A 46,560-nucleotide genomic window follows, 5' to 3' on the forward strand; every position below is an offset into this window, starting at 1 on the left:
CAACCGCACCGACGCCGCCGAGGCCTCCCCCGCGACCCCGGCCACGACCGGAACCGCCGCAGCCGCACCGAGCAGGGTCCTGCGACTGAACGTCATGGCACCATCCAACCGAGCACGGGCGTGGACTGCAGGTACGCGATCACGCACATCGCCAGCAACAGCAACAGGCTCCAGCCGAAGACCTTGCGGAACAGGTCGCCCTCACGCCCCACCAGACCGGCCGCGGCGGTGCCGATGGCCAGGTTCTGCGGCGAGATCATCTTGGCCATCACGCCACCGGAGCTGTTCGAGGCGCCGAACAGGAACGGCGACACGTGGAGCTGCTGCGCCGCGGTGACCTGCAGGCCGCCGAACAACGCGTTGGAGCCCGCGTCCGTGCCGGTGATCGCGACGCCGAACCAGCCGACGACCGGCGACAGGAACGCGAAGAACGCACCGGTGCCCGCGAGCCACAGGCCCAGCGTGGTGATCTGGCCCGAGTAGTTCATGACGTACGACAGCGAGAACACCGCGAGGATCGCGAGGATCGCCCAGCTGAACTGCTTGATCGTCTGACCGTAGATCTGCGCGGCCTTGCCGAGGCCGATGCCCAGCACGGCCACCGTGATCAGACCGGACAGGAACAGCAGCGAGCCGGTGGCCGACGCCCAGTTGAGCACGTACTCGACCTTGATGGGCTTGCCGGACGGGTTGGCCAGGTGCAGCGACGTCCACGGGAACTTGACCGTCACCGAGTCGAGGGCCTTCTTGATCGGCACGATCTGCGCGAGCGAGAAGATCACGACGATGACCGCGTACGGGGTGAACGCCATGATCACGTCACGCCGCGAGTCCGTGGTCGCGCCGCCCGCGATGACCGGGGGGATCGACCGCGCCGGCTGCCACACCCGCGACAGCAGGATCACCGCGAGCACGGACACGATCGCCGCGATGATGTCGCACAGCTTGTAGGACCAGAAGTTCGAGACCAGGTACTGCGTGACGGCGAACGAGCCGCCCGCGACCAGCGCCGCCGGCCACGCCTGCTTGAACCCCCGCTTGCCGTCCACCACGAAGATCAGCACGAACGGCACCAGCATCGCCAGGATCGGCACCTGACGGCCGGTCATCGCGCCGAACGTGTCGGCGGGCAGTCCGGTGACCGTGTTCAGGACCGTGATCGGGTTGCCCATGCCGCCGAACGCCACCGGCGCGGTGTCGGCGATCAGGGCCAGCGCCACGGCTTTCATCGGGTCGACGCCCAACGCGATCAACATGACCGAGCAGATCGCGACCGGGCCACCGCCACCCGCCAGCGCTTCGAGCAGCGCGCCGAACGAGAACGCGATGACGATTGCCTGCACGCGCTGGTCGTCCGAGATCGAGCTGAACGACCGCCGCAGCACGGCGAAGTGTCCGCTGTGGACCGTCAGGTTGTAGATCCAGATGGCGTTGAACGTGATCCACAGGACCACGAGCACGCTGGTCAGCGCACCGAACGCCGCCGAGTTGAGCGCCTGCCCGACCGGCATCGAGTAGCCGAACACGGCGACGCCGATCGAGAGCACGAGGGCGGTCAGCCCCGCCCAATGAGCCTTCCACTTGAGACCGCCGAGCAGCACGAGCACGGCAACGAGCGGTATCAACGCGAGCAGAGCCGACAGGAACAACGATCCTGTCGGATTCGGATTCTGCTGGTACACCAAGGCCGCCTTTCATAAGCCTGAACTCCGGCGGCGTGGAGGCCTCAGGCTTGTTCCATTGCACGGAACGTAGTTCCATGTTGGTCGGCGCACATCGTGTCATTCCGCCGCCCCGATCGGAAGGCACCGACAGATGCAAATCAGGCACTCGACCCATCCGGCGCAGTTGCCGGGCTTCGACACGGACGGGCTGCGGCAGCACTACCTGGTGGACGACCTGTTCGTACCGGGCGAGATCCGGACCGTCTACACGCACGAGGACCGCATCGTGCTGGGCGGCGCGTCGCCGTCACCAGGCCGTCCGCTCAAGCTGGAGAGCGCCGCACCGCTGCGATCAGCGCACTTCTGCGAACGGCGTGAGCTCGCCGTGCTCTCGATCCGCGGTTCCGGAACGGTGACCGTGGACGGAACCGAGCACGAACTCGGTACGCGTGACTGCCTCTACGTCGGCCAAGGCGCCGTGGACGTCGAGTTCCACGCCGGCGACGAGGACACGCGCTTCTACCTCTTCTCAACGCCGTCGCACGCGTCGTTCCCCACCGCCGTCGCCCGTTTCGACGAGGTGGACGTGCTCCGGCTGGGCGACCAGAGCACGGCGAACGTCCGCGAGATCCGCAAGTTCGTGTACGCGGACGGCATCCGCAGCTCCCAGCTCGTGCTGGGCGTGACGTCGCTGGCGCCGGGCAGCGTCTGGAACACCATGCCGCCGCACACCCACGACCGCCGCACCGAGTGCTACCTGTACTTCGACCTGCCGGAGGACCACCGCGTGATCCACCTGTGCGGAGAACCGCAGAACACCCGCAACATCGTGGTGCGCAACGAAGAGGCCGTGATCTCACCGTCGTGGTCCGTCCACAGTGGAGCCGGAACGCACTCGTACACGTTCGTCTGGGCCATGGGCGGAGAGAACCAGGCCTACGACGACATGGATCCCGTTGCCGTGACGGAGCTGCGGTGAGCTTCTCTCTCGAAGGCAAAACCGCGGTCGTCACCGGTGCGCGCACCGGCATCGGCCGCGCCATCGCCCGCGGCCTGCACGACGCCGGAGCGTCGTTGATCCTCGTCGGCCGCGGCGACCTCTCGGACGTGGCTCCGGCCGTGGCCACGGTGTCGGTGGACCTCTCGGATCCCGCTTCGGTCGAACCCGCGCTGGCACCGGTGCTGGCCGAGCACCAGGTGGACGTGCTGGTCAACAACGCCGGCACGATCCACCGCGGCCCCGCCGTCGACGTGTCGCTGGCCGACTGGCAGCGGGTGATGGCGGTCAACCTCGACTCGGCGTTCGAGATCTCGAAGCTGTGCGGCCGTCAGATGGTGGCGCGGGGCAGCGGCAAGGTCGTGAACATCGCGTCGCTGCTGTCCTTTCAGGGCGGAATCCTCGTCTCGGCCTACACCGCCTCGAAGCACGCGCTCGTCGGCATGACCAAGCTTCTCGCCAACGAATGGGCCGCCTCGAACGTGCAGGTCAACGCCATCGCGCCGGGCTACATCGAAACCGGCAACACGGCACCGTTGCGCGCCGATCCCGACCGCGAGGCCGCGATCCGGGGCCGGATTCCGGCTGGCCGCTGGGGCACGCCGGAAGATCTCGTGGGCCCAGCGGTGTTCCTCTCGTCCAGCGCGTCCGATTATGTGACCGGACATGTGCTCGTGGTCGATGGAGGCTGGCTGGCGAGATGACCGATACCGCCGTCGAGAAGACGCTCGCCGTGCTGGAGGCCCTGGCCGACCACACGCGCATCACCGACATCGCGCGGGTCACCGGCCTGCCGAAGTCCACGGTCCACCGCCTGCTGCAGACGATGGTGGACCGGGGCTTCGCGACCCTGGGCTCGGACGGCTACCTGACCGGACCGCGGGTGCTCGCCCTCGCGGGCAAGGTTCTCCGGCCGTTGGACACGGTGGAGCGGGCCCGGCCGTTCCTGCGCACGCTGCAGGAGTCCACGGGGTGCACGGTGCACCTGGCCGTGCTCTTCGGCGACGAGCTGGTCTACGTGGACAAGATCGAGGCCAACAAGCCGTACCGCATGGCGTCCCGGCTGGGCATGTCCCTGCCCGCGCACGGGACCGCCATCGGCAAGGCCGTGCTGGGCTCGCTGTCCGCTTCGGAACTCGACGCGTACGTCTCCCGAGTGGGGCTGCCTGGGCGGACACCGAAGACGATCACGTCGGCGGCCCGGTTGAAGTCGCAGCTGGCGCGGGTGCGGCGGTCGCGGTTCGCGCTGGACGACGAGGAGAACGAGCTCGGCGTCCGGTGCGTGGGCGCGGCGATCCGGGACCACGCCGGTGTGGTGATCGGCGGGTTGTCGGCGTCGTCGCTCGCGATGGAGCACTCGATCCAGGAGCTGATCGCGCTCGGCCCGCGGGTGGTGCAGGCGGCGGACGAGGTGTCGACGGCGCTCGGCTGGGTCTAACCCCGGTGGAGCGTCGTCACCATCGCCTCGATCGCGATGCGCGGCTTCACGTTGACCTCGATGGCCTCCCGGCAGGCCAGCACGGCCTCCAGCCGCCGCAGGATCGACTCCTGCGACCACTGGGCGGCCGCGGTCTTGGAGTCACCGGCCCGGTCCGGGTGCATCAGCGCGGCCTCGGACCCGGTCTTGGTCACCAGCGCGTCCCGGTAGAACCCGGCCAGGTCCACCAGGGCCATGTCCAGCGAGTCGCGCTGGGTCCGGGTGGCACGTGACTTCTGGCGCTTCTCCAGGTCCTTCAACGCGCCCTTGGCGCCACGGGTCGCGGCCGCGGTGCCCTTGCCGGTGCCGCCCGCGCCCATCGCCGTCTCCAGCGCCGCCCGCTCGGCCTCGTTGCGCGCCTCGTTGGCCGTGGTGGCGTCCTCCTCCGCGGCCTTGATCAGCTCGTCGGCGCAGGTGAAGACGTCGGCGGGCTTGCGCAGTGCCAGCGGGATCCGCAGCACGGCCTCCCGCCGGGCCCGAGCCTCGTCGTCGACGGCCAGCCGCCGTGCCCGTCCGACGTGCCCGCCGCACACCGCGGCCGCCCACTGGGCCATCTCCGGCGCGATCCCGTCCACGGTCTCCAGCGCCGAGGCGATCGCGGCCGGGCGGGGCGACCCCAGCGACACCAGGCGGCAGCGCGACCGGATCGTCACGGACACGTCGTCGGGGTGGTCGGAGGGCGCGCAGAGCAGGAACACCGTGCGGTCCGGTGGTTCCTCGACGGCCTTCAGCAACGCGTTGGCCGCGCCCTCGGTCAACCGGTCGGCGTCCTCGATGATCACCACCTGCCAGCGGCCGGACGTGGGGCGGCGAGCGGAGATCTGGACCAGTGCGCGCATCTCGGCGACCGAGATGGAGAGGCCCTCGGGCGTCACCACGCGCACGTCGGCGTGCGTGCCGTGCAGCGCGGTGCGGCAGCCGGTGCACTCACCGCAGCCGGGACGGTCGTCCGTCACCACGCACTGCAGGGCTCCGGCGAAGGCGCGGGCGGTGGACGAGCGGCCGGATCCGGGCGGGCCGGTGAACAGCCAGGCGTGCGTCATCACGCCGGGCGCGGGAGTGCCGCCCGCGACGATCGTGGCGGCGGCCTCGGCAGCCGCAGACAGGGTCGCCACCGCGTCGGGCTGCCCGACAACCTCGTCCCACACGCTCATGGACTGCAGTCTTCCAGCGAGCGGTCAGACCGCGGCTTCGGGGACCGCCCGCTTGCGGGTCGCGAGCAACGGCACCACGGCGGACTTGACCCGATCGGCCACCACGTCGGCGTCACCGTCGGCCTCGACGACCACGTACCGGTCCGGGTCGGCGGCGGCCATCTCGCTCAGCAGCCGCTGCACCCGCCAGTGGTGCTCCAGCGCGATCGACTTGCCGTCGGCGACCGGGCGGTCCAGCAGGATCGTCAGGTCGGGCCGCAGCCGGCCAGTGGCCCAGTCGACCAGGCCTTCGAGCTCCTGGTGGCCCAGCGTCGAGGTCGCCGTGAAGTGCGCCAGCGGTGAGTCGACGTAGCGCTCCATCACCACGACGGAACCCTCGTCCAGTGCAGGACGCACCTGCCGTTCGACGACATCGGCACGTACGGCAGCGGCCACGAGGGCCTGCGCACGCACCCCGGCCAGCTCGGCGGACGACAGCACCGCGCGCAGCCGGCGTTCGTCGTGCTCGGGATCGGCGGCCAGCAGCACGTCGAGACCCTCCGCGCGCAACGCCGCGGCCAGGCGGCGGGCCTGCACCGAGGTGTCCTCGCGGGTGTCGCCCTCGACCGCGATCAGCATGCCCTTCGTGTGCCTTCGCCCGCGAATGGCCGCGAACAACGACGACAGCACCGGTTCCTCGCGACGGTCGTCCATCTGCCGGTACGCGACGAGGCCCAGCACGATGGCGATGACCGCGCCGCCGAGCATCACCGGACGGGTCGCGTCGACTTCCATCGGGTGGCCGAAGACGCTGACCTGCCGCTTCTGCAGCAACGCGACCAGCAGCGGCGCCCCGGCGGAGGCACCGAACAGCACGATCTTGAGCAACGACTGGATCAGCGCGACCGTGCGGCCGCGCATCTCGTCCTCGACCTGCGAGCCCACGATGGTCAGACCGGTCAGGAACGCCACGCCCGCGCAGGCACCGACCAGTGCCACCATCAGCAGCGCGATCCACAGGTGCGGGGCCAGCGCGACCAGCACCAATGTGATGCCCGCGCCCACGATCGTCACGCCGAAGAGGCGGTTGTAGGCGAGCCTGCGGGCCAGCCGGGGCGCGGTCGCCATGCCCAGCGCGAGGCCGAGGAACACGGCCACGAACAGCAGGCCGAACGTCGAGGCGCCGCCGAGCAGCGACTCCGCGTAGAGCTTCGCGGTCGCGATCACCACCCCGGCCGCGGCGAACGCGCCGATCATGCCGATCACCAGGCCGCGGACCAGCGGCGTCGCGGCGGCGAACCGGATGCCGTCGCGGAACATCGCGAGGAAGCCCGGCTTGCCGGCCTCGACCTCCTTCTTCCTGGCCGACGCGCGGCCGGAGAGCTCGGGCAGGCGGGTCGCGATCAGCACGGCGGAGGTGAAGTAGAGCAGGCCGTTGATGATCACGGCGATGGTCGCGATGCGGAACTCGAGGTCGCCGCCCTGCAGGTTCAGGTACGTCGGCACGCCCGCGATCAGCGAGTACAGGCCGAAGCCGCTGATCGTCGAGATGCCGTACGTCATCACCAGGCCCAGCTGGTTCGCCGACTCGACCTGGTCGGGACGGCGCAGCAGGTTCGGGACCGACGACTCCTTGGCCGGGATCCACAGCATCGCGCAGCAGCCGACCAGGAAGTTCGCGACGAAGAGCCAGATCGGCGACCCGATCAGCGCGATCGAGATGAACAGCGAGCCGCGCGCGACGTCGCAGACCACCATCACCTTGCGGCGGTCGAACTTGTCCGCGAGCACGCCGCCGATGGGCGCGAACAGGATGCCCGGCAGCAGCTGCGTGAGCACGACCAGCGACAGCGCGAACGACTGCCACTGGTAGCTGTGCATCATCTCGGAGACCAGACCGGTCAGTGCGAGCAGTGACAGCCAGTCACCGACGCTGCACAGGTAGGTGACGAGCCAGAGCCGGCGGAACGGCCTGATCGCCAGCACCGAGCGCAACCGGTGGACCGTGGACACGCTGGACTCGGCCTGCCCTGCCTGGCCTGCCTCGGTCACTGCTGTGTCCGCGTCCTGAATCTCAGTCACCCCTATGTCGGCCCACCCCGTGGGATCAGAGTAACCGGAGCGCGTGTCGGCCAATGCCCGACTCTCAGCGTCAGGAGCTGAAGATCGCCCCAAGAATGTTGACGATCACCAGCACGAAGAAGCCGATCACGATCAGACAGCCGATGAACGCGGCCACGCCACCGGACTGCTTGGCGGGCTGTTGTTGTTGCGCCACAGGCACTTGCATCGGGGCGAACGCCTGCAGAGGAGACACGCTCTGCGGTGGTGCCGGCTGACGACGGCCTCGTGGCCGCCGCCGCTCCCGTTCCATCTGCGCCCAGACCGCCTGCCGCATCTCGTCGGTCGGCGCCGGCGGTGTCGGCACGGACACACGTGACGTGGAAGACGTGGTCCATTGAGGAGCGATCCACGTGTCGGCGGTGACCAGGCCCGCCAGGGGATCGGGGAAAAGCCGAGGGGGCGGCGGGGCCTGAGTCCCGTCCGGACCGAACTCGTTCGCCGGCACCGCCACCCCCTGCTGTCAGCTCTTCGACTTGGCCGGAGCCTTCTTGGCCGCCGCGGGCTTCTTCGCGGCGGGCTTCTTGGCCGGCGCCTTCTTCTTGACCGGCCCCTTGGCGCGCTTCTCCGCCAGCAGCTCGGCCGCGCGCTCGTCGGTGATCGTCTCGACGCTGTCGGTCTTGCGCAACGACGCGTTGGCCTCACCGTCGGTGACGTACGGCCCGAACCGGCCGTCCTTGATCACCATCGGCTTGCCGGACACCGGGTCGTTGCCGAGCTCGCGCAACGGCGGCGCGGCGGCGGCCGACCGGCCCCGCTTCTTCGGCTCGGCGTAGATCTTCAGCGCCTCTTCGAGGGTGACCGTGAAGATCTGGTTCTCGTCGACGAGCGACCGCGAGTCCGTGCCCTTCTTCAGGTACGGGCCGTAGCGGCCGTTCTGCGCGGTGATCTCGGCGCCCGTCTCCGGGTCCTTGCCCACCACGCGCGGCAGCGAGAGCAGCTTCAGCGCGTCGTCCAGCGTGACGGTGTCCAGCGACATCGACTTGAACAGCGAGCCGGTGCGCGGCTTCGGCGCCTTCGCCTTCGACGACGTCCCGTTCTCGGCGGGCTCGGGCAGCACCTCGGTCACGTACGGGCCGAAGCGGCCCTCCTTGGCCACGATCTCGTTGCCCGAGACCGGGTCGGTGCCCAGGGACCGGCCCTCCTGCGGCGTCGAGAACAGCTTCTCGGCGATCTCGGCGGTCAGCTCGTCCGGCGGCAGGTCGTCCGGCAGGTTCGCGCGCTGCGCGGCACCGTCGACCTCGCGCTCCAGGTACGGCCCGAACCGGCCGACGCGGACCACGACCGTGCGGCCCTCGGCGTCGCTGAACAGCGGGATCGAGTTGACCTCGCGCGGGTCGATGTCCTCGACCCCCGACCCGACCAGCTTCTTCAGGCCGCCGGAGCGGCCGATCGAGCCGTCCGGGCCGATGCTGCCGCCGAAGTAGAAGCCCGACAGCCACGTCGTGCGCTGCTGACGACCGGCGGCGATGCCGTCCAGCTCGTCCTCCAGCGCGGCGGTGAAGTCGTAGTCGACGAGCCGGCCGAAGTGCACCTCCAGCAGCCCGACCACGGCGAACGCCACCCACGACGGGACCAGTGCGGCGCCCTTCTTCCACACGTAGCCGCGGTCCTGGATGGTGCTGATGATCGACGAGTAGGTGGAGGGACGGCCGATGCCGAGCTCCTCCATCGTCTTGATCAGCGACGGCTCGGTGTAGCGCGAGGGCGGCGAGGTGGCGTGGCCGTCCGCGGACAGCTCCGCGATCGTCAGGTCCTGGTCCTTGACCAGCTGCGGCAGGCGCGACTCGGCGTCGTCGGACTCGCCACCGGCCTCGGCGTCGACGGTCTCGACGTAGGCCTTGAGGAAGCCGGCGAACGTGATCGTGCGGCCGGAGGCGGCGAACGTGACCTCCTGGCCCGTCGCGGCACGGCCCTGGATGCGGACGCTGGTCGTGTTGCCCCGCGCGTCGGCCATCTGGGACGCGATCGTCCGCTGCCAGATCATCTCGTAGAGCTTGAACTCGTCGGAGTCGAGCTCGGCGGCCACCTGACCGGGCGTGCGGAAGACCTCTCCCGCCGGCCTGATCGCCTCGTGCGCCTCCTGCGCGTTCTTGACCTTGCGGTTGTACTGGCGCGGCTGCGGCGAGACGTACTGCGCGCCGTACAGGTCCGTGGCCTGCGTGCGGGCGGCGTTGATCGCGGTCTCCGACAGCGTCGTGCTGTCGGTGCGCATGTAGGTGATGTAGCCGTTCTCATACAGCTTCTGCGCCGTGCGCATCGTGCGGTCGGCGGAGAAGCGCAGCTTGCGGCCCGCCTCCTGCTGCAGCGTCGAGGTCATGAACGGCGCGTACGGCTTGCGGCTGTACGGCTTCTCCTCGACCGAGGCGACCTTGACCGGCGCGTTCTCCAGCCCGGCTGCGATGGCGCGGGCCTGCGCCTCGTCCAGCACGACGACGTCGGCCTTGCCGGTGAGCTTGCCGTCCGAACCGAAGTCACGGCCGGTGGCGAGACGAGTGCCGTCGACGGCCACGAGACGCGCGCCGAACTGACGCGGCGTGGCGTCCGCACCGGCGTCCATCTGCGCGGAGATGTCCCAGTAGCTCGCCGAGACGAACTTCATCCGCTCGCGTTCGCGCTCCACGACCAGACGCGTCGCCACGGACTGCACACGGCCCGCCGAGAGCTTCGGCATGACCTTCTTCCACAGCACGGGGCTGACCTCGTAGCCGTAGAGGCGGTCGAGGATGCGGCGGGTCTCCTGGGCGTCGACCAGGTCCTGGTCGAGGTCGCGGGGGTTCGCGGCGGCGGCCTGGATCGCGGACTCGGTGATCTCGTGGAACACCATCCGGCGGACCGGGACCTTGGGCTTGAGCGTCTCCAGCAGGTGCCACGCGATGGCCTCGCCCTCGCGGTCACCGTCTGTCGCGAGGTAGAGCTCGTCGACGTCCTTCAACGCTTCCTTGAGCTCGGTGACCAGCGACTTCTTGTCCGCGGACACCACGTAGAGGGGCTCGAAGTCGTGGTCGACGTCCACGCCGAGCCTGGCCCACGCCTGACCCTTGAACTTCGCGGGAACGTCGGCGGCACCGCGCGGCAGGTCCCGGATGTGTCCCCTGGAGGACTCCACGACGAAGTTGCTGCCGAGGTAGGACGCGATCTTGCGCGCCTTCGTGGGCGACTCGACGATCACCAGTCGTCGGGTGCTGCCCGCGCCTCCGCTGCTCTTTCTCGTCCGTGTCGATCCAGCCACTCGCCGTCCCGCTCTCTTCCAAACCCGGTTCCCAGGCCCGCCAGTGTTGCCCAGCGTCGGCCGAAAAGCACACCATCCGCGACGCCTGTACGACGAGACAGAGTGACACAACCTTGCCGGACCGCCCGCTCAGGCCGCCGGCCAGGTGCTCATCGCCACTCCGTGCGGAGGGCTTCCGACCAGCTCAGCGAGCCGAGCCAGCCTTCGTCGGCCGGTTACCCGCAACGCCGGAGCCCCTACCAGGGTGCACGGAAGTCCGGATGCGAGCAGGGCATTTTGCAACGGAAGGTGTGTCTGCGGTGCGTTGGGGTCCAAACCGAGCAGGTACGCCGACTCCATCCAGCTGCCCGCGGCCAGTGCCCAGATCCGCAGCACTGCTCCGTTCAGCTCGAAGTCGGACGGCACCTGCTTGACGGATCCGTCCAGCCAGCGGGCGGCCAGTCCGGTGAGATCGGTGCGGAACGGCGTGCGGACGAACCGCGTGCCCTCCTCGTTGACGCAGAGCTCCGTCGTGACGCCGCGCTCGTCGCAGGCCTGCTTGAGCGGCCGGTGCCGCCACTCGTCACGCAGCTCGACGTACACGCGGGCCGCCGTGCCGCGCGCGAAGCCGACGGCCTGCCCCGGCCCGCAGAGGAAGCCGGCGAGGTCCGCCTTGGCCGGCGTGCGCGCCTCGGCCGAGAAGAAGGACAGCTGCCCAACCACGGCCCACAGGGTAGAACAGACGTTCGACTGTGACCAGTGGTGCGCCTGTGACCACACCGGTCGAGCGACTACCGCTGACCGCCGCTCTTGAGCTCACCGCACGGGACAGACTTGCCGATCGCGGCCGCGTACTTGGGCGACTTCTCCAGCGCGTCGAAGGTCGCGCGCAGCTCTTCGGGGCTGCTCACCTGCGACGTGTCGGCGAGCACCTTCTCCGCGTTCTCCCAGAACTGCGCATCCGGTTCGAGCTTCTCGACCGGGGCCTGCGCCGCCGCGTAGGACCTGGCCGACTCGCTGACGTACTTCATCAGCCGTTCGTGCACGTCCTTCAGCTCGTCCGACGGCGGCCCCAGCTCCTTGAGCCTCTTCTCGGCCCCGGCGAGCGCGGTCGCGTTCGCGGTGACCAGCTTGAGGTAGGCCGTCTTCACCGCCGCGGGGTTCGCCGGGTCCTGGGCCTTCAGCTCCACCCCCGCCTTCATGCCGGGCAGCAGGCCGCCGCAGAACGCGTCGACCCACTGCCCCTGAGCGTCGGTGAGCGGCTTGTCCTCGTCGGAACCGCAGGCGCTGGTCAGCACCGCCGTGGCCAGCACAGCGGCGAGCAGGCGCGTCCTCATGCCGCCTATTTTCCCCTGGCCGGTGCCTGCCAGTTCGCGCACACCTCGTTCGCCCGGAACGCCTGATGACGGTGGTGGCTTTCTGGTCCGTGACCACCACCGTGATCAGACCTGCTTCACTGGCCCAGGAGCTTGCCGAGCTTGGTGCGCATCTCGGTGCACTCGGGCGCCTTCGCGATGGCGTCCTTGTACTTCGGGTCCGCGTCGAGCTTCTTGATCTGGTCGGCGAGCTTCGACGGGTCGGCGGACTCGCCGCCGAGCTTCTCGACCCGGTCCATGAAGTCGGGCGCGTTGGCGTCGAGCTTGCGCATCTGCTCGGCGACCGTCACGTACTCCTTGGCGCCGTCGCCGAACATCTTCACCAGGTCGTCGTGCAGCTGCTTGGCCTCTGGGCCGGGCGCGCCGGCCTCCTTGAGCTTCTTCTCCGCCTCGGCCATCGACTTCGAGCCGGCGTCGAGGATCTTGAGCATGCCCTCCTTGAGGGCGACCGGGTTGTTCGCGTTCGTCGCGGCGAGGTTGATGAGGTCGAACGCACCCGTGAGCACCGGCGTGGTGCCGCTGCAGAAGGCGCCGGCCCACTTGACCGGGTCGGCGGCGGGCGGAGCCGCGGACGTGGTGGTGGGTGCGGGCGTGGTGCTCTGCGAGGAAGGCGCGGCGGAGTTGGAGCAACCGGCCAGGGCCAGTGCGGTACCAGCGCAGGCGACGACGAATCTCAAACGTGCGTTCATGGTGGAAATCCCCCAGGACATGTCGAACCGGACCGGCGAACCGTACACGTTCGGGCGATCTCGTTCGTTGCCTCACTTGCCCGACATGTAGCGCACACCGGCGCACACGCGGTCCTGGTCGAGCGCTTTGCCGTACTCGGGCTGCCTGCTGAGCTCGTCGAACAGCTCCTGGACGTCGTCCTCGCGCGTTCCGACCTCGTCCGCGAGCACGTTCTGGTAGGCGGCGCCGAACCCGGTGTCCGCGGCCAGGCCCTCGATGCGTCGCTGTGCGGCCGCGTAGCCGTCCCCGGCCTGCCGCAACGCCTCGACCAGCCGCTCGTGGGTGTCCTTCGCCTCTTCGGCGAGCACTCCGAGGTCCTCCGTCGCGTCGGCCATGTCGTGCAGCGAGTTCATCGCGGTCGACGTCAGCTTGAGCGCCGCGGCTTTGGTGATCTTCGGATCGGACGTGTCCCGCAGCTTCGGGTCCTGCTGGGCGCTGACGAACAGCCCGTACTCGGTTCAGTACGTCCTGGCCCAGTTCAACGTGCTGGACGGCACGCGCGTGGACTGCGACCTCGGCATCGATCTGTTGTTGCCGCAGCCGCCGAGACAGACGAGGAGTGCGCAGGCCAACGCCACGCCGAGCGAACGAACCACCACCGAAACCCCCAGGTCACACCACGAATCGCCCGAACAGTACGCGTTCGGGCGACTCGTGGAGCAGGAATTACGAGGTCGGTGAGGAGCTGGACGAGGCCTCGAGGCCCTTGCAGTTGGGGGCCTTCTTGCCGGCGTCGCCGAGACCCGTCTCGTCGAGCTTCTTCTGCACGTCGGCGGCGGACTTCTCCAGCGCGGACGCCTTGCCGATCATCTCGGTGAACGCCGCCACGACCTGCGTCGGATCGGTGGACGAGTCGAGCTTCGACTTGGTGTCCGCGAGCAGGGTCCTGATCTGCCCCATGCTGTTCTCCGCCGTCGTGACCAGCTCCTTCGACTTCGGGTGCGGGCCGTTCTCCAGCGCCTTGAGGTCCGCGATCGACTTGTCGGCCGCGGCGACCTTGGTGCCGAGCCAGTCCGACAGACCCGTCTTGAGCTTCGCCGGGTCGTTCATGTCGATGCCGGGCTCGTCGGACATGGCCTTCACGGTGCCGTCGACGGCACCGCAGACCTTGTCCATCCACGACACGACGTCGGCCTCGTTCGGGGTGGCCGGCGTCGCGGACTTGGGCGAACCTCCGCTGCTGCACGCGGTGACCACGAGCAGAGAACTGGTCAGAAGCGCGATGACTGTGTGCCGCATGGGCCGGAAGCTACTCCGAACGGCCTCGCTCAGCTCGTCGGAGTGATGTTGAGGCGCTGCATCTCCTGGCACTTCTGCGCGCTCTGAGTGGCCTTCTGCAGCTCGGGCACGGCCTTGAGGTCGCGCAGCGGGTCGGCGAGTTCGGAGAGCTTGGCGATGGCCTCTCCCGCGGCCTGCAGGCCTCCGGTGGCGTCGTTCGCGTCGGCCTGCTCGATCCTCGTCTTGGCGTCACCGAAGACGGTGCCCAGGGAGGTGAAGGCCTCGGCCATCTTGTTGACCGCCTCCTCGCCGCCCGCGACGGGCGACGGGCCGACGTTCTTGAGGCCGTCCGCCGACTTGGTGAAGGCGTCGGCGAGCTGACCCATGTAGGCGGCCATGTCGGCCTTGAGCTTGGCGGAGTCGCCGGAGTCGAGCTTCGGGGCCGTCTTCTCGATCTTGGCGAACTCGGACGCGGCGCCGCACACCTTGTCCATGTAGGCGACGGCCGCGGGGCTGGCCGCGCCGCTGGTGGGCGTCGAAGAAGTGCCGGAGTTGCCGCCGTTGGTGCACCCGGCCAGCGCGGCGGCGGTGATCACGGCAGTGGCGACGAGGCGGAGCCTCATGTCGTAACTCCTCGGTCGGGGTACGTCGGGGGAGCCCCGAACGTACCCCGGCCGGGGAGTGCAGAACTACGCGGCGCCGTTGCTCACGGTCTCCGCGGGCGTGTCCGCGATCGCGGTGCCACGACGCTTCGACACGACGATCGCGGCGACGATGATCAGTGCCGCGACCACGGCGATCGCGATGCGCAGCGCGTCGGAGGCGCCGGCACCGATGGAGAAGGTGACGACGGCGGGCGCGATCAGCACCGAGACCAGGTTCATGACCTTGATCAGCGGGTTGATGGCGGGACCGGCGGTGTCCTTGAACGGGTCGCCGACCGTGTCGCCGATGACCGTCGCGGCGTGGGCGTCGGAGCCCTTGCCGCCGTGGTTGCCGTCCTCGACCAGCTTCTTGGCGTTGTCCCAGGCACCACCGGAGTTGGCCAGGAAGACCGCCATGAGCGTGCCGGTCGCGATCGCACCGGCCAGGTAACCGGCCAGCGGGCCGACGCCGAGACCGAAGCCGACGGCGATCGGGGCGAGCACGGCCATCAGACCGGGCGTCGCGAGCTCGCGCAGCGAGTCCTTGGTGCAGATGTCGACGACCTTGCCGTACTCCGGCTTGACCGTGCCGTCCATGATGCCGGGGTTGTCGCGGAACTGGCGGCGCACCTCGAACACGATGGCACCGGCGGCGCGCGTCACGGCGTTGACCGCGAGGCCCGAGAACATGAACACGACCGCCGCGCCGATGGCGACACCGACGAGGACGTTCGGGCTGAACACCAGGTTGGTGAACGACACGGGCAGGTCGCCCGCGACGTTGCCGACCTTGACCACGGCCTGCTCGATCGCGTCGCGGTAGGAGCCGAACAGCGCCGTCGCGGCGAGCACGGCCGTCGCGATCGCGATGCCCTTGGTGATGGCCTTGGTGGTGTTGCCGACCGCGTCGAGCTCGGTGAGGATCTGCGCGCCCTCGCCGTGCACGTCACCGGACATCTCGGCGATGCCCTGCGCGTTGTCCGAAACCGGGCCGAAGGTGTCCATCGCGACGATGACGCCGACGGTGGTGAGCAGACCACACCCGGCCAGCGCGATCGCGAACAGCGCGACGACGACCGAACCGGAGAGCAGGAACGCGCCGTAGACGGCGGCACCGATGACCAGCGCGGTGTAGACGGCCGACTCGAAACCGACCGAGATGCCGGACAGGATGACCGTGGCGGCACCGGTCAGCGAGGTCTGGCCGACCTCCTTGACCGGCTTGTGGTCGGTGCCGGTGTAGTAGCCGGTCAGCCAGAGGATGACGCCGGCCAGCACGATGCCGATGATCACCGCGACGGACGCGATGAGCGCCGGGTTGCCGCTGGTGGCCTTGATCGAGTCGCTGATGCCGTTGAGGTCCGCGAAGGAGCTCGGCAGGAACGCGAACGCCGCGATCGTGCACAGGACGGCGGAGATGACCGCGGAGATGTAGAAGGAGCGGTTGATGGCCGTGAGGCCGCTCTCGCCCGTCTTCGCGCTCGTCGTGTAGACACCGATGACCGCGGTCAGCACGCCGATCGCGGGGACGATCAGCGGGAACAGCAGGCCCTGCGCACCGAACGCGGCGGTGCCGAGGATCAGCGACGCGACCAGCGTCACGGCGTAGGACTCGAAGAGGTCCGCGGCCATGCCGGCGCAGTCACCGACGTTGTCGCCCACGTTGTCCGCGATCGTGGCGGCGTTGCGGGGGTCGTCCTCGGGGATGTTCTGCTCGACCTTGCCGACCAGGTCGGCGCCGACGTCGGCGGCCTTGGTGAAGATGCCGCCACCGACGCGCATGAACATCGCGAGCAGCGCGGCGCCGAAACCGAAGCCCTCCAGCACCTTCGGGGCCTGACCGGCGTACACGAGCACGACCAGCGCGGCACCGAAGAGACCCAGGCCGACCGTCGTCATGCCGACCACACCACCGGTGCGGAACGCGACGCGCATCGCCTTTTCGCGACCGCCTTCGCCTTCATTTGCGGCGGCGGCAACACGCACGTTGGCGCGCGTGGACAACCACATGCCCAGGTAGCCGATCGTCGCCGAGAACGCGGCACCGACGATGAAGAACAACGACCTGCCGATTCGTTCGGCGAGATCATCTGCCGGTAGCGCGAACAGCAGCACGAACACGATCACGACAAAAATGCCGAGCGTGCGGAACTGCCGGTTGAGGTAGGCCGCTGCGCCCTCCTGAACCGCCTTGGCGATGTCCTGCATCTTCGGGGTGCCCTGGCCCGCGGCCAGCACCTCCCTGAGCAGCACGTACCCGACGGCGAGAGCAGCCAGGGCGACCACGGCGACCACGGCTACGACGCCGCGATCACCCCCGGAGAGCTCGAGGCTCTCCGCGAGGAATTGCCGGGACATCCGTCCTCCTGGTGAGTTGCCATGTGCAGCGCCAAGGCAGACCAGCCGCCCAGCGCGACGTGACGCATCCCTCATTGGATGCGATGAGCGGGGAGTCTAGGGGGTACTTGCAACGGGGCAACGAAACGTCCCGATCCGTGCACACACCGTTATCTGCGCAGGAAGTCGAGCACGCCCCGGGCAGAACTGTCGGTGTCGTGTGCAAAGCTCGCCTCGTGGTGGATCAGGGACGGCGGTTGCTGGACCGCGTGCTGGCGGGAGTACCCGCCGGGGAGTCACCTCTCACACACGCACGTGATCTGCCGTTGCGGCAGGCTGATCACGTGGAATGGCCCTCGTGGGCCGCTCCAGCGGTGGTGGCCGCGTTCACCGAGATCGGGGTGCGCGAGCCGTGGCGGCACCAGGTCGAGGCGGCCTCCCTGGCGTGGTCCGGATCACATGTCGTGCTCGCGACGGGCACCGCGTCCGGCAAGTCGCTCGCCTACCAACTTCCCGTGCTTTCCACTCTTTTGGCGGACACGAAGGCCACTGCGCTGTACCTGTCACCGACCAAAGCCCTTGGCGCGGACCAGCTCCGCGCGCTCGACGAGCTCGGGATCAAAGGGGTCCGCGCGGCGGCCTACGACGGTGACACCCCGATGGCCGAACGCGACTGGGTGAAGGCGCACGCGAACTGGGTGTTCACCAACCCGGACATGCTGCACCGCGGAATCCTGCCGCAGCACCCGAAATGGCTGCGGTTCTTCCGCCGGCTGAAGTACGTGGTGATCGACGAGTGCCATTCCTACCGCGGTGTTTTCGGTTCGCACGTCGCGTTGTTGATGCGGAGGCTGCGCCGAATCGCGCGGAAGTACGGCGCGAATCCGATCTTCGTGCTGGCATCGGCCACTGTGGCTGATCCTTCCGCTTCCGCGGAAAGGCTGCTCGGGGTGCCGGTTTCCGCCGTGGTGGACGACTTCTCGCCACGCGCCTCGCGGACCGTCGCGTTGTGGGAACCACCGCTGACATCTCTGGAGGGCGAGAACGGTGCGCCCGTGCGCCGCTCGGCCGGTGCGGAGACGTCGCGGATCCTCGCCGATCTCGTGGTCGAGGGTGCGCGTTCGCTCGCCTTCGTGCGGTCGCGGCGCGGCGCGGAGCTGACCGCGCTCGGCACCCAGCGAATTCTGTCCGAAGTGGACAGTGAGCTGCCCGGACGGGTCGCCGCGTACCGGGGCGGGTTCCTGCCGGAGGAGCGGCGGGCGCTGGAGAAGTCCCTGTCCACCGGCGACCTGCTCGGCGTGGCCACCACGAACGCGCTGGAGCTGGGCGTCGACATCGCCGGGCTGGACGCGGTGGTGGTCGCCGGCTTCCCCGGCACGCTGGCGTCGTTCTGGCAGCAGGCGGGCCGGGCCGGGCGGTCCGGCGACAGTGCTCTAGTGGTGTTCGTGGCGCGTGACGACCCGTTGGACACCTACCTGGTGCACAACCCGGCCGCGGTGCTCGACCGTCCGGTCGAGGCGACCGTGCTGGATCCGATGAACCCCTATGTCCTCGGCCCGCAGCTGGCGTGCGCCGCGGCCGAGATGCCGTTGACCCACGCCTGCCTGGACGACTTCGGCGGCCCGCTGGCCGAGGCCGTGCTGGCCGAGCTGGTGGCGGAGAAGCTGCTGCGCAAACGCCCTGCCGGCTGGTACTGGGCGTCGCACGACCGCCCGCACGCCGGCGTGGACATCCGCGGCTCCGGCGGTGACCAGGTGGCCGTCGTGGAGGCCGACTCCGGCCGCATGCTCGGCACGGTCGACCCCGGATCCGCCTGCTGGCAGGTGCACCCCGGTGCCGTCTACCTGCACCAGGGGCGGGCGTACGTGGTCGACGAGCTCGACCTGGACAACGGTCTCGCGATGGTGCACCGCGAAGACCCGGAGTGGACGACGCAACCGCGCGACTGCGTGGACATCACGGTGGTGCAGGAGATCGAGCGCACCGACTTCGACGGCGTGTCGGTGTGCCTGGGCGAGGTCGAGGTGACCACGCAGGTCGTCGGTTACCTGCGCCGGCTGCCGTCCGGTGTGGTGCTGGACCAGATCCCGCTGGACCTGCCCGAGCAGACGCTGCAGACCCGTGCCGTCTGGTACACGGTCGACGAGTCGTTGCTGGTCGCCGCAGGTGTTGAGGGCAAACGGATCCCCGGCGCACTGCACGCCGCCGAGCACGCGGCGATCGGTCTGCTGCCGCTGTTCGCGACGTGCGACCGGTGGGACATCGGCGGCGTGTCCACGGCCGTGCATCCGGACACCGGTATGCCGACGGTCTTCGTGCACGACGGTCATCCGGGCGGCGCGGGCTTCGCGGACCGGGGCTTCGAGGCGTTGCGCGCCTGGCTCTCGGCGACGCGATCGGCGATCAGCTCCTGCTCGTGCCCGATGGGCTGCCCGTCGTGCGTGCAGTCGCCGAAGTGCGGCAACGGCAACGACCCGCTGGACAAGGCCGGCGCCGTGCTCGTGCTGGACGTGGTGCTGGGCAAAATCGCCTGATCGCCGGCTTTCCCTGCAACTCGCCGCACACCCGCTGGTTGAAAATGCTCGATCAGCGGTGGCACCCGCTGATCGAGCAGGTCATCGGAGACCGGGACCTCGGCTTCAACGCCGACGCGGCCCGCGTCCGGGAAGCACAGCTTTCGTGGGCGCGGCGCCTGGGCTCACGGGTACTCAGGCGCCGCGCTCTCCACGTGCCGAACACTGTGTTCCCGCCTGCTACCGCTTGGCGACCGGATCCCTCGGAACATCGGTGGAATCAGGTTGTTCGTCACGACAGGACACGCGGGAGGCGACGGTGTCGACTGTCTTGGGACGAACTCCGGGGAGGAGCCGGCTTCACCGACCGCGGCAGAGCTGGCGCCCTGCCACTAACGTTCCTCGGCCCGGTCGTTCTTCGCGGGAGGCTGTCCTTCGGGGTGCGTGTTCGGCTTTTTCGCCCGTTCCTCCGTGGCCCCCGAAGTGCGGGGTACGAGGGCCGATCATCGGATCGGGCTGGGGTTGGAACGGCCGTGCAGGGCATCGCCTTCGGGGTTGTCGGGGAGAGTCCACGACGACACCCAGCACGGCCGGGCTTGTTCAGTTGTGCGTCAGACGGTTTCGAGCTGGTAGCCGGCCGGGGCGTGCAGCGCCTCGACCAGTGCGTCCTGCACGACGTGCGCGTCCGGCAAGTTCCAGCCGCAGATCGACGGCTTGACCCGCCAGTGCACGACGCCGTGCGCCATCGGGGTGGGCGGGAGCGGGATGTACTCGCCCTTGGCGTAGTGGTGCACGTCCGCGTTGTTGGCCAGCTCGGTGTTGAGCTTCGAGCCGGACTTCACGAGGAACATCCACCGGCCGGACGGGGTCGCGGCGATCGGCACGGGAACACCGATCGACCGCAGTGCCACGGCCGCGCGGCGGCCGAGGTCGGTGCCGACCTCGATCGCGTCCACCACGTGGCCGGTGGCGACGAGAAGGCTGTAGGAGCGACCGGTCCACCACGTGGCGACCTGGTCGGGACGCGTGCCGATGCGGTCCACCCAGTCGCGGTGCACGGGGATGGGGCCGTGGAGCTCCAGCCCGCTGCGACCCGCCCACTGGGTGACACCCTGCTCGGAACCGGCCGGATAGGTGCCGGGCAGCACGGGCCAACCGCGGTACGCGAGGCTGACGGCCTCGGCACGCAGTTCGATGCGGAAGGCCCCGCGCCAGCTATCCGACCAATCCATCTTCCTTCGCCTTCTTCCTAGGCTCTGACTCGACATCGAGGTGGTGTCGGTTTTCGTAGGACACCCGCTCGGTGCCGCCACTACAACTAACGACACCCGCCCCTGGCTTGGTAACCCCCGCCGCGACAACTGGTAGCTACGGGACGGCGAACGCCCCTTGCGAGAAAGAGCCACTGAACTCCGCGCGTTTAGTTCGATCACCGTTCAGCATGTCCGGGCGCCGGTGTGAGTCCGCTCACCGCTGGAAGGCGACCGCTCGTCGCGCTCCAAACGCTTTGATCTTCGGCCGGACCTGCCCTCGACCGTGCGTTCACCGGGCCGAACGGCGTAGCAGCCGACACCTGCACAACCACCTCCCAACCGCTCACCGAGCAGCTTCGGAGCACGGACCTGTTGCTCTCGGCTACGCGTTTTGCCTGCTCACAAGCGATTTCGTCACCATCGGGCACGCTCGCCGCACCGGCGAGCGCCGCCAGATCGGCCGCACCGGTCACCCGATGCCGCACGACGAGCGCCGCACCGATCTGCGCACCGGTGATCGTCACGATGATCAGCAACAACATCGCCACCACGCCGCTCACCGCAGCCGAACCGCACTCATCACCAGGCGCTTCACCGTTCATCGCGGCTCCACGACGGCGAACGCCTCGGCGCTGAGCGGCACGCCCAGCGGTCCGCGTTTGGTCACGACGACCCGCACGGCGTCGCCTTCCTCCCGGAACGCGACACTCGCTCCGGGCAGGATCTGCCCGACCGAGTCCTCACCACGTTGCCGCTCACCGCGCGCCGTGAGCCGCGCGGCCTCTCTCGCCGCGTCGGTGCACCGCATCTGTTCGATGACCGCCGTCAGCCCGGCAGCCGCAAATCCCATGACCACCAGCAGCGCGCACACCGCGATGGCCGCCTCCACCGTGACCATGCCCCGGTCATCAGACCGAAGACAGCGCACGCTGTATCAGCCCTTGCAACTCGTGCTGCATCCAGTCACTGGAGAACAGCGCGTACAGCAACCCGGCGAGCGCGGCCACCGCCAGCGTCCCGATCGCGTACTCCACCGTGCTCATGCCGCTGTCGTCCTTCAGCAGTTCCATCTCTCGACGTCCTTTCATCTGAGGAATTGATCGGCCAGCCCCAGCACCACCGGCACCACGCCGAGGCACAGGAACGCCGGCAGGAAACACAGCGCCAGCGGTGCCGCCACCGCCACCGCGGCTCGTTGCGCCTTCGCCTCGGCCTGATCCGCGGCCTCGGCCCTGGTCCGCTCGGCCAGCTCGGCCGCCTGCCTGGCCAGCGCCGCCCCTGACCGCGCGGTCCTCCTCGCGGCCCGTGCGAGCGCGGCGGTCGCGGGCCGGCGCAGCGCGGACTCCCACGCGGCGACGGGATCCGCGCCGAGTGCGAGCAGTTCAGCCACCTGCCCCAGCTCTTCGATGCCGACCGCTCGAATCGCCGTCGCCACCGGCAACCCGGCCTTGAGGCAGGCCGCCATCAGGTCCAGCGCGGCGGCCCGTTCGAACGGACCGTCCGGCCCGGCGTCGTGCCGCGGCGGATCGTGCGTGGCCGGCCTGAGCCGGTCGACCGCCTTGCGCGGTACCGGCGCGACGAGGACCGCCAGCGCCAGGAGGAGGAACGTCACGGCCGCACCTCGGTGATCCGCTTCGTCCACCACAGCCCCGCGGCCAGGAACAACGCGCCCAGCACGAGCAGGAGCTGTCCTCCGGTGGTCGACATGAGGGTGTGCAGCGGCCTGGCACCGCTGAGCTCTCCGAGCAGCAGCCCGAACACCGGCAACCCCGCGAGCACCGCCGCACTCGCCCTCGGCCCTGCCATGCGTGCGTGCACCTGCCGTGCGAACGCCGCCCGCTGGTCGAGATCGCGTCGTGTCGCGTCCAGAACCTCGGCCAGTGCCACGCCGTGCTTCGCCGACACGTGCCACGCCTTGGCGAGCTGGTCCACGGCGGTGTCGAGGAGCGGCTGGCGGAGATCTCGAAGGGTGCGCTCGACGTCGCCGCCCAGTCGCGCGGTGGCCGCGGCCGCCTTCAACACCTCACCGGCGGGCGAGGGGGTGTCCTGGGCGGCGCCCTCGGCGGCAGCGGCGGGATGCGCACCCGCCCGCAGCTCGTCGACCACGCCGCCCAGACCGTTGCTGAGCGCTTCCGTTGCCGCTCTCAGCGCACGGTTCTGCCTGCCCTGCTTGATGATCCGGTAGATCACCGCAGTCAAAACCGCTGCGGCGACCAGCCCGCCGACGCCTGCGACGAAGTAGGTGATCACGACCGCCGCCGCAGGCCACAGCCATTGCGGCACAACGATTTCCCGCTTGCCTTCCGGCCTGAGCCTGCGGAGCGGCCTGAGCTGCGGCCACACCAGCAGGGCCGTCGCGAGGAGCAGAAGGCTCAGCACAGCAGCTCCTTCTCGTACCACCCGTGCGTTCTTGTCCAGATCGGACGAACCACGAGCCCGCTTTCTTTACGTGCGAACGCTCCGATCTCGTTGAGCACCCTCGCGCCGTTGTCCAGGCGTCGCATGTGGAGCACGAGCCGCACCGCCGCAGCCACCTGACTGTGCAGGGCTTGCCGGTCGAGCCCACCCAGCGCCCCCAGTGCCTCCAACCTCGCCGGCACCTCGGCCGGCGAGTTGGCGTGCAGGGTTCCGGCGCCACCTTCGTGCCCGGTGTTGAGCGACGTGAGCAGCTCGCGAACCTCAGCCCCGCGCACCTCACCGACCACGATCCGGTCGGGCCGCATCCTCAGCGCCTCCCGCACCAGGCCGCGGACGGTGATCTCGCCCGCGCCCTCGACGTTCGGCGGCCGCGCCACCAGCCGCACGAACTGCGGATGATCCGGATGCAGCTCGCCCGCGTCCTCCACGCACACGATGCGTTCGTTCGCGGGCACGCGCCCAAGCAGCGCCGACAGCAGCGACGTCTTGCCCGAACCGGTGCCGCCGACCACCAGGAACGCCATCCGCCGGCGGACGATGACGCTGAGCGCTTCGGCGATTTCCGCGTCGAAGGTGCCGAGCTCCTGAAGCGCCTTGAGATCGTGCGTCGCCGGCCGGAGCACGCGCAGGGACAGACAGGTGCTCTCCGCGATGGGTGGAAGCACCGCGTGCAGCCGAACCCCGCTGCCCGGCAACCACCCGTCGACGCACGGCGACGCGTCGTCGAGACGCCGCCCCGCCGCCACCGCCAGACGCTGGACGAGCCGGCGCACGGCGTCCTCGTCGGGAAAGGTGATGCCGGTGCGGCGCAGCCCTGCCGCGCCGTCGACCCACACCTGGTCCGGCGCGGTGACCAGGACGTCGGTGGTGCCGGGATCGGCGAGCAACGGGTCGAGCGGCCCAGTACCGCTGAACTCCTGCCGAAGAACTTGGAGCGCCTCCAAGACGTCCGAGTCGGCCAGCACCCCACCCGCCTCGGACCGAACCGCGTGCGCGACGACGGCGGCGGTCATCTCCACGTCCGCACCGGCCAGCCGATGACGGACGCGGTCGATCAGCGCGGCGGTCACGTCACGACCTCTGGCCCTCGGGCGTGCCGGCCGTAGGTGATCTCGCGGCCGGTCAGGCGGAGCCAGGTTTCGCGGCACCAGGCGAGGAAGCGGCTCATTCGTTCGGCTCCTTCGACTCCTTGAAGATGAACTGGGGCGGGAAGGGGCGGCCGTAGACGAAGAGGTTGCGCAGCATTCGCAACCAGATGCTCAGACGGGTCACGGGTGCGGTTCCTCTCGCTCGGAAGGGATCTCGGGCTGGGGCGGGACTGGTCTGCGGGACGGCCGCTTGGTGTTGCGGGTGGCGGGCTCGGCGGTGGCCGCGGCCGGATCAGCCGGTGGCTTGGCCTGGGCTCGGCGTGCCTTGGTGGTGCCTCGCGACGGCGGCATGGGTTCGGCATCGCCCTTCGCCGACAAATCCTCAGTCCCGCAACCGAACCTGCCGCGGACGACTGAGCCGATGGTGGCTCCCGGGACGCCCTTGGGTGGCTTGGCCTGTGAAGCGATCGCTCTGCGGCGGACGCAGGTAAGACACGTCACGGGTGCGATGCGTTCGGGACCCGGCGGGTCGCCGATGGCGGACGCTCGGGTGGTCGTCGCCAACTCCGCACGGCTCAGGTCGAGCTGTATAGCGGTCACCGCTCGGTTGACGCAGTCAGGGCATGCCCTGCGTGCGGCTTTTCTTGGACCAGAGGATCTGCGCTTGGCACCGGACGAGCCGCGATCGCCCGCGCGCCCACCACGGGCCACAGACATGACTTCGGCTGTACCAGGCGAACCGCGATCGCCAGCGGGTCGTCGGCGGATCGCAGGCGCAGGCTCGGCGGCAGGCTGCCGGGCGGGCACGGGCACCGGTTCGGCGGTGGTCGGCGCGGTGGGGTGTTGGCGGGTCATGGGCGCAGCTCCTTCAGCACTTGGCGGGCTGCGGTGGCCAGAGGGCCCTTGGCGTTGCGCGGGAAGCGGCCGCGCTCCACGGCGTCGGCGAGGCCTGGTTCCGGGCGCATCTGGGTGAGCAGCGGTACGCCGATCACGTCGGCCATCTCGGCGGGCTGCAGGTTGCCGGGTGACGGGCCGCGGACGACCAGGCGGAGGTTGCGGCCCTGGGTGAGAAGGCGGGAGGCCACTCGGGCGGCGGCTGCGGTGGCGCGGACCTCGGCCGGCACGACCAGGACGGTCAGGTCGGTGCGGTCCAGGGCGGCCGAGGCGGCGGCGGTCGGGTGGCGGGGCAGGTCGCACACCACGGTGCAGCCGGAGCGGCGGCCCGCGTCGAGGACCGCTGCCACGGCGGCGGGTTCCGGGTCCGGGCCGGTGCGGTCGCAGGCCAGGACGCTCAGGCTGCCCGCGGTGGGCAGGGCGGCGCGCAGGGCCGACATCGGGACTCTGCCGCCGCTGCAGTGGACGCCCGGCCAGCGGGCGCCCTCGTCGGACTCGGTGCCCAGGGCCAGGTCGATGCCGCCGCCGAGCGGGTCGCAGTCGACGAGCATCGCCTCGCCGCCGTCGGCCACCGCCTCGCGGCCGACGGCGATGGCGAGCATCGAGGCCCCGGAACCTCCTCGGCCGCCCACGAACGACACCACCCTGCCGCGGTCGGAGGGCGGTCCCTCGTCCACGTCGGTGAGAGCGCTCACCAGCAGGCGGCCTTCCAGCGGGAGCTCCAGGACGCCGTCGGCGCCGAGGGCCACGGCCGGGGCCCAGGGCGGGTCGCCGCCGTGGACGACCCAGACGCCGGAGCGGCGGGGGAAGTTCGCGTCCAGGCAGGCGGAGACCGCGGCCGGGTCGAGCAGGACGAGGGGCGCGCTGTGCCACTGCGAGCGCAGGGACGTCACGTCCGGGGCGCACGAGAGGCGGCAGTCCGCGGCGGCGGCCAGGCGGAGGACCTCGTCGAGGAGGTCCTGGTCCGTGAGCAGGGCGGTGGGGTGGGTCATGAGGTCCACGGTCGTTCGTCGTGATGAACGACACAACGGGCGAAGATCGAGATGTGGACAAATCGCCGGGTGTGGACAAGTCGCGATCTTGAGGCCCTGGAACGGCCGGGAGTGTCGGACCCTTGTGCGATGGTGAGGGGTTGGCGTCGGAAGCGGCGGAAAGAGCCGCAGAGGTCCAGTCGCGCCCGTCGGGAAACGGTGCCCGGATATGGGACGACCCCCGCCAGGGGGGAGGGACGGGGGTCGTCAATGGTTCAGTCCCGGGGGGTCGGACTGAACCCGTCCGTCGAACCGGACTCTCCTACTGTATCCCCATGCGCCAGTGCTGCGCGCAACTTCGGCAACAGCCGCGGGCCAAGTTTCGGTAACCGTGTCCCACAACGGTTTCGTACACAACCGAAATGCCGCCCGAACGGCCTACTGACGAGTACACCTAAGCTGAGCTACATGAGTCGGATCGCCGCCTTCTTCGACCTCGACAAGACCGTGATCGCGAAGTCGAGCACGCTGGCGTTCAGCCGTCCCTTCTTCCAGGAGGGGCTGATCAACCGCCGCGCGGTGTTGAAGAGCGCATACGCACAGCTCGTCTTCATGCTCGCCGGCGCGGACGCGGACCAGATGGACCGCATGCGCGCGCACATCACGGCACTGGCCGCCGGCTGGGACGTCGAGCAGATCCGCAGCATCGTCAGCGAGACGCTGCACGACATCGTCGATCCACTTGTCTACAAAGAGGCGACACAGTTGATCGCCGACCACAAGGCGGAGGGTCACGACGTCATCATCGTGAGCGCGTCCGGCGAGGAGCTCGTCGCGCCGATCGCCCAGATGATCGGGGCGGACTACAGCGTCGGAACCAGAATGGTGGTCCAGGACGGCCGCTACACCGGCGACGTCGACTTCTACTGCGCCGCCGACAACAAGGCCGTCGCCATCAAGCAGCTCGCCGCCGAGCACGGTTACGACCTCTCCAGGAGCTACGCCTACTCCGACAGCGTCACGGACCTGCCGATGCTCGAGGTCGTCGGCCACCCGACGGTCGTCAACCCCGACCGGGGCCTGCGCCGCACAGCCGCGCAGAAGGACTGGCCGGTGCTGCAGTTCTCCGACCCGGTGAGCCTGCGCTCCCGCATCCCCACCCCGTCGGGCAAGGCGGTCGCGGTCACGGCCATCAGCCTCGGTGCCGTGGCCGCCGCGGGAGCCGCCTGGTACGGCCTGCGACGCAAGCGCAACCGCGATTAGTCAAGCCCCGGAACCGCATTCGCACCCTTCGGGACGGATACCGGCGAGTAGCGGCAACGCGGCGCGCTCGTGGTGCCCGCGTGAGTGCACGCCACCGCCCTGGTGGCGGTACCGGAACACGAACAAACGCTCACAAATGCTGAAACGCCAGTACTTTCACTACTGAACGTGGCTTGAACGGTGCACCCGTCCGAGCCCTTGCCGTGACCTGGCCCACGCACTTAAATGGGTGGTGCGGACCTCGGGTCGGCCAGGGACCTGGCGAAGAGAAGCCAGACTCCACCCCGACAGGGCTCCGTGCGCGGACTTCGAGTACCCACGCGCAGCACGCCGCGGGAGGCTTGTCGTCTAGGGCCTGCGTACCGGGACGCCGGACGCCGAGGCCAGGGTTGTACGACACGAGTTGCACGCTTGGTAACTCGCAAGCCCGCGCTGTCGACGGGGCACCCTTTCGAGGGTGCCCCGTCTGCTTGTGCGGTCAAGAAGTACCGTCGAACGGCAGAATGTCCGCCCGTTGACCCACCACGCAGCCGTGAGTAACTTGCGAAATACGCCAGTTACCTGTGGGTACATCACCGGGAGGCACGGACAAGTGCGGAAGTTCGCCGCGTTGACGCTGGTCACGACCATGGTCGCCCTCACGCCGGTGGCGAGAGCGGACGCCTCGGTGACCACGTTGCGCGGGATGTCGCTGGAGGAGAAGGTCGGCCAGCTCTTCGTCACCTACGTCAACGGCCAGGCCGCCGACGTCCCGCACCCCAAGAACCAGACCGACTTCGGTGTCGCCACGCCCGCGCAGATGGTGCGCAAGTACCACCCCGGTGGCGTCATCTACTTCAACAACTCGAGCCGCGACAACATCGACACGCCCAAGCAGATCGCGCAGCTCTCCAACGGCCTGCAGAAGGCCAGCAAGATCCCGTTGCTCATCTCGACCGACCAGGAGATGGGCCTCGTCACGCGCATCGGCCCGCCGGCCACGCAGCTGCCGGGCAACATGGCCCTCGGCGCCGGCCGCAGCACCCAGGACGCGGAGGAGGCCGCCAGGATCACCGCGCAGGAGCTCCGCGCGATGGGCATCAACCAGAACTTCGCGCCGGACGCCGACGTCAACTCCAACCCGGCCAACCCGATCATCGGCGTGCGCAGCTTCGGAAGCGACCCGAAGCTCGCGGCCGACATGGTGAAGGCCCAGGTCACCGGCTACGAGGGGCGCCGCTGGTTCGACCCCGACTCGGTCACCTCGACCGCCAAGCACTTCCCCGGCCACGGCGACACGTCCGAGGACAGCCACACCAGCCTTCCGGTGTCGAACCGCAGCCTCGACCAGTGGCGGCAGATCGACGCGCCACCGTTCCAGGCCGCCATCGCCGCCAGGATCGACTCGATCATGACGGCGCACATCCAGGTGCCGCAGATCGACCCGTCCGGCAACCCGGCCACGCTGAGCCCGCGGGTCATCACCGGCCTGCTGCGCGAGGAGCTCAAGTACGACGGCGTCATCATCACCGACTCGCTGGAGATGGCAGGCGTCCGCAAGCTCCACTCCGACGCCGAGATCCCGGTCCTGGCCATCAAGGCTGGCGTCGACCAGCTGCTGATGCCGCCGAACCTCGGACTCGCGATCGACAGCGTGGTCAAGGCCGTCCGCAGCGGTGAGCTCTCCGAGCAGCGCATCGACGAGAGCGTGCTGCGCATCCTCAAGATGAAGCTCCTGCGCGGCGTCATGCTCAACGCCGAGGTCGACGTGAACAAGGTCGACCAGATCGTCGGCTCCAACGCCCAGGCCGCGCAGAAGATCGCCGACCGCACCGTCACCGCCGTCCGCAACGACGCCCAGGCCATCCCGCTCAACGCCACCGCCGCACTGGTCGTCGGCACCAGCGACGCCACGACGAGCGCCCTGGCCACCAGGATCAAGGCCGCGAAGGTCGTCACGGCGACGAGCCCCACGCCCGCGCAGACCCAGCAGGCACTGGCCGCCGCGGCGAACGCCGACAAGATCGTCGTGCTGACCAACAACCTCAGCACCAGGCCCGCGCAGCTCGACCTGCTCAACCAGCTCGTCGCCACCGGCAAACCGGTCATCGCGGTCGCCACCGGCAACCCGTACGACGTCGCCTACAGCAACGCCAAGACCTGGCTCGCCACCTACTCGACCACGACCGTCTCCGTCGAGGCACTCGCCAAGATCCTGCTCGGCGAGACGAAACCGCAGGGCAAGCTCCCGGTCGACGTGCCGGGCCCGACCCCCTACCCGTTCGGGCACGGGCTGACGTGGTGAGACGACGGCAGTTCCTCGCGGCAAGCGCACTGTCCGTCCCACTCGTCACGACCGGCACCGCCAACGCGGCCCGCAGGCTCAGCACCGGCGCCGAACAGCTCGCCGGCGACGGCTGGCGCAAGCTCAAGGGCCGCAAGGTCGGCGTGCTCACGAACCCGACCGGCGTCCTCGAAGACCAGACCCACATCGTCGACTCGATGGTGGCGCACAACGCCAAACCGGCAGCCGTGTTCGGTCCGGAACACGGTTTCCGCGGCACGGCCCAGGCCGGCGGCTCCGAGGGCGACTACGCCGACCCGCGCACCGGCATCCCGGTGTACGACGCGTACGGCGCCACCGCCACCAAGCTCCAGGCGATGTTCGCCAAGGCGGGCATCGACACGGTCGTCTTCGACATCGCCGACGTCGGCGCACGCTTCTACACCTACATCTGGTCGATGTACACGGCGATGCAGGCCGCGCCGAACCTGGACTTCGTCGTCCTCGACCGGCCGAACCCCATCGGCGGCAAGGCGAACGGCCCGCAGCTCGACCCCGCCTACGCCAGCGGAGTGGGCCTGAAGCCGATCGTCCAGCAGCACGGCATGACCGTCGGCGAACTCGCCAGGTTCTTCAAGGGCGAGTTCGGTCTCACCACAAAACTCGAAGTCGTCAACGTCAGGGGCTGGCGGAGTGACCAGCTCGACACCGGCCTGCCGTGGGTCCCGCCGAGCCCGAACATGCCCACCCAGGACACCGCGCTCGTCTACCCCGGCACGTGCCTGTTCGAAGGCACCGCGCTCTCGGAAGGCCGCGGCACCACCCGCCCGTTCGAAACCGTTGGCGCACCAGGAATCGACTGGCGCTGGGCCGAACAACTCAACGCTCTCGGCCTGACGGGCGTGCGGTTCCGCGAGACGTACTTCGCGCCGACGTTCAACAAGTTCCAGGGCAAGACCTGCGGCGGTGTCACCCTGCACGTGACCGATGCCGCCGAGTTCGACGCGATCAGGACCGCCGTGGCCATGCTGATCACCGCGAAGTCGTCGTACCCCGGTGTGTTCGCGTGGCGACCCGACAACTGGATCGACAAGCTCAGCGGCTCCGACCGGCTCCGCACGATGATCGACGCCGGGGCACCCCTGGACGAGGTCGTCGGCGCGTGGCAGCGGGAGCTGCAGCAGTTCCGCCGCACCCGCCTGCCCTACCTGCGCTACCGGTGAGGACGTCATGCTCATCCCTGCACTGGCCGTCGCGGTCGTGACGGCCGTGATCCCCGGTCACTTCGACCAGCCCCAGGACGGGTTCGCGCACCCGTGGACGACCCTGCGCGAGTCCAACCCGTACTGGGCCAACCTCGACCCCGAGCCCATCAACGCTGCCCTGCGTCAGCTGCGCGACTTCCAGAAACCGCAGGCCAACGGCAAACCGATGTTCGCCGGTGCCGTCACGGTGCTCGTGCACGACGGCAAGATCGTCACGCACGACCGCACGGGTTACGCCGTTCTGTACAAGGACCAGGAAACCCAGCTGCCGGAAGAAGAACGCGTCCCGATGCAGAAGGACACGATCTTCGACCTCGCCTCGGTCTCCAAGCTCTTCACGTCGATCGCGGTGATCCAGCAGGTCGAGCAGGGCCGGGTGGACATCGACGAGAAGGTCGCCACGTACCTGCCCGAGTTCGGCGTGAACGGCAAGGAGAACATCACCGTCAAGCAGCTCCTCACACACACGAGCGGCCTCGAACCGTTCATCCCGTTGTGGAAGCTGTACCCGGACATCCCGTCCCGCATCAAAGCCGTGATGAACGTGAAACCGAAGTCCACGCCCGGCACGACCTACGTCTACTCCGACCTGAACCTGATCACGCTCGGCGAGCTGGTCCACCGGGTCAGCGGCAAACCCCTCGACCAGGCGGTCCGGGACGGCATCACCAAGCCGCTCAACATGAAGGACACCGGCTACAACCCGAAGGCCAAGAATCGAACGGCCGCCACGGAGTTCCAGACCGCGCCACCACGCGGCATGGTCCGCGGCGAGGTGCACGACGAGAACGCGTGGTCCCTCGGCGGAGTCGCGGGCCACGCGGGTGTCTTCGGCACGGCCAAGGATCTCGCGATCCTCGGCCAGACGATCCTCAACGGCGGCACGTACGGCGGCCACCGGATCCTCACCGAGCACTCCGTCGAGCTGATGCTCACCAACTTCAACCCGCAGTTCCCCGACGACGCGCACGGCCTCGGTTTCGAGCTGAACCAGCGCTGGTACATGGGCGGGCTGAGCGGTCCGGGCACCGCGGGCCACACCGGCTACACCGGCACGTCACTGGTGATCGACAAGGCTTCGCGGTCGATCGCGATCCTGCTGACCAACCGCGTGCACCCGTCCCGCGACTGGGGCAGCATCAACCCCGCCCGCCGTGCCGTCACCGACGGACTGGCGGGCGCGCTCGCCGTCCAGTCGAGCGGAAGGCAGTGGCGCGCAACGACTTCCGGCGGCACCCTCGTCGCGGAACGGCCGGTCGAGGTCTTCGTCGACGTCGACAAGGGCGACAAGCTGACCGTTCAGCGCTGGGACGGCACGCAGTGGCGGGACGTCCGCACGATCACCACCACTGAACGCCGATGGGTCGCCACGGAGCAGACGAAGACGCGGTTCGTCTACACCAAGGCAGGTCAGTACAACGGCCGTGGCGTCTACGTGCACGCACGCGGCGATGTCACGGCCGAGGGCTGGTCACTGGCACGCCGCTAACACCTCGGTGAAGAACGGGAGCGCCCGTGGGAACGCGGGCGCTCCGAAGCTCATCACGATCCCGCGCCGGTCGTCGTCGCTCAGCTCGTGCCGGAACCACGAGAGAGGACTGACCTCGATCCCACGTTCGCGCGCCATCCGCACGATGGCCTCTTCGTGCGGTGTGTCGAGCACGGCGTGCATACCAGCCGCGATGCCCGACACCTCGGCATAGGGCGAGACGGCCTCGACCAGCCGATCGCGCCGTCGTTGGTACTTCAACCGCATGCGCCGCACATGGCTGTCGTACGCGCCTGACGCGAGAAAGTCCGCCAACGTCAGCTGGTCCAGCATGCTGATGTACTGCTCCCGATCGGTCTTCAACGCCAGAACCGGGTCCACGAACCGGTCCGGCAACACCATCCACGCGATCCGCAACGCCGGCGACAACGCCTTGCTGGACGTGCCCAAGTAAGCCACGTGCTCCGGATCAAGCCCCTGCACGGCCCCGACCGGTTGCCGGTCGTAGCGGAACTCGCCGTCGTAGTCGTCCTCCAGCACAAGGCCGCCCACGCGCCGTGCCCACTCCACCGCCGACGCGCGACGCCTTGGATGCAGAGGGCCGCCCAACGGGAACTGGTGCGCCGGCGTCAACACGACCGCACGCCGGTCGTCGGGCAACTGTTCGGTGTTCGCGCCGTGGTCGTCCACCGGCAGCGGCACCGTCGACTTCCACAGCGACCGGTGGAACCGCAGCCCGTACTCCTCGACGACGATCGGCGGCTTGAGCAGCCGGTTGAACATCCGGACGGCGTCGGCGAACCCCGAGCACACCACGATCCGTTCGGGATCGGCCCGCACACCCCGAGCCCGCGCCAGGTACTCCGCCAACGCCGTGCGCAGCTCGATCCGTCCCTGCGGGTCACCGGGCCCGAACGCCTCCGACGGCGCCGCCATCAGCGCCCGCCGGGTCGAGCGAACCCACTCCGTGCGCGGGAACTCGGTGATGTCCGGCGTGGAGACCGTCAGGTCGAACCGCACGTCCGGCTCCGCGGTCCGGCGGGTGACCGGTGGAGGCGGCGCGACCCGTTGCGCCACCACGGTTCCGGAACCCTGCCGGGCGGTCAGCCAGCCTTCGGCGACGAGCTCCGCGTACGCCTCGGCGACGGTGTTGCGCGCGATCCCGAGGTCGGCGGCGAGCGAGCGCGAGGCCGGCAGCCGCGTCCCCGCGGGCAGCCGCGCCGATCGGACCGCCTCCCGCAGCGACGCCGTCAACCGCTGCCGCAGGCCACCCGGACCGGACAGGTCCAGGTGGAAGTCGAGATTGGCCCACGATTCCACGATCGAATTGCACCACGACCAGGGCCAATCCGCGGCATAGGTTTGTTCACATGACGAACCGCATCGACCTCGCCAAGAAGGCCCCGAAGGTCTACCGCGCCATGATCGCCCTCGACGCCGCCGCCCGTGAGGGCCTCGACGAGCAGCTGGCCGAGCTCGTGCGCATCCGCGCCTCCCAGCTGAACCACTGCGCCTACTGCCTCAACATGCACACCGTCGACGCCAGGAAGGGCGGCGAGTCCGAGGCGCGCATCTACCTCCTCAACGCGTGGGAGGAGGCCGGCGACCTCTACACCGAGAAGGAGCAGGCGGCGCTGCGCCTCACCGAGGCCATCACCGTGCTGAGCAGCCACGAGTACGTCAGCGACGAGGTCTACGAGCAGGCCGCGAAGCACTTCGGCGAGGAGGAGCTCGCCCAGCTCATCGCGTTGATCTTCACCATCAACTCGTGGAACCGGATCGCGGTGTCCACGCGGAAGAAGCCCGACGTTCGGTGACCTTCCGCCGACACGCCGCCGCGCATTCGAGCCGATGGGGTGACTTTGGGACACAGTTGGGGTGAGTTCCGCCCACACTCCGTTGACCCTCGGAGTGACGGTTAGTAAGTTTCCCACGTGTCCACTGAGAGCAGTGCCGAGTCCAGTCCACTGGTGAAGATCCGGTCGTTGCTGCCGGGCCTCGCGCGCGCCGAACAGCGCGTCGCCAAGGTGGTGCTGGAGAACCCGGCGACGGTCGCGCACCGCAGCATCACCGAGGTCGCCGAGCAGGCCGGCACGAGTGAGACCACGGTGACGCGGTTCTGCAAGGCCATCGGCGTCGGCGGGTACCCGGAGCTGCGCATCGCGCTCGCCGCCGACACCGCGCGCAGTCAGGCCAGGGCCAACCACGACATGGGCGGCGACATCGGCCCGGGAGACGACCTCAAGCAGGTCGTCGGCAAGGTCGCGTTCGCCGACGCCCGCGCCGTCGAGGAGACCGCGGAGCAGCTCGACGTCGAGTCGCTCGCCAAGGTCGTCCAGGCGGTCGCGGGCGCCCGCCGGGTGGACGTCTACGGCTTCGGCGCGAGCGCTTTCGTCGCGTTCGACCTGCAGCAGAAGCTGCACCGCATCGGCCGCACCTGCTTCGCGTGGAACGACACGCACATCGCGTTGACCTCCGCCGCCGTGCTGACCGGCGAGGACGTCGCCGTCGGCATCTCGCACACCGGCTCGACCGTGGAGACGGTCGAGGCGCTGCGCGTGGCCAAGGACGCCGGCGCCACCACCGTCGCGCTGACGAACTTCCCGCGCTCGCCGATCACCGAGGTCGCCGACCTCGTGCTGACCACGGCCGCGCGCGAGACCACGTTCCGCTCCGGCGCGATGGCGAGCCGCATCGCGCAGCTGACCGTGATCGACTGCCTGTTCATCGGTGTCGCCCAGCACCACGTCGACACCGCGAAGACGGCGCTGGAGGCGACCTACGAAGCGGTGTCCGGTCACCGGCTGGGCGCGAGACCAGACGGCCGCCGGCGGCCGCGGGAGACGACTAAATGATCTCCCCCCGGAACGGTGTGGTGGTGCGCGTGGAATCTCCGACCGAGCAGCGGAACCCTCGCACGACGGACATCGACCGGGTCTCCACGATCGACGTGCTGCGCATGATCAACGACGAGGACCGCACGGTCCCGGCGGCGGTCGCCGCGGCACTGCCGGAGCTGGCCCGCGCGGTCGACCTCGGCGTCACCGCGATCATGTCCGGCGGCCGCGTGCACTACGTCGGCGCCGGCACGTCCGGGCGGCTCGCGACGCTGGACGCCGCCGAGCTGGTGCCCACGTTCAACGTCCCTCCCGACTGGTTCGTCGCCCACCACGCGGGCGGCTCCGAGGCGCTCGTCCGCGCGGTCGAGGAGGTCGAGGACCACTCCGGCGCGGCCCAGATCCGCCGCTCGGCGACCGCGAAAGACCTGGTCGTGGGAGTGACGGCGTCCGGGCGCACGCCGTTCGTGATCGGCGCGCTGGAAGAGGCGCAAGCGCTTGGCGCCCACACGGTGCTGGTGTCGAACAACGCCTCGGTGCCGATCACGCCGGACGTCCTGGTCGCGCTCGACACCGGCCCGGAGGCCATCGCCGGGTCGACCAGGATGAAGGCGGGGTCGGCGCAGAAGCTGGTGCTGACGTCGTTCTCGACGGCGGTGATGGTCAAACTCGGCCGCACCTACTCGAACCTGATGGTCAGCATGCGGGCGACGAACGCGAAGCTGCGCGGCCGGACGATCCGGATCCTGCACGAGGCCACCGGGCTGGCCGAGAACGACTGCGCGCAGGCGCTGGCCGACGCGGCCGGCGACCTCAAGGTGGCGCTGGTGCACCTGCTGTCGGGTGTGCCGACCGAACGTGCGGCCGCCGCCCTGGAGGACACGAAGGGCCACGTCCGCAACGCGCTGAACCGCCTAGCCGGCTGATTCCCCCGCTTCTCCGACCGCACGCGGGGACCTTTCGTACTGCAGGAGAGTACGAAAGGTCCCCGCGTGCCGTCTGCAAACACGGACGGGTGATGGTCAGCCGGGTAGGACTGGGCGCCACGGGATGGGCGTCGAGAGCACCATCGCGCTCGACGTCTCCCCGTGTGCGGCCAGCCGGACCAGCAGCCGTTCCAGCTCGATGATCGACGTGGTCACGACCTTCACGACCGAGCAGATGTCGCCGGTCAGCCGCACCACCTCGACGACCTCCGGCAGATCGTCGAGCAGCTCGGGATGCACCGTGATGCACCGCGGGCCGTAGCACTTCATGCGCACCAACGCGACGACCGGGCGTCCGACGACGGTGGGGTCGACCACGGCCCGATAGCCGGTGATCGCACCCATGTTCTCCAGCCGACGGACCCGTTGGGCGACCGTCGGCGGTGAGACGTGCACGCGTCGTGCGAGCTCGTTGTACGACAGGCGCGCATCCTCTTGGAGCGCCTCCAAGAGGGCCTTGTCGACATCGTCCAGCATGAACGCAAAGCTACCTCGCGATCCGTTTTGCGTTTGAAAGAAGTTCGAGCCGAACGCCTTTCGTCATCCATTCAGGTGACGGCCGGTTCGAGCGAGGATTGACGGCATGAGCTGCCCCGTGTCCCCCAAGCTGGATTTCGGCGGCACCACGCCGTACGAGGACTACGTGCACGCGTCGGTGCTGCACACCCTTCAACAGCAGTGGTCCAAAGATCCCCGCGAGATGTCGTTCCTGGTCATCACGCAGGTGATGGAGCTGTACTTCGGCCTGCTCTGCTTCGAGTGGCGGCAGGCCCAGACCGAACTTCGCGCGGACGACCTCAGGGCCGCCGTGCGCACGCTCCGACGCTCTGACCTGCACCTGCAGGCGCTCTCCGCGGCGTGGCGGCCGATCGCGCGGATGACGCCGACGGAGTTCAACTCCTTCCGCGACGCGCTCGGCGAGGGCTCGGGCTTCCAGTCGGGCATGTACCGCGAGATGGAGTTCCTGCTCGGCGAGAAGTCCGCGTCGATGCTCGTGCCGCACCGCGCGGTGCCGGCGATGCACGCGCAGCTGGAGGAGTCGCTCTCCAAGCCCTCGCTGTACGACGACGTGCTCGCGGCCTTGAAGCGCAGGGGTTTCGACATCCCGCAGGACGTCCTCGACCGCGACCTCACCAAGGCGTACGAGCCCTCGGCGGAGGTCGAGCAGGTGTGGGCGCAGATCTATCGCGGCGACGACCGCGACCTGCTGGAGCTCGGCGAGGCGCTGACCGACATCGCCGAGGAGTTCGCGCGCTGGCGCTACGACCACCTGCTCGCCACCCGTCGTTCGATGGGCGCGAAGGTGGGCACCGGCGGGTCCGCTGGTGTTGCCTGGTTGGAAAAGCGCACCCAACGAGCGGTGTTCCCCGAACTGTGGACTGCCAGGAGCTACGTGTGAAGCGTGAGCTGTTCGACATCCCGGAAGGCGTCATCTACCTCGACGGCAACTCGCTCGGCGCACCGCCGAAGCACGTCGCCGAGCGGATGCAGGAGGTCGTGAAGCACCAGTGGGGCACGCGGTTGATCCGCTCGTGGTCCGAGGGCTGGTGGGAGGCACCGCAACGGATCGGCGACCGGATCGGCCGGCTGATCGGCGCCGCCGAGGGCCAGGTCGTCGTCGGCGACTCGACGTCGGTCAACGTGTTCAAGGCGTTGATGGGCGCGGTGAAAGGCACCGACCGCACGGAGATCGTGTGCGACGAGTCGACGTTCCCGACCGACGGCTACATCGCGCAGTCCGCGGCCTCGTTGACGGGGTTGAAGATCCGGGCCGCACATCCGTCCTCTTTGGACCTGACGCAGGACACCGCCGTGGTGCTGCTCAACCACGTCGACTACCGCACCGGCGCGCTGCACGACATGAAGGCGCTCACCGAGCAGGCGCATGCCGTTGGCGCACAGGTGGTCTGGGACCTCTGCCACAGCGCGGGCGTGCTGCCGATCGAGCTCGACTCGCTGAACGTCGACTTCGCCATCGGCTGCACCTACAAGTTCCTCAACGGCGGCCCCGGCTCGCCCGCGTACATCTACGTGCCGAAGCGCAGGCAGGCCGCGTTCGAGAACCCGTTGTCCGGCTGGAACGGCCACCGGGAGCCGTTCGCGATGGCCGCCGGCTACGAACCGGACCCCGGCATCGTCCGGGCACGGGTCGGCACGCCGGACATCCTGTCGATGCTGGCACTCGACGCGGCCCTGGACGTCTGGGACGACGTCGACCTGGCCGAGCTGCGGCAGCGCGGCCTGGCGCTGACCGCGTTGTTCCGCGAGCACGTCGAGAAGCTGACCTCGTTGGAGATCATCACTCCGGAGGTCCGCGGCAACCAGATCTCGGTGCGCTGCCCGGACGCGAAGGCCGTGATGGACGAGCTGATCGCACGCGGGGTCATCGGCGACCACCGGCCGCCGGACATCCTCAGGTTCGGGTTCGCGCCGCTCTACGTGACCGACGAGGACGCCGTCAAGGCGGCGGAGATCCTCGCGGAAGTCACCCGGTGAGCGCGGCGTCCGCGATGCTCTTCGCCTCGCGGGCGCCGGCCTCCAAAGCCGAGCAGACGAACAGGATCCACTGAGCCAGGCCGTCGAGCTCGCCGGACGCGAACGCCACGGACGCGGCCTCGTACTCGGCGGACCGGCGCAGGCACGCCACCTCCGGCACGCCGAGGCCCTTCGGGTCGAGGCCGGTGGAGATCGACGTCAACCGCGCGGCCGCCCGAGCCACCACACCGTTGGCGACCTCGAAAGGGGCCAGCCCGAGCAGTTCGCCGTGCACCACCGCGACGAGCACGGGCGCCGGCACCGACGTGCCACCGGTGACCAGCGACCCGAGCAGGTCCAGCCGCTGCGACACGTCCGGCGAGACCCGCGGACGACCGACGTCGGAAGACAGGTCCGCGGCGGCGAGCACGTGCAACCGCGCGAGGGCCTGCAACGGCGCGCGCTGCCACGTGCCGACCAGACCACCCAGTGCCTCGGCGATCCGCAACGACCCGGCCAGCACGGGATCGGAGACCTCGCCGGACTCCGGGATCTCGGTCGGCCCGCCCTCCAGCGCCGCCGACGCACGGGCGGCGCGGACGGACGCCTCGGCCGCCGTCGTGGCCCAGCCGCGCAAGTTCACCCGATGGCGGTGCACCTGGAAGACGGCGTCCTTGGCCGCGTTCGCGGCGTCGGCCACACCAGGCAGGGAAAGCAGCGGAGCAAGCGGATCGGTCACGGTCGCGCAGAGTACCTGACCAGGTGAAACGCGTGATCCAGCTCACTGGCCGGACCGTTGAGCGCGCAACTTCGCCCGTTCAACGCGCCGCACGTGCTTCAACCAGACAAAACGGGTTACACAGTGACAGCCGTGTAACGAACCTCCCAAGATTGGTCTGAACCTTTTGAGGGAGGAGCCTGTTGGAAGTGAACTGGCTCGCACTACGGTCAGTACTCGCATCCGCAACGGGTCTGGATTTTCCAGGAGGTCTCGCACCATGACGCAGTCGCCAGGCCAGGGCCAAGCTCTGGACAACCTGCTCACGGAGAGCAGGACGTTCCCGCCCTCCGACGAGTTCGCGGCACAGGCGAACGCGAAGCCCGAGCTGTACGAGGAGGCGAAGGCCGACCGCGAGGCGTTCTGGGCGAAGCAGGCGGAGCGGCTGCACTGGGACACCAGGTGGACGCAGGTGCTGGACTGGTCCGACGCGCCGTTCGCCAAGTGGTTCGTCGGCGGCAAGCTCAACGTCGCGTACAACTGCGTCGACCGGCACGTCGAGTCCGGCCACGGCGAGCAGGTCGCGATCCACTGGGAGGGCGAGCCCGGTGACTCCCGCGCCATCACCTACGCCGAGCTGCAGCGCGAGGTCTCCAAGGCCGCCAACGCGTTGAAGACGCTGGGCATCGGCGCCGAGGACCGCGTCGCGATCTACATGCCGATGGTCCCCGAGGCGATCTTCGCGATGCTCGCGTGCGCCCGTCTCGGCGCGATGCACAGCGTCGTGTTCGGCGGCTTCTCCGCGGAGGCGCTGCGCACCCGCATCGAGGACTCCGAGTGCAAGCTCGTCATCACCACCGACGGCCAGTACCGCCGCGGCACCCCCGCGCCGCTCAAGCCCGCCGTGGACGAGGCCGTCGCGGGCGCGCCGTCGGTGGAGAAGGTGCTCGTGGTCAAGCGCACGAACACCGAGGTCGCGTGGACCGACAAGGACGTGTGGTGGCACGAGCTGGTGGACGACCAGTCGGACGTGCACACCCCTGAGGCGTTCGACTCGGAGCACCCGCTCTTCATCCTCTACACCTCGGGCACCACGGGTAAGCCGAAGGGCATCCTGCACACGTCCGGCGGCTACCTCACGCAGGCGTCCTACACGCAGCACTACGTGTTCGACCTCAAGCCGGACACCGACGTGTACTGGTGCACCGCGGACATCGGCTGGGTGACCGGCCACAGCTACATCGTCTACGGCCCGCTGTCGAACCGCGTCACGCAGGTCGTCTACGAAGGCACGCCGAACACCCCGCACGAGGGCCGCCACTGGGAGATCATCCAGAAGTACGGCGTCTCGATCTACTACACGGCGCCGACGCTGATCCGCACGTTCATGAAGTGGGGCGCGGACATCCCGGCCAAGTACGACCTGTCGTCGTTGCGCGTGCTGGGTTCGGTCGGCGAGCCGATCAACCCCGAGGCGTGGATCTGGTACCGCGAGAACGTCGGCGGCGGCAAGGCCCCGATCGTCGACACGTGGTGGCAGACCGAGACCGGCGCGATCATGATCTCGCCGCTGCCCGGCGTGGTGTCGACCAAGCCCGGTTCGGCGCAGCGCCCGTTGCCCGGCATCGGCGCGAAGGTCGTCAACGACGAGGGCGTCGAGGTTCCGCACGGCGGCGGTGGCTACCTCGTGCTGGACGAGCCGTGGCCGTCGATGCTGCGCGGCATCTGGGGCGACGAGGAGCGCTACCGCGAGACGTACTGGTCGCGCTTCGCCGAGCAGGGCTTCTACTTCGCCGGTGACGGCGCCAAGTACGACGCCGACGGCGACATCTGGCTGCTGGGCCGCGTCGACGACGTGATGAACGTGTCCGGCCACCGCATCTCCACCACCGAGGTCGAGTCCGCGCTGGTCTCGCACCCGACCGTGGCCGAGGCGGCCGTCGTCGGCGCGTCCGACGCCACCACCGGCCAGGGCATCGTGGCGTTCGTGATCCTGCGCGGCGGCGCCGGTGACGAGGCCGGCGGTGCCGAGGCGATCAAGGCACTGCGCGACCACGTGGCCAAGGAGATCGGCCCGATCGCGAAGCCGCGGCAGATCATGGTCGTGCCGGAGCTGCCCAAGACGCGCTCGGGCAAGATCATGCGCCGCCTGCTGCGCGACGTGGCCGAGAACCGCGCCGTCGGTGACGTGACGACGCTGGCCGACTCGTCGGTGATGGACCTGATCTCGGCGGGGCTGCAGTCGGGCAAGTCCGAAGACTGATCAGCGCAAACGCGAACGGGCGCCCTCGGTGGAGGGCGCCCGTTCGCGTTAAGATCGCATCAGGGTGAGCCGGGAAGTCTGGTCGGCACGAGTATTCGTGTACCTGCTGACCGCCCTGGGAGCCCCGTGTCGCGCAAGAAGGCCGTCGTCGCCGAGTTCGCCCGCTACCTCCGCACGGAAACCGTCGGTGGCATGGTCCTGCTCGGAGCGACCGCCATAGCGCTGATCTGGGCCAATTCGCCGTTGTCGCCCGCCTACTTCGGCCTGCGGGATCTGCACGCCGGACCGTTGACCGTCGGTGAGTGGGCCACGGACGGACTGCTCGCCATCTTCTTCTTCGTCGCCGGGCTGGAGCTCAAACGCGAGCTCGTCGTCGGCGAGCTGTCGGAGTTCAAGGCCGCGGTTCTGCCGGTGGTCGCGGCGATCGGCGGGATGATCGTGCCCGCGCTGATCGCGTTGTCGATCGGCTGGGGGCAGCCGGGCATCGAGAAGGCGTGGGCGATCCCGGTGGCCACGGACATCGCGTTCGCGCTCGGGGTGCTGGCGATCACCGCTTCCGGGCTGCCGTCGAGCCTGCGGGTGTTCCTGCTGTCGTTGGCCGTGGTGGACGACCTGGGCGCGATCGTGGTGATCGCGATCCTGTTCACGACGAAGTTCAACCTGCTCGCGGCGGGCGCGGTCGTCGTGCTGCTCGCGCTGTACTGGTTCCTGCAGCGCAAGAGGATCACCACGCCGTTCCTCTACGTGCCGATCGCGGTGGCCACCTGGTGGTTCATGCACGCGTCGGGCATCCACGCGACGATCGCGGGCGTCGCGCTGGCGTTGCTGACGAGGGTGAAGCGCGACCCGTACGAGCACGAGGCGCCCGCGGTCCGGCTGGAGCACCGGCTGCAACCGTGGTCGGCGGGAGTGGCCGTGCCGGTGTTCGCGCTGTTCGCGGCGGGCGTTCCGGTGGGTGCCGAGGCGTTCGGGAAGCTGTTCGCGGACAAGATCGCCATCGGGGTGATCGCCGGGCTCGTCGTCGGCAAGGTGATCGGGATCGTGGGTGCGTCGACCCTCGCCGTGTGGTTCAAGGCGGCGGTCTGGCCGTCGGGTGCGGGACCGCGGGACATCGTCGCCGTGGCCACGCTCGGCGGGGTCGGGTTCACGGTCAGCCTGCTGATCGCCGAGCTCTCCCTCGGTGAGGCCGAGACCGCGAAGGCCGCCGTGCTGATCGCGTCGATGATCTCTTCACTGCTGGCCGCGGTGTTGCTCATTCGCCGCAGCCGGGCACATGGCACCATGTCCGGGTGACCACCAGGGAGCACATCGCGTCGATTCCGCTGACCGCAGACGACCCGACGGCCGAGGCGTCGATCGGCGGCCTCGTCCGTGATGCGACCGCGCACGTGTCGACCCTCGTCAGAGCGGAGGTCGAGCTCGCCAAGGGCGAGATCGCGGCGGAGATCAAGAAGGGCGTCAAGGGCAGCGTCTTCTTCATAGTCGCGCTGACGGTGCTGTGCTTCAGCCTGTTCTTCCTCTTCATGGCGCTCGGGTTCGGGTTCGCCGAGTGGTTCGGCTGGGGCTACTGGGCGGGCTTCGGGCTGGTCTTCGTCGTCATGCTGCTGACCGCCGTGCTCTGCGCCTTCCTCGGCTACCGCAAGGTGCGCAAGATCAGGGCACCGGAGAGGTCGATCGCGGCCGCGAAGGACACCTTCGCGGCGCTGACGAGCCGGGGCGACGACAACTGAGCCGCAAACCCGACCCGTCGGTGGTGCGGGTCGCGGGCCCGTGGACGCACCGCGACGTCTCGGCCAACGGCATCCGCCTGCACGTGGCCGAGCTCGGCGACGGACCGCTCGTGCTGCTCCTGCACGGGTTCCCCGAGTTCTGGTGGTCCTGGCGGCACCAGCTGACGGCACTGGCGGAGGCCGGGTACCGCGCGGTGGCCGTCGACCTGCGCGGGTACGGCGACTCGGACAAACCACCGCGCGGTTACGACGGCTTCACGCTCGCCGGTGACATCGCCGGCCTGATCAAGGCGCTCGGCGCCCAACGCGCGCACCTGGTGGGGCACGCGTGGGGCGGCGCCACCGCGTGGACGGTCGGCGCGATCCACCCGCGCCTGGTCTCGTCGATCTCCGTGCTGGCCGCGCCGCACCCGCTCGCGATGCGCCGGGCGTTCCGCAGGCATCCCCGGGTGAACTCCCACGTGCTGCGCTTCCAGCTGCCGATCTACCCGGAACGATGGCTGACCGGCGAGAACGCGATGCAGGTCGCCCGCCTGCTGTCGGCGTGGTCCGGTCCGAAGTGGCGGTCGGCACCCGAGTTCGACGAGGTCATCCGCCGCTGCCGGCAGGCCATGATGGTGCCGGGGGTCGCCCACAGCGCGATGGAGTACTTCCGCTGGGCGGTGCGCTCGCAGCTGCGCAGCGACGGCCGCCGGTTCACCGAGGCCGTCGACAAGCCGGTGCAGGTGCCGGTGCTGCAGATCCACGGCGCGTTGGACCCCATCAGCCTGGAGTCGTCGGCCCGCGACTCACGCGGGTGGCTCGGGCCGGGGTCGGAGTTCCGGGTCCTGCCCGAGGTGGGGCACTTCCCGAACCAGGAAGCGCCGCACACCACGAGCAGGTTGATCACCGAGTTCCTGCAGAAGACGACCTGAACGCCACCGTGAGCGCTCCCGCCGGGTCGTCCGGCAGGTCCGTCGAGCGCCACGCGATGTAGCCGTCCGGCCGGACGAGCGACGCGCCCTTTTCGGACAGTCCGAACACGTCCAGCTGCTCGACCCGTTCGTACCGCACGTCCAGGCTCTGCGTCGCTTCCTCCCACTGCGGGTGATCGGCGACGAGCACCCAGCCCCGTCCGAACAGGTCCAAAGTGGACTTGTCAGGCGCGATCCACGCGTGGGGTGCGCGCGTGCCCGGCTGGCCGTTCCACCGCTCGGGGAGCTGGGCGGGCGGCAGGTCCGCGCCCGCGTCGAGCACCGCGGCCGAGCGGTAGAGCATGCCGAAGTGCATGGCGTTGTTGTCGTACAGCGGCGCGTCCTCCGGCTGGCTGTCGCGGTTGTGCCCGTCGTTGCGCGCGAAGATCTGCTGGTGGCACAACGCCGCGACCGGCCGCCGCTCCTCGTCGTAGGTGTCCAGCAACGACGGGCGTGACTCACCGTTCACCACGGCGGCGAGCTTCCACGCGAGGTTGTGCGCGTCCTCGATGCCGACGTTCGCACCGAACCCGCCGCGGCTCGGCGGCAACGTGTGCGCGGCGTCGCCCGCGAGGAAGATCCGGCCCTTCGAGAACTGGTCGGCGACACCCGCGCTGATCGTCCAGCGGCCCGTGGTGATGATCTCGACCTCGACGTCGTCCAGGCCGATCGCCTGGTGGATCTTGGCGAGCAGCTCGGCCTCGGTGTACTCCCGGTCGTCCAGCATCAGGACCCAGCGGCCGTCGCCGTAGGTGGTCAGGAAGCCGACGTCGTCGACCACGAACTGGCCGATGCCGTCCTTGAGGTACTCGTCCAGCGGCGCGCGGAACAGCACGCTGCGGGAGGTGTGCATGAACCCGCGCCCGGTGCGGGTGATGCCGAGCGCCTCCCGGATCGGGCTGCGGTGACCGTCCGCGGCGACCAGGTAGTCGGCCCGGATCTCGTACGGCTCGCCGTCGCCCTGCACGATCGCCGTGACGCCGTCGTCGTCCTGGGAGAACTCCAGCATCCGGGTGCTCATCCGGATGTCGGCGCCCAGCCCGCGGGCCTTGTCGCGCAGGAACGGCTCCATCCGGTCCTGGGCCACCCCGACGCCCTTGCACGGCGAGTACTCGATGTCGGAGAGCTCGGCGGGCGGCGACCAGAACGTCTCGTCGTACTTCCTCCCGACCAGGCTCTCGCACCGGACCCGGCGGATGCCGAAGCCCTTGCCCGTCCTGCCCTCCGGGAGCTCGCCCGCGAGCCCCGTCGCGCGCAGGATCTCCCCGACCCGAGCGTTGAAGCCGACCGCCCGCGGGTGCGGTGAGCTGCCCGGATGCTTCTCCACCAACGTCACGTCCACGCCGCGCCAGGCCAGGAGCACCGCGGCCGACGTGCCCGCCAGCCCTCCCCCGACGACCAACACCGAAGTCTTCATCTCAGTCCCCTCAATACGGTGTATCGCTCGATACACTGTATCGCGATTAGACGCTGTATTGTCCACCTCGATGTCGAACGAACTCGTGTGGGACCGCCCGGAGCCGCCCAGCAAGCCGTCGCCGACCCCGTTGAGCAGGGAGTTGATCGTGCACGCCGCGATCAGGCTCGCTGACGAGGGCGGACTCGACGAGGTGTCGCTGCGCAAGGTCGCGGCCGCGTTGAACGCCGGCCCCATGCGCCTGTACGGCTACATCGAGACCAAGGACGAGCTGCTCGACCTCATGGTCGACGAGGTCTACGGCGAGATCACGCCGCCGGACCCGTCAGCGGACTGGCGAACCGGGCTCCGGCACGTCGCCCACGCCGTCCGTGCCGCGGCCAAGCGGCACGAGTGGTTCATCGACCTGCTCGGCGGCCGCCCGCACCAGGGCCCGCACTCCCTCGCGCACATCGAGGCCACGCTCGCCATCGTCGGGTTCGACGACATCGACCAGGTGCTCAGCACGGTCGGCACGGTGATGGCCTACGTCTACGGCGCCGTCCGCAGCGAGATCACCGAGCTCCGCGCCGAGCGGTCCACGGGCCTGACCGAGGAGCAGTGGCAGCGCGCGAACGGCCCGTACATGGAGCGGATCCTCGCCACCGGCCGGTTCCCGATGCTGACCAAGGTCATGTACGAGGGCACCGACCGCGACCACGCGCAGGCGTTCGACGACGGCCTGGACTACGTGCTGGACGGCATCGCCGTCCGCCACGGCATCTAGTGTCCTGAGTCGTTAATTCGCTGGCAGTAGGCGGCGAGTGACTCGAGGATCTGGTCCGCGGTGCGGGTCCAGACGTAGGGCTTGGGGTCGG

Annotated in this window: 44 protein-coding genes (1 of these 44 only partly in view); 19 read left to right on the forward strand and 25 right to left on the reverse strand. The window is 69.4% G+C overall.

Going from position 1 to position 46,560, the window contains the following annotated elements:
* Together ACWEIJ_RS33035 and ACWEIJ_RS33040 are read right to left on the reverse strand one after the other, a co-directional pair.
* Nucleotides 1-96, reverse strand: partial view of a glycoside hydrolase family 88 protein gene (locus tag ACWEIJ_RS33035; protein WP_449841157.1) — the start only. Its footprint begins 1,098 nt before the window's first position; only the first 96 of its 1,194 coding nucleotides appear in the window; the start codon lies at nucleotides 94-96; the stop codon falls past the left edge of the window.
* Nucleotides 93-1,649 (reverse strand): L-lactate permease, encoded by a 1,557-nt coding sequence (locus ACWEIJ_RS33040; protein ID WP_449841158.1) that lies wholly within the window; start codon nucleotides 1,647-1,649, stop codon nucleotides 93-95. The genes ACWEIJ_RS33035 and ACWEIJ_RS33040 overlap by 4 nt, the downstream gene beginning before the upstream one ends.
* Nucleotides 1,650-1,815: 166 nt before the next feature.
* On the opposite strand from ACWEIJ_RS33040, the gene kduI reads away from it, so the two are divergent.
* The 3 genes from kduI to ACWEIJ_RS33055 are packed head-to-tail and all read left to right on the forward strand — an operon-like array spanning nucleotide 1,816 to nucleotide 4,099.
* A complete protein-coding gene (gene kduI, locus ACWEIJ_RS33045) occupies nucleotides 1,816-2,643 on the forward strand; it encodes a 5-dehydro-4-deoxy-D-glucuronate isomerase (RefSeq protein ID WP_449841159.1) in 828 nt (275 codons plus the stop codon).
* Nucleotides 2,640-3,365: an SDR family oxidoreductase gene (locus ACWEIJ_RS33050; RefSeq protein WP_449841160.1), complete on the forward strand. Its 726-nt coding sequence runs from the start codon at nucleotides 2,640-2,642 to the stop codon at nucleotides 3,363-3,365. Before kduI ends, ACWEIJ_RS33050 begins: the two co-directional genes overlap by 4 nt.
* Nucleotides 3,362-4,099 (forward strand): IclR family transcriptional regulator, encoded by a 738-nt coding sequence (locus tag ACWEIJ_RS33055; RefSeq protein WP_449841161.1) that lies wholly within the window; start codon nucleotides 3,362-3,364, stop codon nucleotides 4,097-4,099. Before ACWEIJ_RS33050 ends, ACWEIJ_RS33055 begins: the two co-directional genes overlap by 4 nt.
* Here the strand turns inward: ACWEIJ_RS33055 and ACWEIJ_RS33060 are convergent.
* The 8 genes from ACWEIJ_RS33060 to ACWEIJ_RS33095 all read right to left on the reverse strand — a co-directional run bounded on the left by ACWEIJ_RS33060 (nucleotide 4,096) and on the right by ACWEIJ_RS33095 (nucleotide 13,043).
* A complete protein-coding gene (locus tag ACWEIJ_RS33060) occupies nucleotides 4,096-5,292 on the reverse strand; it encodes a DNA polymerase III subunit delta' (protein WP_449841162.1) in 1,197 nt (398 codons plus the stop codon). The genes ACWEIJ_RS33055 and ACWEIJ_RS33060 overlap by 4 nt on opposite strands.
* A 24-nt stretch (nucleotides 5,293-5,316) precedes the next feature.
* Nucleotides 5,317-7,323, reverse strand: a complete 2,007-nt coding sequence (locus ACWEIJ_RS33065) for a bifunctional MFS transporter/dTMP kinase (RefSeq protein WP_449841163.1) — start codon at nucleotides 7,321-7,323, stop codon at nucleotides 5,317-5,319.
* A gap of 100 nt (nucleotides 7,324-7,423) precedes the next feature.
* Nucleotides 7,424-7,840: a hypothetical protein gene (locus ACWEIJ_RS33070; protein ID WP_449841164.1), complete on the reverse strand. Its 417-nt coding sequence runs from the start codon at nucleotides 7,838-7,840 to the stop codon at nucleotides 7,424-7,426.
* Between the two features lie 15 nt (nucleotides 7,841-7,855).
* On the reverse strand, nucleotides 7,856-10,624 hold the full coding sequence (gene topA, locus ACWEIJ_RS33075; RefSeq protein WP_449841165.1) for a type I DNA topoisomerase: 2,769 nt from the start codon (nucleotides 10,622-10,624) through the stop codon (nucleotides 7,856-7,858).
* Between the two features lie 129 nt (nucleotides 10,625-10,753).
* Nucleotides 10,754-11,326 (reverse strand): hypothetical protein, encoded by a 573-nt coding sequence (locus ACWEIJ_RS33080; RefSeq protein WP_449841166.1) that lies wholly within the window; start codon nucleotides 11,324-11,326, stop codon nucleotides 10,754-10,756.
* Between the two features lie 68 nt (nucleotides 11,327-11,394).
* Complete coding sequence (locus tag ACWEIJ_RS33085; protein WP_449841167.1) at nucleotides 11,395-11,940, reverse strand: hypothetical protein; 546 nt, start codon at nucleotides 11,938-11,940, stop codon at nucleotides 11,395-11,397.
* 116 nt (nucleotides 11,941-12,056) lie between these two features.
* On the reverse strand, nucleotides 12,057-12,668 hold the full coding sequence (locus ACWEIJ_RS33090; protein WP_449841168.1) for a hypothetical protein: 612 nt from the start codon (nucleotides 12,666-12,668) through the stop codon (nucleotides 12,057-12,059).
* Between the two features lie 72 nt (nucleotides 12,669-12,740).
* Entirely contained in the window at nucleotides 12,741-13,043 is a 303-nt protein-coding gene (locus ACWEIJ_RS33095) for a hypothetical protein (RefSeq protein WP_449841169.1), read from the reverse strand.
* On the opposite strand from ACWEIJ_RS33095, the gene ACWEIJ_RS33100 reads away from it, so the two are divergent.
* Nucleotides 13,042-13,389: a hypothetical protein gene (locus ACWEIJ_RS33100; RefSeq protein ID WP_449841170.1), complete on the forward strand. Its 348-nt coding sequence runs from the start codon at nucleotides 13,042-13,044 to the stop codon at nucleotides 13,387-13,389. The genes ACWEIJ_RS33095 and ACWEIJ_RS33100 overlap by 2 nt on opposite strands.
* Here the strand turns inward: ACWEIJ_RS33100 and ACWEIJ_RS33105 are convergent.
* The 3 genes from ACWEIJ_RS33105 to ACWEIJ_RS33115 all read right to left on the reverse strand — a co-directional run bounded on the left by ACWEIJ_RS33105 (nucleotide 13,375) and on the right by ACWEIJ_RS33115 (nucleotide 16,928).
* Nucleotides 13,375-13,947, reverse strand: a complete 573-nt coding sequence (locus ACWEIJ_RS33105) for a hypothetical protein (protein ID WP_449841171.1) — start codon at nucleotides 13,945-13,947, stop codon at nucleotides 13,375-13,377. The genes ACWEIJ_RS33100 and ACWEIJ_RS33105 overlap by 15 nt on opposite strands.
* Before the next feature lie 29 nt (nucleotides 13,948-13,976).
* A complete protein-coding gene (locus tag ACWEIJ_RS33110; protein WP_449841172.1) occupies nucleotides 13,977-14,549 on the reverse strand; it encodes a hypothetical protein in 573 nt (190 codons plus the stop codon).
* A 66-nt stretch (nucleotides 14,550-14,615) separates the two neighbouring features.
* Nucleotides 14,616-16,928: a sodium-translocating pyrophosphatase gene (locus ACWEIJ_RS33115; RefSeq protein WP_449841173.1), complete on the reverse strand. Its 2,313-nt coding sequence runs from the start codon at nucleotides 16,926-16,928 to the stop codon at nucleotides 14,616-14,618.
* Between the two features lie 197 nt (nucleotides 16,929-17,125).
* On the opposite strand from ACWEIJ_RS33115, the gene ACWEIJ_RS33120 reads away from it, so the two are divergent.
* A complete protein-coding gene (locus ACWEIJ_RS33120; RefSeq protein ID WP_449841174.1) occupies nucleotides 17,126-19,441 on the forward strand; it encodes a DEAD/DEAH box helicase in 2,316 nt (771 codons plus the stop codon).
* Nucleotides 19,442-20,031: 590 nt separating this feature from the next.
* On the opposite strand, the gene ACWEIJ_RS33125 is transcribed toward ACWEIJ_RS33120, so the two are convergent.
* The 8 genes from ACWEIJ_RS33125 to ssd all read right to left on the reverse strand — a co-directional run bounded on the left by ACWEIJ_RS33125 (nucleotide 20,032) and on the right by ssd (nucleotide 26,065).
* On the reverse strand, nucleotides 20,032-20,652 hold the full coding sequence (locus tag ACWEIJ_RS33125; RefSeq protein ID WP_355433904.1) for a bifunctional DNA primase/polymerase: 621 nt from the start codon (nucleotides 20,650-20,652) through the stop codon (nucleotides 20,032-20,034).
* Nucleotides 20,653-20,849: 197 nt separating this feature from the next.
* A complete protein-coding gene (locus tag ACWEIJ_RS33130; RefSeq protein ID WP_449841175.1) occupies nucleotides 20,850-21,275 on the reverse strand; it encodes an Rv3654c family TadE-like protein in 426 nt (141 codons plus the stop codon).
* Entirely contained in the window at nucleotides 21,272-21,571 is a 300-nt protein-coding gene (locus ACWEIJ_RS33135) for a TadE family type IV pilus minor pilin (RefSeq protein WP_449841176.1), read from the reverse strand. Before ACWEIJ_RS33135 ends, ACWEIJ_RS33130 begins: the two co-directional genes overlap by 4 nt.
* Before the next feature lie 10 nt (nucleotides 21,572-21,581).
* Entirely contained in the window at nucleotides 21,582-21,743 is a 162-nt protein-coding gene (locus ACWEIJ_RS33140) for a DUF4244 domain-containing protein (protein ID WP_355433909.1), read from the reverse strand.
* 14 nt (nucleotides 21,744-21,757) lie between these two features.
* Nucleotides 21,758-22,285 (reverse strand): type II secretion system F family protein, encoded by a 528-nt coding sequence (locus ACWEIJ_RS33145; RefSeq protein WP_449841177.1) that lies wholly within the window; start codon nucleotides 22,283-22,285, stop codon nucleotides 21,758-21,760.
* Nucleotides 22,282-23,052, reverse strand: a complete 771-nt coding sequence (locus tag ACWEIJ_RS33150) for a type II secretion system F family protein (RefSeq protein ID WP_449841178.1) — start codon at nucleotides 23,050-23,052, stop codon at nucleotides 22,282-22,284. Before ACWEIJ_RS33150 ends, ACWEIJ_RS33145 begins: the two co-directional genes overlap by 4 nt.
* Nucleotides 23,046-24,161, reverse strand: coding sequence for a TadA family conjugal transfer-associated ATPase (locus ACWEIJ_RS33155; RefSeq protein WP_449841179.1), 1,116 nt, complete (start codon nucleotides 24,159-24,161; stop codon nucleotides 23,046-23,048). The genes ACWEIJ_RS33150 and ACWEIJ_RS33155 overlap by 7 nt, the downstream gene beginning before the upstream one ends.
* Before the next feature lie 869 nt (nucleotides 24,162-25,030).
* Nucleotides 25,031-26,065: a septum site-determining protein Ssd gene (ssd, locus tag ACWEIJ_RS33160; RefSeq protein ID WP_449841180.1), complete on the reverse strand. Its 1,035-nt coding sequence runs from the start codon at nucleotides 26,063-26,065 to the stop codon at nucleotides 25,031-25,033.
* Nucleotides 26,066-26,512: 447 nt separating this feature from the next.
* Between ssd and ACWEIJ_RS33165 the strand changes: the two genes are divergently transcribed.
* From ACWEIJ_RS33165 to ACWEIJ_RS33180, 4 genes are all read left to right on the forward strand, one after another.
* Nucleotides 26,513-27,307, forward strand: a complete 795-nt coding sequence (locus tag ACWEIJ_RS33165; protein WP_449841181.1) for an HAD-IB family hydrolase — start codon at nucleotides 26,513-26,515, stop codon at nucleotides 27,305-27,307.
* A 628-nt stretch (nucleotides 27,308-27,935) separates the two neighbouring features.
* Nucleotides 27,936-29,591, forward strand: coding sequence for a glycoside hydrolase family 3 N-terminal domain-containing protein (locus ACWEIJ_RS33170; RefSeq protein WP_449841205.1), 1,656 nt, complete (start codon nucleotides 27,936-27,938; stop codon nucleotides 29,589-29,591).
* Nucleotides 29,588-30,793 (forward strand): exo-beta-N-acetylmuramidase NamZ family protein, encoded by a 1,206-nt coding sequence (locus ACWEIJ_RS33175; protein WP_449841182.1) that lies wholly within the window; start codon nucleotides 29,588-29,590, stop codon nucleotides 30,791-30,793. The genes ACWEIJ_RS33170 and ACWEIJ_RS33175 overlap by 4 nt, the downstream gene beginning before the upstream one ends.
* A gap of 7 nt (nucleotides 30,794-30,800) precedes the next feature.
* Nucleotides 30,801-32,324 (forward strand): serine hydrolase domain-containing protein, encoded by a 1,524-nt coding sequence (locus ACWEIJ_RS33180; RefSeq protein ID WP_449841183.1) that lies wholly within the window; start codon nucleotides 30,801-30,803, stop codon nucleotides 32,322-32,324.
* On the opposite strand, the gene pdxR is transcribed toward ACWEIJ_RS33180, so the two are convergent.
* Nucleotides 32,307-33,644, reverse strand: a complete 1,338-nt coding sequence (gene pdxR / locus ACWEIJ_RS33185) for a MocR-like pyridoxine biosynthesis transcription factor PdxR (RefSeq protein ID WP_449841184.1) — start codon at nucleotides 33,642-33,644, stop codon at nucleotides 32,307-32,309. The genes ACWEIJ_RS33180 and pdxR overlap by 18 nt on opposite strands.
* Nucleotides 33,645-33,694: 50 nt before the next feature.
* Here pdxR and ACWEIJ_RS33190 point away from each other — a divergent pair, with 50 nt between their 5' ends.
* The 3 genes from ACWEIJ_RS33190 (at nucleotide 33,695) to ACWEIJ_RS33200 (ending at nucleotide 36,087) form a co-directional block, all read left to right on the forward strand.
* On the forward strand, nucleotides 33,695-34,141 hold the full coding sequence (locus ACWEIJ_RS33190) for a carboxymuconolactone decarboxylase family protein (protein ID WP_449841185.1): 447 nt from the start codon (nucleotides 33,695-33,697) through the stop codon (nucleotides 34,139-34,141).
* Between the two features lie 117 nt (nucleotides 34,142-34,258).
* On the forward strand, nucleotides 34,259-35,179 hold the full coding sequence (locus ACWEIJ_RS33195; RefSeq protein WP_449841186.1) for a MurR/RpiR family transcriptional regulator: 921 nt from the start codon (nucleotides 34,259-34,261) through the stop codon (nucleotides 35,177-35,179).
* Entirely contained in the window at nucleotides 35,176-36,087 is a 912-nt protein-coding gene (locus ACWEIJ_RS33200) for an N-acetylmuramic acid 6-phosphate etherase (protein WP_449841187.1), read from the forward strand. Before ACWEIJ_RS33195 ends, ACWEIJ_RS33200 begins: the two co-directional genes overlap by 4 nt.
* Nucleotides 36,088-36,183: 96 nt before the next feature.
* Here the strand turns inward: ACWEIJ_RS33200 and ACWEIJ_RS33205 are convergent, their stop codons facing one another.
* Nucleotides 36,184-36,624: an Lrp/AsnC family transcriptional regulator gene (locus ACWEIJ_RS33205; RefSeq protein WP_449841188.1), complete on the reverse strand. Its 441-nt coding sequence runs from the start codon at nucleotides 36,622-36,624 to the stop codon at nucleotides 36,184-36,186.
* A gap of 106 nt (nucleotides 36,625-36,730) precedes the next feature.
* On the opposite strand from ACWEIJ_RS33205, the gene ACWEIJ_RS33210 reads away from it, so the two are divergent.
* A complete protein-coding gene (locus tag ACWEIJ_RS33210; protein ID WP_449841189.1) occupies nucleotides 36,731-37,546 on the forward strand; it encodes a tryptophan 2,3-dioxygenase in 816 nt (271 codons plus the stop codon).
* Nucleotides 37,543-38,643 carry a kynureninase gene (gene kynU, locus ACWEIJ_RS33215; RefSeq protein WP_449841190.1) on the forward strand — a complete coding sequence of 367 codons (1,101 nt, stop codon included), beginning with the start codon at nucleotides 37,543-37,545 and terminating at the stop codon, nucleotides 38,641-38,643. Before ACWEIJ_RS33210 ends, kynU begins: the two co-directional genes overlap by 4 nt.
* On the opposite strand, the gene ACWEIJ_RS33220 is transcribed toward kynU, so the two are convergent.
* Complete coding sequence (locus ACWEIJ_RS33220; RefSeq protein WP_449841191.1) at nucleotides 38,633-39,361, reverse strand: oxidoreductase; 729 nt, start codon at nucleotides 39,359-39,361, stop codon at nucleotides 38,633-38,635. The genes kynU and ACWEIJ_RS33220 overlap by 11 nt on opposite strands.
* A 259-nt stretch (nucleotides 39,362-39,620) precedes the next feature.
* Between ACWEIJ_RS33220 and acs the strand changes: the two genes are divergently transcribed.
* The 4 genes from acs to ACWEIJ_RS33240 all read left to right on the forward strand — a co-directional run bounded on the left by acs (nucleotide 39,621) and on the right by ACWEIJ_RS33240 (nucleotide 44,247).
* Complete coding sequence (acs, locus tag ACWEIJ_RS33225; protein WP_449841192.1) at nucleotides 39,621-41,603, forward strand: acetate--CoA ligase; 1,983 nt, start codon at nucleotides 39,621-39,623, stop codon at nucleotides 41,601-41,603.
* 126 nt (nucleotides 41,604-41,729) lie between these two features.
* Entirely contained in the window at nucleotides 41,730-42,896 is a 1,167-nt protein-coding gene (gene nhaA, locus ACWEIJ_RS33230; protein ID WP_449841193.1) for a Na+/H+ antiporter NhaA, read from the forward strand.
* Complete coding sequence (locus ACWEIJ_RS33235; protein WP_449841194.1) at nucleotides 42,893-43,333, forward strand: phage holin family protein; 441 nt, start codon at nucleotides 42,893-42,895, stop codon at nucleotides 43,331-43,333. Before nhaA ends, ACWEIJ_RS33235 begins: the two co-directional genes overlap by 4 nt.
* A complete protein-coding gene (locus ACWEIJ_RS33240) occupies nucleotides 43,330-44,247 on the forward strand; it encodes an alpha/beta fold hydrolase (RefSeq protein WP_449841206.1) in 918 nt (305 codons plus the stop codon). The genes ACWEIJ_RS33235 and ACWEIJ_RS33240 overlap by 4 nt, the downstream gene beginning before the upstream one ends.
* Here ACWEIJ_RS33240 and ACWEIJ_RS33245 read toward each other — a convergent pair.
* Nucleotides 44,219-45,703: an FAD-dependent oxidoreductase gene (locus tag ACWEIJ_RS33245; RefSeq protein ID WP_449841195.1), complete on the reverse strand. Its 1,485-nt coding sequence runs from the start codon at nucleotides 45,701-45,703 to the stop codon at nucleotides 44,219-44,221. The genes ACWEIJ_RS33240 and ACWEIJ_RS33245 overlap by 29 nt on opposite strands.
* A gap of 70 nt (nucleotides 45,704-45,773) precedes the next feature.
* On the opposite strand from ACWEIJ_RS33245, the gene ACWEIJ_RS33250 reads away from it, so the two are divergent.
* Nucleotides 45,774-46,469: a TetR/AcrR family transcriptional regulator gene (locus tag ACWEIJ_RS33250; RefSeq protein ID WP_449841196.1), complete on the forward strand. Its 696-nt coding sequence runs from the start codon at nucleotides 45,774-45,776 to the stop codon at nucleotides 46,467-46,469.
* Nucleotides 46,470-46,560: the final 91 nt, after the last annotated feature.

Source organism: Lentzea sp. NPDC004789, from assembly GCF_053601075.1.

Coding starts and splice junctions, on each gene's coding strand:
- kduI (WP_449841159.1), top strand. CDS start 1,816: ATGCAAATCAGGCACTCGACCCATCCGGCGCAGTTGCCGGGCTTCGAC.
- ACWEIJ_RS33055 (WP_449841161.1), top strand. CDS start 3,362: ATGACCGATACCGCCGTCGAGAAGACGCTCGCCGTGCTGGAGGCCCTG.
- ACWEIJ_RS33060 (WP_449841162.1), bottom strand. CDS start 5,292: ATGAGCGTGTGGGACGAGGTTGTCGGGCAGCCCGACGCGGTGGCGACC.
- ACWEIJ_RS33085 (WP_449841167.1), bottom strand. CDS start 11,940: ATGAGGACGCGCCTGCTCGCCGCTGTGCTGGCCACGGCGGTGCTGACC.
- ACWEIJ_RS33090 (WP_449841168.1), bottom strand. CDS start 12,668: ATGAACGCACGTTTGAGATTCGTCGTCGCCTGCGCTGGTACCGCACTG.
- ACWEIJ_RS33100 (WP_449841170.1), top strand. CDS start 13,042: ATGTCGTGCAGCGAGTTCATCGCGGTCGACGTCAGCTTGAGCGCCGCG.
- ACWEIJ_RS33095 (WP_449841169.1), bottom strand. CDS start 13,043: ATGGCCGACGCGACGGAGGACCTCGGAGTGCTCGCCGAAGAGGCGAAG.
- ACWEIJ_RS33105 (WP_449841171.1), bottom strand. CDS start 13,947: ATGCGGCACACAGTCATCGCGCTTCTGACCAGTTCTCTGCTCGTGGTC.
- ACWEIJ_RS33110 (WP_449841172.1), bottom strand. CDS start 14,549: ATGAGGCTCCGCCTCGTCGCCACTGCCGTGATCACCGCCGCCGCGCTG.
- ACWEIJ_RS33115 (WP_449841173.1), bottom strand. CDS start 16,928: ATGTCCCGGCAATTCCTCGCGGAGAGCCTCGAGCTCTCCGGGGGTGAT.
- ACWEIJ_RS33125 (WP_355433904.1), bottom strand. CDS start 20,652: ATGGATTGGTCGGATAGCTGGCGCGGGGCCTTCCGCATCGAACTGCGT.
- ACWEIJ_RS33130 (WP_449841175.1), bottom strand. CDS start 21,275: ATGAACGGTGAAGCGCCTGGTGATGAGTGCGGTTCGGCTGCGGTGAGC.
- ACWEIJ_RS33135 (WP_449841176.1), bottom strand. CDS start 21,571: ATGGTCACGGTGGAGGCGGCCATCGCGGTGTGCGCGCTGCTGGTGGTC.
- ACWEIJ_RS33140 (WP_355433909.1), bottom strand. CDS start 21,743: ATGGAACTGCTGAAGGACGACAGCGGCATGAGCACGGTGGAGTACGCG.
- ssd (WP_449841180.1), bottom strand. CDS start 26,065: ATGACCCACCCCACCGCCCTGCTCACGGACCAGGACCTCCTCGACGAG.
- ACWEIJ_RS33165 (WP_449841181.1), top strand. CDS start 26,513: ATGAGTCGGATCGCCGCCTTCTTCGACCTCGACAAGACCGTGATCGCG.
- ACWEIJ_RS33170 (WP_449841205.1), top strand. CDS start 27,936: ATGGTCGCCCTCACGCCGGTGGCGAGAGCGGACGCCTCGGTGACCACG.
- ACWEIJ_RS33180 (WP_449841183.1), top strand. CDS start 30,801: ATGCTCATCCCTGCACTGGCCGTCGCGGTCGTGACGGCCGTGATCCCC.
- ACWEIJ_RS33190 (WP_449841185.1), top strand. CDS start 33,695: ATGACGAACCGCATCGACCTCGCCAAGAAGGCCCCGAAGGTCTACCGC.
- ACWEIJ_RS33200 (WP_449841187.1), top strand. CDS start 35,176: ATGATCTCCCCCCGGAACGGTGTGGTGGTGCGCGTGGAATCTCCGACC.
- ACWEIJ_RS33205 (WP_449841188.1), bottom strand. CDS start 36,624: ATGCTGGACGATGTCGACAAGGCCCTCTTGGAGGCGCTCCAAGAGGAT.
- ACWEIJ_RS33210 (WP_449841189.1), top strand. CDS start 36,731: ATGAGCTGCCCCGTGTCCCCCAAGCTGGATTTCGGCGGCACCACGCCG.
- acs (WP_449841192.1), top strand. CDS start 39,621: ATGACGCAGTCGCCAGGCCAGGGCCAAGCTCTGGACAACCTGCTCACG.
- ACWEIJ_RS33245 (WP_449841195.1), bottom strand. CDS start 45,703: ATGAAGACTTCGGTGTTGGTCGTCGGGGGAGGGCTGGCGGGCACGTCG.
- ACWEIJ_RS33250 (WP_449841196.1), top strand. CDS start 45,774: ATGTCGAACGAACTCGTGTGGGACCGCCCGGAGCCGCCCAGCAAGCCG.